This is a genomic window from Streptomyces sp. NPDC029296 (assembly GCF_055569255.1).
In genome coordinates this window covers 1-48,367 of record NZ_JBVHXT010000032.1, presented here as the reverse complement: position 1 = coordinate 48,367, position 48,367 = coordinate 1, and the positions used below count along the sequence as shown (strand labels likewise).

Here is a 48,367-nt window from a genome sequence, read left to right as displayed (position 1 = left end):
CCCCTGTTTCCCCCCCCTTCCCCTTTGGGGGGGTGGCCCCGGGGGTACAACGACCCCCCCCCGGCCCCACCTTGAGGCGGTCCCCCTCAGTCGCGGACCGGGACCCGGCCGGCGTCCGCCTCCGTCATGGTGGACCTGGCGACCACGAGGGAGTGCACCGGCCGGGACCGGCGCAGTCCGCTGAGCGAGAGCAGCAGTCCCACGACGGCGACGATCGTGACCACGACGAGCCCGGGCCGGTAGCTGTCGAGGACGGCCTGCGGGGTGGCCTTCTCGGGGGCGTGCGCGGTCACCACCGCCGTCACCACGGCCAGGAAGAGCGCACCGCCCACCTGCACCGAGGTGTTCAGCAGACCCGAGACCATGCCCTGCTCGTGCTCGTCCACGCCGTTGGTGGCCTGGACGTTGAGGGACGGGTAGGACAGGGCGAAGCCCGCGCCGACCAGCAGCATGGTCGGCAGGATCACGGACGCGTAGACCGGGTTCAGGTCGATGCGCAGGAACAGCGCGTATCCGGCCGTCATCATGACGAAGCCCAGCACGATCAGCCGTCCCGTGCCGAACCGGTCGATGACGGTGCCGACCTTGGTCGCCGAGAGCGCCACCAGCGCGCCCGCCGGGAGGAACGCCAGCGCCGTGTGCATGGCCGACCAGCCCAGCACCTGCTGCATGTAGAGGGTGACCAGGAACTGGAAGCCCGTGTAGCTGCCCACGAAGGTCAGTGCGCCGAGCTGGGCCCGCACCTGGGGGCCGGAGCGCAGCACTCCGAGCCGGATCAGCGGGCTGGGGCTGCGCCGCTCGACGAGGACGAACACCACCAGCATGACGGCCACGGCGGCGAAGGACAGGATCGTGCGGGCCGACGCCCATCCGGCCTCCGGTGCCTGGACGACGGTGAAGACGAGCAGCAGCATCGAGGCGGTGCCGAGGACGGCGCCCGGGACGTCGTAGCCGCCGTGGCCGCGCTCGCGCTCGCTGCGCGGGAGCAGCTTCAGGCCCACGAACAGGGCGATCAGCGCGACCGGCGCCGGCAGCAGCATCGTGAACCGCCAGCTGGCCTCCGTGAGCAGGCCGGAGAAGACGAGGCCCAGGGAGTAGCCGGTGGCGGCGCAGGTGGTGTAGATCGACAGGGCCCGGTTGCGCAGCGGGCCCTCCGGGAACGTGGTGGTGATGATCGACAGCCCGGCCGGTGCCGTGAAGGCCGCGCTGAGGCCCTTGACGAAGCGGCTGGCGATCAGCAGCGGACCCGAGTCCACGAGCCCGCCGAGCAGCGACGCGACCGCGAAGACGGCGAGGGCCACCAGGAACACCTGGCGCCGGCCGAGCAGATCGGCGGTCCGGCCGCCGAGGAGGAGCAGGCCGCCGTAGCCCAGGATGTAGCCGCTGACGATCCACTGGAGGGTCGACGTGGACAGATGGAGGTCCGAGCCTATGGACGGCAGGGCGACGCCGACCATCGACACGTCGAGCGCGTCCAGGAACATCGCGGCGCACAGCACCAGGAGGGTGCCCCACAGCCGGGGAGTCCAGTGCGCGGCCGGGGACGGGGCCGCGGAGGTGGTGAGCGGAGAGGTCATGGCGACGAGATTACATGCACGCGCATCAGATGCAAGCTCATTTAATTCCGGTGCAACAAACCTCGTTTTCTGCTACCGTGCGGGCATGGCGGCGAAGAATGCCGAGCAGGGGCTCGTGGAGCAGTGGCGGGAGATTCTGACGCTGCATGCCCGCACCCAGTGCGAACTGGACCGGGTCCTGCACGGGCACGGGCTGTGCGCGAGCGACTTCGAGGTCCTCGACCTGCTGGCCGAGGGCGTGGCCCCGGACGGCAGCTGTGCCTACCGGGTGCAGGAGATCTCCGACCGGGTCCATCTCAGTCAGAGCGCGCTGTCCCGGCTCATCGCCCGGCTGGAGAAGGACGGCCTCGTGGAGCGCGGCATGTGTCCCGAGGACCGGCGCGCGGTGCGGGTCTCCCTCACGGCGAAGGGGCGCGCGCTGCACGGCGAGGTACGGCCGGTGCAGCGCGAGGTGCTGGCCCGGATGCTGGCCGGCACGGGCTGACCGGACCTCAGATCCCGGACCGCTCCCGCCACAGGGCCGCGAGCGCCGGATCACCGGTCACCCGGGGGACGTCCGTCCGGTTCCACAGCGCCAGGTACACCTGGTCGGCGGGGCCCGACAGTTCGGCTTCCGCCTCGCCCTCCGCCGCGCGCATCGTCACCGGTGGCCCGGCCGTGAGCCGTACGGTCCACACGGCGTCCGCTCCCGCGTCGACCGCGCGCACTTGTAGCACCCGCGGCTCCTCGCTGCGCAGGCGGCTGCGCCGGCGGGCGTGGAAGCCGCGCAGCAGTTCGTCGATGCCGTCCGCCGCGAAGTCCGGGGCGATCGGGGACGGCTTCCCGCCGCGCGCTCGCTCGGCGTCGTAGCGGTGCACGGTCGTCTCGTGCGCCTGCCGGCGGGTCCAGAACGCCAGCGGTGACGGATTGGGCGCCGGGTGGAAGGTCCAGCACTCCAGCTCGGCGGGGGCGGCGGCCAGCGTGTCCACCACCAGGCGGTGGCTGTCCCGGTACCAGGACACCAGCGCGTCGTCGGGCATCTCCGGCGGATCGCCCAGCGGCCGGCGCGTGGTGGCCCGGTCGGCGACCAGGGCGGCTGCCCAGCGGTGCACCCCGCCGATGTGCCGCACCAGGTCGCGCACCTGCCAGTCGGGGCACGTCGGAACCCTGGCGCCGGGCCCCGCGGCGGCGGCGGCCGACGCGAGCAACCGGCCCTCGCGGTCCAGGGTTTCGAGAAAGTCGGCGATCTTCATGGAACCAGTCTGCCGGTCGTCAGAAAGAGCGGGGGACAAGGCCGAACACCCCCGTCCGCTCGCTCCGCGGGGGCCGGGCGACCGTGCCGCCGGGGCGCCGGGCGCGCGGGCCCGGGCCACTGTTCGTGCCCCTGACGTCCGTGTGCGGCCCGCCGGCCCCGCACGCGCGGCTCGCGTCGGCCGAGGGCGCGGTGGCAGCGGCGGCGGCGCCGACGAGCAGTGTCGTTCCCGTCACCGCGGCCCTTTTCGGGCCGGGTGTCATTCGTAAGGTCATGAGGCGACGATGCTCATGCCGGCGGCCGCTCATCCGGACGGCGGTCCTCTTGCACTCGAACGTGTGACGGGACGAACGATGCCCCCGGCGGCCGGAGCGAACACTGCCGGACGGGCCACCACGGGAGCGGCGACCCGGCTCACCTTCCCGGCACGGCGGCCGCGGCGCCCGTACGATCCCGTTGACCGCGTTGACCGCGTTGACCGCGTTGACCGCGTTGACCGCGTTGACCGCGTTGACCGCGTTGACCGCGTTGACCCACCGCCCGGCCGCCTCGCTCGCGCAGCGTGTCAGGTCAGGCGCGGTGTCACCTCGGCCGTTGTCCACTCCATGGCCGGGCCGACCTGCTCGGCCCCGACCGGCAGCCGCAAGGTGCACGCGGAGAGCCCCGCCTCGGCGAGCCGGGCGAGGTCGTCGGCGACGCTCGCCGCGGTGGGCGCGGCGCCCCCGAGCGGCCGTCCCGGTGGGGTGATCGCCGCGGGGAGGCCGGGCGGGGTGGGAACGCGGCCGAGGCGAGCGTCAGCCGGTCGGCGTGCTCCGCGCCGGTGAGGTCCCGCGGGCGGCGCCGGACGCCGGTGACCTCCTCGGCGTCCGCGCCCGTGCCGTACCGGCCGGCGCCGAAGCCGCCCGGGCGGGCGGCCGGGCCCGGCCGGACGAGCCGGGGGTGCGGACCCGCGACCTCGTCAGCGCGCTGGTCGCGGGGGCGAAGCGGGGTCCGTGAAGGCGCGACGCGTCGCCACGCCGAGGACGGTGGCGACCGCGGCCAGCGCGGCCACGCTGGTGAGCGCCGTGGACAGGGAGAACCAGTCGGCCATGAACCCGATCGCGGGCGGCCCGAGGAGCATGCCGCCGTAGCCGAGGGTGGAGGCGAGGGCGACCCCCGACGGACCGGCCAGCGCGCCCGCCTGGTCCAGGGCGACCGGGAAGAGGTTGGCGAGTCCCAGACCGGTGATCGCGAAACCCGCCAACGCCGCCCACACCGACGGCGCGAGCGCGCCGAGCAGCATCCCGGCCGCCGCGACGCTGCCCCCGCCGATCACGGTCCGGGCCCGGCCGAGCCGGGCCAGCAGCGCCGTCCCGGACAGCCGGCCGATGGTCATGGCGAGCGCGAAGCACGCGTACCCGGTGGCCGCGGTGCCGGCGGAGGCCGCGAGGTCCTGCTGGAGGTGGAGCGCGCCCCAGTCGGCCATCGCGCCCTCCCCGTACGCCGTGCACATCGCGACGAACCCGAAGACGACGACGAGCCCGCGCCGGGACTTCCCGCCCGGCTTCGCCGCCGGCGTCCCCGGGCGCTCCGGCGGCGCCGGCGGCTCGCACCGCAGCAGGGTGCGCCCGGCGACGGCCGTGACGAGCAGTCCGACCACGGTGAGGCCCAGCAGGTGGCGGGTGGGGGAGAGGTGCTCGGCGACCAGTCCGCCGAGGCCCGCGCCGACCATCCCGCCCAGGCTGAAGGCCGCGTGGAAACTCGGCATGATCGGCCTGCGCAGCGCGGCGACCAGATCGACGGCGGCGCTGTTGAACGCCACGTTGACGCCGCCGTAGCCCGCGCCGAACAGCAGCAGCACGGCCCCGAGCACGGGCGCCGAGTGGGTGAGCGGGGGCAGCGCCACGCTGAGCGCGAGCACCACCATGCAGACCACGGTCACCGGATGGCTGCCGTAGCGACGGCACAGCCGGCCGGTCAGCGTCATGGTGAGCACGGCCCCGGCGGACACCCCGAGCAGGGCGAGCCCGAGGGCGCCGGCGGAGGCGTGCGTCTGGTGCTTGATGTCGGGGATGCGGACGACCCACCCCGCGAAGATGAATCCGTCCAGTGCGAAGAAGGCGGTGATCGCCGCGCGCAGTGCCGTGAGGCTGCGGCCCGGCACGACGCTGTGCACTCGGGTTTTGTTTACGATCGGCACAAACTCCAGCGTACGGGTGGCGCCGGGGTCGGGCAAGGGAGGCATCCGCGCCGGCGCCCGCATGGCTGACCGTCGACCGTGCTCCTCCGTCGGCCCTGGTGACGAACCGGTGTCCGGTGCTTAGCCCTTTCGGGATGCCCCGTGCCGGCCCGCCCGCCCGGACCGGCCGGCTTTCCTTTCCCGCGTGCCCCTGGCGCGGGACCGGACCGGCCTCCTCGCCGCACCCGCCCACCTGCGGTTTTCGCGCCCCGCACGGCACCGGAAAGGACAACCCCCGCATGGAGCAGGGGTGTTCGACATCTGAACGGAGGTGCGGATTCCTGAACGCGCGGTGGATACAGGTCGGTTAATGCTCGCTCACCAACTGGTTGCGGAGGGGTGAGCGCGCCATGATGGGCCCATGACGTTGGCCTCGCGCGCGCTCGCGCAACTGGCGACCTGGCCGGATCTGAGAGAGACCGTCCCCAGCTGCGGCCTGGGTCAGGCGGTGAGTTCCGCCCAGGGCGAGATCGTCCACTTCCACTCCGAGCGTGATGTCGATCTGCGGCTCACCGACCGGGCGGTCCGGCGGTTCACCAAGGACCTCAAGAACTCGGGCGCGATCAGGATCGTGCGCGGCTCGCCGTGGGTGACGCTGCGCCTGGACGCCGCGAGCGACGTCGACCTGCTGCTGACGCTGGTGAGCGTCGCGCTCCAGGCACCGCAGACCTGGCCGGACCCGGCCGACCGGCCGGTGGCGGGCTGCAACGACCAGCGGGGCGCGGGGTTCGTCAAGGCCGACCTCGGCGGTTTCTGAGGCGACCGGCGGCACGGCCGACCCGGCCGATCAGGCCGGTGCGCCTCACGCCGTCGTCCGCCGTGCCGGTGCGCCTCACGCAACCGTCCGCCGTGCCGGTGCGCTCACACCGCCAGCACCCGCACGCCCGCCTCCTCCAGCCGCCGTACCGTCTCCTGTTCCGCCGCCGTGTCCGTCACCAGCGTGTCCACCAGTTCGGTCCCGCAGATCCGGGCGAACGCGCGCCGGCCCAGCTTGCTCGAATCGGCGGCGACCACCACCCGTTCGGCGCGCTCGCACAGCAGGCGGTTGATGGCGGCCTCCGCCTCGTCGTGCGCCGCCGCCCCGTGCGTGACGTCGAAGCCCACGACGCCGAGCACGGCCACGTCCAGCGTGATCTGGCCCAGCACCCCGTCCGCGAGCGGACCGATGAGTTCGTACGACTGCGCACGCGCCACCCCGCCCGTCACCACGATCTTGAACTGGGGGCGCACGGCAAGCTCGTTGGCGATGTTGAGGGCGTTGGTGACGACGGTCAGCGCCGGCGAGCCGGTGGCGAGGTCGCCGCGCACGGCCAGCGCCCGGGCCACCTCCGTGGTGGTCGTACCGCCGGTCAGCCCCACCGCCTCGCCCGGCGCGAGGAGTTCGGCCACCGCCTTGGCGATGCGCTGCTTCTCCGAGGCGCGCCGGGCCGTCTTGTAGCGCAACGGGAGCTCGTACGACACCCCGTGCACCACCGCTCCGCCCCGGGTGCGGACCAGCATCTGCTGCTCGGCCAGCTGGTCGAAGTCCCGGCGGATCGTCGCCGCCGACACCGCCAGCTCGGCCGCCGCCTCCTCGACCTCCAGCCGGCCGCGCTCCACGAGCAGTTCCAGCAGCGCCTTCCAGCGGGCGTCCCGGGACATCCGCGGCCTCCCATCCCATCCTCCGGACGATCTCCCGGCGACCCTAGCGCACCCGGCTCCGCCTCTGGATGCTTGATTGTGATCGAAACCTCGCTATACCTTGCAGGAACAATCAGCAAGGGGAGGGTGTGGGCCATGACCCATGTCGAGAACGAGCTGAACAGCCAGCCCGAGTGCTGGATACGAGCGGCCGAACAGGCCGAGCGGCACCGGGACGCGCTGCCGCGGGCGGGGGAGCGGGTCGCCGTCGTCGGGTGCGGGACCTCGTACTTCATGGCCCAGGCGGTGGCCGCGCTGCGGGAGGGCGCCGGAGCGGGCGAGACCGACGCGTTCGCCGCCTCCGAGTTCCCCCACGGGCGGTCCTACGACCGGGTCATCGCCCTCACCCGGTCCGGCACCACCACCGAAGTGCTCGACCTGCTCGGCGAGTTGGCCGGGCGCACCCGCACCACCGCCGTCACCGCCGACCCGGACACCCCGGTCACGGCCGCCGCGGACGACCTCGTCGTGCTGGACTTCGCCGACGAACGCTCCGTCGTCCAGACCCGGTTCGCCACCACGGCGCTCACCCTGCTGCGCGCCCACTTCGGCCTGCACACCGACGCCGTCGTGGCCGACGCCCGCACCGCACTCGCCGACCCGCTGCCCGAAAAACTCGTGGAGTGCGCCCAGTTCACCTTCCTGGGGCGTGGCTGGACCGTCGGACTCGCCAACGAGGCCGGGCTGAAGATGCGCGAGGCCTCCCTGTCCTGGACCGAGTCCTACCCGGCGATGGAGTACCGGCACGGCCCGATCAGTGTGACCTGCGAGGGCACCGCCACCTGGATGCTCGGCACGGCGCCCGAGGGGCTCGCCGCACAGGTCCGCGCCACCGGCGGGGCATGGATCGAGAGCGAACGGGACCCGCTCGCCGAACTCGTCCGCGTCCAGCGGCTCGCGGTCGCGGTCGCCGCCGCCCGGGGCCTCGACCCCGACCGGCCGCGTCACCTCACCCGCTCGGTGATCCTCACTCCCTGACTCCGCCGGCCCCGCCCAGGAAGGACACCCCGTGCCCCTCGTGCCCACCGGCGAGCTGGTCACCCGGGCCGCAGCCGCCCGCCGCGCCGTCGCCGCGTTCAACGTCATCACCCTGGAACACATCGAGGCCGTCATCACCGGCGCCGAGTCGGCCGGCTCCCCCGTGGTCCTCCAAGTCAGCGAGAACGCCGTCAAGTTCCGCTACGGACGGCTCCTGCCGCTGGCCCGCGCCGCCGTCACCGCCGCCGAACGGGCGGCCGTACCCGTCGCTCTGCACCTGGACCACGTGCAGAGCGACGACCTGCTGCGCCAGGCACCCGACGCCGGATTCGGCTCGGTCATGTACGACGCGGCCCGCCTGCCGTACGCCGACAACCTCGCCGTGACCCGCGCCGCCGCCGACTGGGCGCACGCCCAAGGGCTGTGGATCGAGGCCGAGCTGGGGCAGATCGGCGGCAAGGACGGCCGGCCCCCGCTGGACGCGCACGCACCCGGCGCACGCACCGACCCGGGCCGGGCGCGGGACTTCGTCGCCTCCACCGGCGTCGACGCCCTGGCCGTGGCCATCGGCAGCGCCCACGCCATGACCCGCCGCACCGCCGTACTCGACCACGCCCTGCTGAGACGGCTGTCCGCCGCGCTGAGCGTGCCGCTCGTCCTGCACGGCTCCTCCGGCGTACCGGACGACGCCCTGGTCGCGGCGGTCGGCGGCGGCATCGCCAAGGTCAACGTCGGCACGGCGCTCAACGCGGCCATGACCGGCGCCATCCGGGACTTCCTCGCCGCCCGCCCCGAGGCCGTCGACTCGCGCGCCTACCTCGGCGTGGGACGGGAGGCGATGGCCCGCGAGGTACGGCGGATCATCGGGGTACTGCCCGGGACCGGCGGCTGACCGGCACCCGGAGCGGGACGGGGAGCCGGGCGGCCGGACTCCCCGGCGCCGCGGCTCCCGGCGGTCCGGCTAGCCCTTCTTGACCGCCCTCAGCACCACGAACTTCGGGTCCGACGCCACCGTCTCGCTGTTCCCGAACAGCCGCTTCAGCTTCAGGTGATAGCCGAGGTGCCGGTTGCCGATCACCCACAGCTCGCCGCCCGGGCGCAGCGCGCGCTTCGCCCCGGTGAACATCCGCCAGGCCGTCGCGTCCGTGGTCGCCTGGTGGGAGTGGAACGGCGGGTTGTTCAGCACCAGGTCCACACTGCCGGAGGCGACCCCGGCCAGCCCGTCCCCGACCCGGAACTCGGCGTGCCCCGGCACCCCGTTCGCCTTGTACGTCGCCTCCGCCGAGGCCACCGCCTGGAAGGACTCGTCCACGAACAAGACCTCGGCCGTCGGATCGGCCAGCGCCACCGCCGTCCCCACCACGCCGTTGCCGCAGCCGAGGTCCACCACGCGGCCCGCGCCCGGGCCCGGCAGGTGCCGCAGCAGGAAACGGGTGCCGACGTCCAGCCGGTCGGCGCAGAAGACGCCCGCGTGGTTCACCACCGTGCGCCCCGAGACCGCGCCGACACCGTCCGGGAGGGCGTAGCTGTACGGCCACGGGTTCGCGGGCCGTACCAGCGCCGGGTCGGGAGTGCAGAAGATCAGCCGTGCCTTCTGCCGGGCCAGCGAGGTCCGGGTCGGCCCGAGGATCCGCTCGAACAGCCGCAGCGTCGAGGTGTGGATCTCCTTCACCATGCCGGCGCCGATGACGACCGTGCCCGCGTGCACGGCCGGCGCCAGCCGCAGCAACTGGTCCTCCAGCAGCGCCAGGCTCTTGGGCACCCGCACCAGCAGCACGTCCACCCGCTCCGGAGGCGGGTCCTGGGTGGTGAGCAGCCCCACGGCACCCGGCTCCGCACCGGCCCGCGCCAGGTTCGCCCGGGTCGCCTCCTGACCGAGGAAGGAGTCGGTGATCTGCGTCGGCCGGTGCCGGGCCAGCGCGGTGACCAGCGCGCCCCAGCGGTCCCCGACCACCACGACCGTGCCGGTGAGCGGCACGCCCTCCTCGGCGAGATGGCGCAGCAGGTACGCGTCGGAGGCGTCCCAGGCACGCAGCCGGTCGCGCGGGTCCTCGGGGAAACGGGTCAGCTCGACCTCGCCCCACGGTGTCGTCATACGGTCGCTCATCGTGCGTCCAGGCTAGCCGAGCCGCAGCTCAGGGCCCGTGGGGCAGGATGGGGGCATGGAGGATGAGCTCTTCCCCAGGGAGCGTGCGCGGGTCGCGCCGGGCGCCGTGCACGTCCCGGACTGGCTGGACGCCGCGCGGCAGCGCGCCCTGCTCGCCGCCTGCCGCCAGTGGGCGCGGCCCCCCGCCGGCCTGCGCACGGTCCGCACCCCCGGCGGCGGCACGATGACCGCCCGCCAGGTCTGCCTGGGCTGGCACTGGTACCCGTACGCCTACGCCCGCACCGCCGTGGACGGCGACGGCGCCCCCGTCAAGCCGTTCCCGGACTGGCTCGGCGAACTGGGCCGGCGCGCGGTGTCCGACGCCCTCGGCCCGGACGCCGTGCCGGCCGCGCCGTACGACATCGCGCTGATCAACTTCTACGACGCCGACGCCCGCATGGGCATGCACCGCGACGCCGACGAGGAGGCCGACGCACCGGTGGTCTCCCTCAGCCTCGGCGACACCTGCGTGTTCCGCTTCGGCAACACCGCCACGCGCGGCAAACCGTACACCGACGTCGAACTGTGCGGCGGCGACCTGTTCGTCTTCGGCGGCCCCTCCCGGCTCGCCTACCACGGCGTGCCGCGCGTCCGCCCGGGCACCGCACCGGACTGGCTGGGCCTCGCCGGGCGGCTGAACATCACCCTGCGGGTCAGCGGCCGGTAGCCGGCGGGACCGGTCACCCCGGGCGCGGATCATGGGAGACTCGCCCTCATGAACGGCAAGGCGGATCCCCGGACAGCGGGGGAGAGGACCACCTCGAGGGCGCGGCTGGACCGGGGACGCGGTGCCCTCGGACCCGCGCTGGAGCTGGTGCACACCGGACGGGCGCCGACCCGGGCCGTGCTCACCGCCGAACTCGGCGTCACCCGGGCGACGGCCGGCGCGGTGGCCGCCGAACTGGAGGCGCTGGGCCTGATCCGGGTGGACGCCCGGCCCGGCTCCGCGGCCGGCTCCCAGGGCCGCCCCTCGCACCGGCTGGAGGTCGCCGAGGACGGGCCGGTGGTCCTCGCGGCGCAGATCCACGCCGACGGCTTCCGGGCCGCGCTGGTCGGGCTCGGCGGCCGGATCGTGGCGACCGCGCCCGGCTGCGAGACCGTCGAGGCCGACCCCGCCCAGGTGCTCGGCAGCGTCGTGGAGGCGGGCGCCGAACTGCTGCGCACGACCGGCCGGCGCTGTGTCGGCGCCGGGCTCGCCGTGCCGTCCGCCGTCGCCGAACCCGACGGCCTGGCCCTCAACCCGCTGCACGTGGCCTGGCCCGTCGGCGCGCCGGTCCGGCGGACCTTCGCGGAGCGCGTGCGCGCCGCGGGCATCACCGGACCCGCGTTCACGGGCAACGACGTCAACCTCGTCGCGCTCGCCGAGCACCGGCACGGCGCCGGCCGGGGCGCGCGGGACCTGCTGTGCGTGGCCACCGGGCACCGCGGGGTCGGCGGCGCGCTCGTCCTGGACGGCCGGCTCCACACCGGCAGTTCGGGCCTCGCGCTGGAGGTCGGCCACCTCACGGTCAACCCCGAGGGCCGCCCCTGCCACTGCGGCAGCCGCGGCTGCCTGGACGTGGAGGCGGACCCGCTGGCCCTGCTCGTGGAGGCCGGCCGCGAGCCCGGCCCCGAGGTGTCGCTGCTGCGGCAGGCCGACGACCTGCTGCGCACCCAGTACGACGACCCGGCCGTCCGCAGGGCGGCCGAAGCCCTCATCGACCGCCTCGGCCTCGGCCTGGCCGGCCTGGTCAACATCCTGAACCCGGACCGCATCATCCTCGGCGGCCTGCACCGCACCCTGCTGGCGGCCGACCCGGGCCGGCTGCGCGCGGTGGTCGCGGGCCGCAGCCTGTGGGGCCAGAGCGGCGGCGTCCCCATCCTGCCGTGCACCCTCGACCACAGCAGCCTGGTCGGCGCCGGGGAACTGGCCTGGCAGCCGGTCCTGGACGACCCGCTGACGGCACTGGCCGGCAGCACGCGGTGACCCGAGGGACACCGGGCCGTCAGTACGTCACCGTGATCCGGCGCGCCGGGCCGTCCACGCGGACCTCACCGCCGTAGGGGATCACCAACTGCGGATCGGTGTGTCCGAAATCCACATCGAAGACGGCCATGGTGTGCGGGGCATACACCCCCAGCGCACGCAGCACCGCCTCACGCTGCTCGGTGGCGTAGCGCCGCTTGGCGTCCGCGTCGTTCGGCCGCTCGAAGGTCCAGGCCTTGGCGCGGGCCATCAGCAGCGCGGGGAAGCGCTCCAGCAGCCCGCGCTCCCCCATGTTGCGCAGGATCCGGAAGACCTCGGTGGCGCTCGGCAGTTCCTCCGAGGTCTCCAGGAACAGCACGTCTCCGTCGTAGGCCGCCGGATCGCGTTCGATCTCGCGGTCGGCCATCAGCAGCCACGACAGGATCTCCAGGTTGCCGCCCCAGGCGCGCCCTTCGACGACCCGGTCGGGCCGGTGCCAGATCCAGCCGCCGGCCGGCTCCGAGTCGGGTTCGGCGTCGAACGTGGCGGGGTCGGCCCAGTCGCGGTCGGTGTCGCGGTAGCGCTCGGCCGGGCGCAGTTCGTACGGGCCCGAGGTGAACAGGGCCGCGCGCACCGAGTCGGCGGTCATCGGGTGCAGCGCGTGCGGGCGGCCCAGCTCGGTCATCACGGCGGCGCCGTGGTAGCCGACGATGCCCGAATTGCGCAGGAACAGCAGCAGATTGGTGTTGTCGCTGAAGCCGAAGAACGGCTTGGGGTGGGCGCGGATCAGCTCCCGGTCCAGGTGGGACAGCACGGTGATCTGGTCGTCGCCGCCGATGCTGGCCATCACCGCCCTGACCGCCGGATCGGCGAAGGCGGCGTGGATGTCGGCGGCGCGATCCCGCGCAGTGGCGCCCATGGTGCGGGTGGTGGGGTATTCCACCGGTTCCAGGCCGAAGTCCTCCCGCAGCCGCCTGAGCCCCAGCTCGAACGGAAGCGGCAGGATCCCCGCCAGACCGGATCCGGGCGAGAGGACCGCGATACGGTCACCGGGCACGGGCTTGGGCGGATACACAGGTGTGATCATGCCGGTCAGGTTAGAGTCCGGCTCCCGGCTGATCATCCGCGTTTCCCGCCCGGCCCGCTCACTTCCAGTCGGCGGCGAACGCCCGCCCAGGGTGCTCGCCGAGCATCCGTTCCACCAGCTCCGCGCCCACCGCCGCCGCCAGCCGCCGTCGCACCCGGCGCAGCAGATACGGCATGCCGGGCCCGCCGTCGACCGAGCGCGCCCCGGCGGTCACCGTGTCCCCGCCGAGCAGCAGCCGGTCCCCGAACCCCGCCTCGGCCAGGGCCCGCACCGCCTCCGGCATCCGCCAGTCGGTGGCGTGGTGGGCGCGGGACGGCCCGTCGAAGGCCAGCCAGCAGCCCGCCGCGGCGGCCTCCCGGTGCACCACCGGGTCGGGGGAGCGGTTCAGATGCCCCAGGATCACCCGCTCCCCGGGCACCTCCCACTCGTCGCACAGCAGGTCGAGCACGTCCAGCGCGCCGGTGCCCAGCTCCAGGTGCACGGCGATCGGCGCACCGGTGGCGTGGTGCGCCTCGGCCGCCGCCGCCATCGTCCGCCGGGCGTGCGCGTCGAGCCCGTGGAACCCGCCCGCCACCTTGATCAGCCCCGCCCGCACCCCGGTCGTCCCGATGCCCTCGGTCAGCTCCGACACGAACAGGCGGGCCAGCCGGCCGCCGCTCAGCCCGGCCAGCGACTCCGGCGCGTAGTGCGCCGCCTGGTGCAGTCCGGTGGCGCAGACGATCCGCACCCCGGTCGCCCGGGACAGCGCCGGCAGGTCCGCCGCCCGCCGTCCCATGCCGTACGGCGTCCACTGCGCCACGGCCGCCCCGCCCGCCGCCCGGAACGCCGCCAGCTCGGCCCGCGCGGCGGACACGTCGTCCAGCTCCTGCCCCGGCAACCGCGGGCTGCGCAGGAAGAGGTGGTCGTGCGCGTCGCACACGCCCAGCTCGCCGGGCGGGATGTCACCGAGGACCGTACGGACGCGCCTCACCACTGCCGACCACGCGGAAGCCGGTCCCGGCCGGGCGCGGACAGGTGCAGCACCTCGAAGAGGTCCCCGTCCGCCTCGGGGGTGTCGTGCTCCCAGAGGGAGAAGTGCACGACCTCCCAGGCACGCGTGTCCACGGCCGCCGTCGCGAGCACCGCGCCGTCCGCCGCCGCCAGCCTCCCGGTCTCGGCCACCGCGTCCGTCATGAAGGCCGCCAGTTCCACGCCCTGCGGAACCGGCCGGCGCCGGCGGACGGCGTACGCCGGCGTGGAGGCGGTCGCCGTGCCCTCCTCGAAGGCCAGGCCGGTCCACTGCCGCACCGCGGGCCGCCCGAAGTCGTCGACGGGTCCCTGGAAGGCCCCGTCCCACAGGAACCTGTTCATGCCCTCCATGGTGTTCCACAGATAGAACGGCCCGTACTGGTTCACCGGCGAGCCGTTCACGCCGCGCTCGCGCATCACGTACGTCTTGATGCCCAGGCCGTCCCAGTCGTCCAGCACCTGCCCGACACGGGCGACCCGGGACCGGACGGCCCCCATGTCGTAGTCGGCGGGCAGGGTGAACTCGTACTGCATCGCGTGCATGTCGTGCTCTCTCTCAGGCGGGATGGTCGGACACGTGCGCGTGCCACTGGGCGGTCGTGCCGTCCCCGGCGGCCTCGCCCTCCGGGACGTGCGGCGCCTGCCCGTGCGGATGCGTGTGCCAGGCCGTGTGCGCGCCGGGCGCGGAGCGCACGCTGTACACACGCGGCCGGAAGGCGGCCGTGGCGGCTGTCTCGTCCGGCCGGACGGTGCCGGTGAAGTTCTCCGCCGGGCCCCGCCGCGTGCCGGGCCGCCGTCGGGTGACGTGCACGTGACTCAGTTCTCCTGTCCGGGAGCCCGGGAAGCCTCGGTGGCTTCGCGGGCTTCGGGGTTCCGGGGGGCGAGCAGCGCGAGCAGGCCGCGCACGCCGGCGTCGAAGGCGGCGGGGGAGCCGGCGGCGCGGGCGAGGACGTAGCCGCCCTGCACGGTCGCGAGGACGGCCGCGCCGACCTCCGCGCCGTCCAGCTCCGGCGCGAACTGGCCCCGCCGTTTGCCTTCTTCGACGATCGCCGCGATCCGGTCCCGGATCGCGGCGATCGTCTCGTCCACGGGCGCACGCAGCTCGTCGCTGGCGATCACGTCCGGGTCCATGGTCAGCCGGCCGACTGGGCAGCCCCGCAGCACATCGCGCTCGCGCAGCAGATACGCCTCGATCCGCTCGTACGGCGTGCCCGGCCCGTCGAGCAACGCCTCGGCGGTCGCCCGCAGTTCCGCGGCGGTGCGCCGGATCGCGGCGAGGGCGAGGTCCGGCTTGCCCTTGAAGTGGTGGTACATGCTGCCCTGGCCGGCGCTCGCCCGCTCCAGGATCGCCTTGGGGCTGGTGCCCACGTACCCGCGTTCCCACAGCAGCTCGCGGGTGGACTCGATCAGTCGTTCCGAGGTGCTCACGCGAGCACTTTACATACTAGTAGTTACAGGAGTCCAGTCCGGCCGTACGGCCCGGCGGGTCGGGGGGTGACCGCGACGAACATGGAAGAGCGCCCCGGACGCCATGGGGGCCGGAGCACTCGGCCGGAGCACTCCCTTTCGCGGAGGCGGCCGGTTGGTGGCGGAAGCCCCGGGCCTGTCGGCCCGGGCCCCCGCCGTGTCATCGTGCGCCGTAGTCCGCCGCCCCGGCCGGCGCCGCACCGCCGACGGCCACCGCGCCTCCCGCCGCCGTACCCGCCGGCACGGGTGCCGTGGTCGCCGCCACCGCCTCCACCGGGACGGCGGGACCGCCGTTCGCCGGCACCCCGGCCCCCAGCGGCGCGGAGACCGTCACCGGGGACGGCGCCGGGGCGGCCCGGGACGCGTTCCGCGGCGACCGTGCCGGATGGCGGTGGACCGCCGCCGGGGCCGGCAGCGTGAACCACACCACCTTGCCGTTCTCCCCGTCCGGCCGCGCCCCCCAGCTCTCGCTCACCGCGGCCACCATCGCCAGCCCCCGACCGCAGGTGGCCAGCAAGGGGGTGGCATCCGCCGGGTCCGTGGCGTCGGCCGGTACCGGAAGGCGTGGATCGTGGTCGCGCACCGAGACCGTGAGCCGGTCCGGCAGCAACTCCAGTTCCACGATGCACGACTTGTCGGGCCTGGCGTGCCGGTGGACGTTGCTCAGCAGCTCCGTCACGCCGAGCGCGGCCCGGTCGATCAACGGGTCGAGATGCCAGTAACGCAACTGCGCAGATACGATTCTGCGGACCTGGCCGATCCGCGACGGCAGGGCTTGGAGCTCCACCGTGCAGTGCCTGCTTGGGTGACTGATCACGGCTGCGACTCCCCGATGTGAGGTCCGGAGGAACCGGAAGAACACGGAGAACAACGGATCCAGCAGGGAGCTTGCGTCTAAACGTCCGCCTGCTGTCGTGGCCGGCGGGCTGGTTCGCAGCGTTATCGCCGGTAAACCCAGAGTGAGTGAGACCAGCGTGACGCAGCGCATGCGCTCCCGCAACTCGCCGCGACCGCGCGTCGCACCCGGCGCGCGGTCGCGTTCACTCGTGCGGCCCGAAGCGCTCAGCCGCCGCGTCCCGCCGCCCGGCGGACCGCCTCGACGAACCGCCGGGCCGCGGGCGGCCCCGGGCGGCCCGGCGCGGGGTCGTGCTCGCCCAGTGTCAGCAGATACCGCGTGCCGTTCAGGTCGGCCAGCGCCCGGTCGTCCGGCACGAACCACGGCTTGGAGGCGCGCACCGCCTGCACCGGCGCGCTGTCTATCTCGCTGCCGTAGCTGGTGAGCAACTGGAGCCTGCCGTCGCTGATCCGGACCTGTCCGGCCCGGGTGAGCGAACGCAGCCCCTTGCCGATCCGCACGCGTGTGGCCCTGAACTCCGGCTCGGCCATGTCGGCCCCCCTCGCGCTCTTCTCCGTGGTCGCGTCGTTCCCTGATGTGTCGGTTCCTGGTGCGCCCCCGTCCGGGACGAGCCGTCCCGTCGCGTGCAGTCTGCCTCGGCCGAGCCTGGAGCACCAGCCCGCGCGGGGCGCGTACGGGAGCCACCGGGAGCACTGCGCCCCCTGCGCCCCGGCCGGCTCGCACGCTTGTGCCCCAGCTCGCCTTTGAGTGGCCCAAAGATGCGTTTATGCAGGTGGGACGGCATGTCAAACGTGCCTATGCTCGATCTGCCGGCCCGCGCGAGGCGCCGTCGGCGATGAGTGCAAGGAGCCCGGCCGTGAGCATCCCGCCCCAGACCAGAACCGGCGCGACCCTCGACGTCGACCGCAGCGACCCCGCCTACCGCGCATGGCTCAAGGAGGCCGTGCGCAAGGTCCAGGCCGACGCCAACCGCTCGGCCGACACGCACCTGCTGCGCTTCCCGCTGCCCGAGAGATGGGGCATCGACCTCTATCTCAAGGACGAGTCCACCCACCCCACCGGCAGCCTCAAGCACCGGCTGGCCCGTTCGCTCTTCCTCTACGGCCTGTGCAACGGCTGGATCCGCCCGGGCCGCCCGGTGATCGAGGCGTCCAGCGGCTCGACGGCGGTGTCGGAGGCCTACTTCGCGAAGCTGATCGGCGTGCCCTTCATCGCCGTCATGCCGCGTACGACCAGCGCCGAGAAGTGCCGGCTCATCGAGTTCCACGGCGGGCTGTGCCACTTCGTGGACGATTCCCGGAAGATGTACGAGGAGTCGGCCCGCCTGGCGGCGGAGACCGGCGGCCACTACATGGACCAGTTCACCTACGCGGAGCGGGCCACGGACTGGCGCGGCAACAACAACATCGCCGAATCCATCTTCCGCCAGCTGCGCCTGGAGCGGTTCCCGGAGCCGGCCTGGATCGTGGCCACGGCGGGCACGGGCGGCACCTCCGCGACCCTCGCCCGCTACGTCCACTACATGCAGTACGACACCCGGATCTGTGTCGCCGACCCGGACAACTCCTGTTTCTTCGAGGGCTGGACCACCGGCGACCCGGACGTCACCTGCGACTGCGGCTCCCGGATCGAGGGCATCGGCCGGCCCCGCGTGGAGCCCAGCTTCGTGCCCGGCGCGATCGACCGGATGATGAAGGTGCCGGACGCGGCGAGTGTCGCCGCCGTACGCGCGCTGGAGGGCGCCATCGGCCGCAAGGCGGGTGGCTCCACGGGCACCGGGCTGTGGAGCGCGCTGAAGATCGTCGCCGAGATGGTGGCCGAGGGCCGTGCCGGCAGTGTCGTCACCCTGCTGTGCGACCCGGGGGACCGGTACCTCGACAAGTACTACTCGGACGCGTGGCTCGCGGCGCAGGGGCTCGACATCGCGCCGTACACGGCGGCGATCGACGCGTTCCTGACCACCGGCGGGTGGCCGGACTGACGACGGGTCCGCCGCCCGGCGGGCCGCCGCCGTGCGGAGCCGCCGTGCGGGCCTCAGCCCTCCGCGCTCTCGTCCTCGGGCTCGCCCGCCACGACCACCCGCAGGTGCTCGGAGATCTCCGCACGTGCCTCGGCGGGCAGGCCCGCGTCCGTCACCAGCGTATCCACCTGGTCCAGCGTGGCGAAGGAACTCAGGCCCACCGTGCCCCACTTGGTGTGGTCGGCGACCACCACGACCCGGCGCGCGGAGTGCACCAGGCGCCGGTTGGTCTCGGCCTCCGCGAGGTTCGGCGTGGACAGGCCGGCCTCCACCGATATGCCGTGCACCCCGAGGAACAGCAGATCGAAGTGGAGCGCGGCGATCGCCTGATCGGCCACCGGCCCCACCAGCGAGTCCGACGGGGTGCGCACCCCGCCGGTCAGCACCACCGTGGCCGCCCCCTGGCGCTGCCCCGAGGTGCGCTGCGCCCCGTGGAAGACGTCCGCGACCCGCACCGAGTTCGTCACCACGGTCAGGTCGGGCACCTCCAGCAGGTGCCGGGCGAGCGCGTACGTCGTCGTACCGCCGGACAGGGCGATCGCCGCCCCCGGGCCGACCAGCCGGGCCGCGGCGCGCGCGATGTCCTCCTTGGCGGTCGGCTCCAGCCCCGACTTCGCCTCGAACCCCGGCTCGTGCGTACTCGCCTCGACCACCGGCACCGCGCCGCCGTGCACCTTCTCCAGCACGCCCTGGCGGGCCAGCGCGTCCAGGTCGCGGCGCACGGTCATGTCCGAGACACCGAGCTTGCGGGTCAGCTCGTTGACCCGCACCCCGCCCCGGCGCCGGACCTCGTCCAGGATCAGGGCGCGGCGCTGCTCCGCGAGGAGGTTCTGATTCTCGCTCACGTACGCTCCGGTCCTTTCTCCGCCAACCGTCCGACACGTCCGGCGCACCGGCTGCGACCTGGACTTCCGTCCGTTCGGGCCGGGCGCGGGCGCCCCATCCTTTCACGGGGCGGTGCCACGCGCGCCACCACCTCCGGGGCGTCCGTCGTGACCCGGTTCGGGGAGATTCCGTGACGGGGGGTGTACACGGCGGCCCGACCGGCCATCCTGGAGCCCGCACGACACAGACGTCAGGGCGTCACGGGGGATGTGCGAGATGACGGAACGCGCGCAGGAGCAGGCGGCGAAGCAGGACGACGGTCCGTCGCCGGACCGGTACGACGACCGGGCCCCGGGCGATCCGCCCTTAGGCGGCCACGGGGGTGATCACGCGGGCCGCGCCGCCGGGTGGTCCACGGCGCTGGAGACCGATCTGGAACTGCTGGTGCACGGGGTCGGCGGCACCACGCCCGAGAAGATGCTCGGCGATCCGCGCACGGTCCGGGTCTCCGGCGACGACACGGCCGCCGTCTTCCGGCGCACCGAGGACGTCGAAACCGACCGGGCCGACGGGGCCGCGCCGGACGGACGGGAACCACGCGGCGGGCCGGTCCGGGAGGCGTACGTCTGGTGCAACCTCACCTCCGGCGACGGCAGCCGCGCCCTGTGGCTGTTGCTGCTGCCGTTCATGGTCGTCAACCTCGCCCACTGGATGCGCCCCGCCGCGCCCGGCCGGCCGCGCACCGTCCGGCTCTACGGCCTGCTGGTCAGGCTGGCCGCCCTCACCCTGACCGTGCTGCTGGTCGCCGCCGTCTGCGAGGTCGCGCTGGACCTGGTGGCCTGGCAGTGCGCGAACGTCCCCGCGTGCGTACGCCGCCACTCCTGGCTGGGCTTCCTGGCCCCGGCGGCCCCCGGAGCGCCCGCCGGGGCCGGTGGCTGGTGGAGCGCCCCCGGTCGCCGGCTGGCCCTCGCCGCCCTGCTGCCGGCCGCGCTGACCGGCCTGCTCTGGTACCTCTCGCACCGCACCTGGAGCGCCTACGAGTCCCACCGGCCGCTGTCCCCGGACGCCGCCGTGGTGCACACCGGCTCCGCACAGGGCACGGGTCCCGCGGAGGACGCGGGCACCACGCCGGGCGCCGACTCGGCGCGGGCCACCGGCCTCGCGCGGGACACGGGCGCCCCGGCCGCCGGGCCGGGCACCCGCGCCACCGGGCCCGGCGCCGACACCCCGGAGCCGGACCCCGACGGCGGCGCGCTGGCCCGGCCCGGTTTCTGGTACGGACGCCGTCTGGTCGCCCGGCTGCGCGCGGCGCACACCGCGGCCGGGCTGCTCACCGTGGCCGCCGCCGTCACCGTCCCGGCCGCCCGATTCGACCGCCGGCCCGGCGGCCCCGCCGTCCTGGACGCCCTCGGCTGGGCCGTGACCGCGGCCCTGCTCGCCGCCGCGGTCGCGGTGGCCTGGGTGGTCTGCCGCCGGGGCCGCAGCGAGCGCCGCCTCGACCGGCGTCTGGACCGGCACCTGGTCCGCCGCCTGCCGCTCGGCGCGCTCGCCCTGCTCGTGCTCGCCCTGGTGTACACCGGCTGGTCGCGGCCCGGCTGGCAGTCCGCCGGGCGGCTGCCCGGCGCCTGGGCCTTCGGCGGCCTGATGCTGGCCCAGGGCCTGCTCGTCGTCGCCCTCGCGGTCGTGGCCCGGGACCTCTACCGGCGCCGCCCCGACCGGCGCACCGGGATGCGGGGCCTCGGCGGGCCCGCCGTCGCGCTGCTCGCCTGCGCCCTGGCCGGGGTGATGTCCGGCGGGGTCGCCCAGCGCGTCGCCGACTGGCTGGACGGCACCCGGTCCCTGCTCGCCGGCCCGCCCGCCCTGCTGACCTGGCAGTCGTCCGTCATCCCGCCGCTCATCGCGGTGCTGCTGCTCCTGGCCGCCGCCCTCGCGGTGCGCACCGCGAGGGCCGCCCGCGCCGAACGCGCCCGGGTGCGCCGCGAATACCCCGGCGAACCCGAGGACCCGCCCCGCACCCGCGCCATCGCGCACGCCCGCGCCATGGCCACCCTCACCGACCGCGTCCCACTCGTCGTCGCCGTCCTCACCGCCACCACCCTGCTGCTGGGCACGGTCGCGCTGGCCGGCGCCGCGGCCACCGGGAAGACGCCCGACGGCGCGGCCCGCCGCACCCCCCACCTCCTCCAGGCCGTGGCCGAGACCTCCCAGGCGCTCGGCTCCTGGCTGGTCGGGGTCGGCTTCGTGCTCTTCGTGACCTGGGGCAGGCGTGCCTACAAGGACGCCTCGGCCCGGCGCACCATCGGCATCCTCTGGGACGTCGGCACCTTCTGGCCGCGCGCCGCCCACCCCTTCGCCCCGCCCTGCTACGCCGAGCGCGCGGTGCCGGACCTGACCTGGCGCATGGTCACCTGGACCCGGCGCACCGGAGGCCGGCTGGTGCTGTCCGGGCATTCCCAGGGCAGCGTCCTCGCCGCCGCGGCGGCCTGGCAACTCCCGCCGCCCGTGCGCACCCGGGTCGCCCTGCTCACCTACGGCTCCCCGCTGGAGCGCCTGTACGGACGCTGGTTCCCGGCCCACTTCGGCCCGCCGGCGCTCGCCGCCCTGCACCGCGACATCGCCTGCTGGCGCAACCTCTACCGCCGCACCGATCCCATCGGCGGCCCGGTCCGGATCCCCGGCGACACCGTCCCGGAGGTCGACCACGAGCCCCTGCCGGACCCCCGCGCCTACGGCCGCACCCCCGACGACCCGCTCCCGGCCCCGATCCTCGGCCACTCCGACTACCCGTCGGACCCCGCCTTCGCCCGCGAACGGGCGGCCCTCCTCACCCGTCTCCTCCCCGGTCTCCCGGCCCAGCGCTAATCAAGTTTGATCAGTGGCGCGGAGGCGTGTACGCTCCCGGCGTGGTAACTAGTCAAAGTTGATTAGCTACGTGTCGCTCTACCGCCGAAGGAGCCCGCATGACCTTCCTGCCCGACACCGGATACACCCCGACCGCCGAGGACCGCGCGAGCCTGGACGCCTGGTTCGCGGAGTACGACGCGGCCAGCGGCCGGCGCGACGTCCCGCACATGGCGGACATGGCGGTGTTCCCGCTCAACCTCGTCAGCGACGACGCCGCGGGCGACGGCCGGTCGGCGCAGTGGGACCGGGACCGCTTCCTCGCCACCATGACCCACGTGATGGGCGACGGGGACCAGGACATCACCTTCGAGTCCACCCGGACCCCGGTGTTCCTGTCCCCCTCGATGGCCGTGGTCTTCACCGACTCGACCATGACCGCCGACGGTCACTCCCAGCGCCTGCGGTACGCCGACATCCTGCTCAGGCGGGACGGGAGGTGGGCCTTCCAGACCATGATCCAGCCCGGCTGGGGAGACAACCTGTAACCCGGCGGGCGAAGGCCGGCCCGAAGCCCGTGCGCGGCTCAGGGCAGCTCGGGCAGGTCCTCCGCGTACAGCAGGGTCAGGTCGTCGGTGGTCGGGTCGGGGAACTGGGCGACGCGGCTCGCGTGCCGCTCCACCATCGCCTCGAACGTCTGCCGGGCGGTACGCCCGTTCCCGAACGCCGGGCCCTTCGGAAGCGCCGCGAAGTACGTCAGCAGCGCCTCCGAGGCGCCCGGCGCCAGCCGGTACTCGTGCTCGTCCGCCTGCTGCCGCACGATCCGCAGCAGTTCGTCGGGGCCGTAGTCCCCGAAGGTGATGGTGCGGGAGAAACGGGAGGCCACGCCCGGGTTGACGGAGAGGAAGCGCTCCATCTCGGCGGTGTACCCGGCGACGATCACCACCACCTCGTCCCGGTGGTCCTCCATCAGCTTCACCAGCGTGTCGATGGCCTCCTTGCCGAAGTCCCGCCCGGCGTCCCGCGGGGACAGCGCGTACGCCTCGTCGATGAACAGCACCCCGCCGCGCGCCCGTTCGAAGGCCTCCTGGGTGCGCAGCGCCGTGGAGCCGATGTGCTCGCCGACCAGATCGACCCGGGACACCTCCACCAGGTGTCCCTTCTCCAGCACGTCCAGCGCGGCGAGGATCTCGCCGTACAGCCGGGCGACCGTCGTCTTGCCGGTGCCGGGGGAGCCGGTGAAGACCAGGTGCCGCTTGACCGAGGCCGCCTTCAGGCCCGCCCGCTGCCGGCGCCGGCCCACCTCGATCATGTCGGTCAGCGCCCGCACCTCGCGCTTGACGCTCTCCAGCCCCACCAGCGCGTCGAGTTCGCCGAGCACGTCCTTCGGCGTCCGCCGCGCCCCGTCGGGCTCCCGGGCGGGGCCGGACGGGGCCCGCTCCTCCGCCCGCTGCCCCGGCAGGGCGCCCAGCAGGCCGGCGGACCGCGGCACCGTCTGCACGGCCGGCTCCCTGGGGGCGGGCGTCCGGGAGGCGGCACTCTCGTCGCTGGTGCAGTCCTCCACGACCGGCCCCGCCCCGGCGCCCGCGTCCGGACCGGCGTCGGCGAACTCGTACCCGCCGCGTGCGCACCGTTCCGTGCGGCACTTGCGCAGCGTCGTGCGGCTGCCGTCGATCACGTGGAAGCCGTAGCCTCCGCTGCCGGTGACCCGGCAGTACAGGAAGGTGCCCCGGCCGCCCGCGGAGACGTAGAAACCGGCCTCGGCGGGCGAGTCGACCGTGCAGCGCTCGACGACCGGGTCGGCGCCCTTGGTGACGATCACCCCCGTCTGGGTGCCCTCCAGGGTGCAGTTGTTCAGCGTGCCGCCGCTGCCGTGGTCGCGGAACCAGGCGCCGGTCGCCGCCTCCCGGATCCGGCAGTCGTCCAGCTGCGCGGTCGCCCCGTCGCTCACCGACACGGCCGTGTTGCGCACCTGCGTCAGATCGCTGTCGACGACGTCCGCGCGGGAGCCGCGGTCCAGGACGAACAGCGCGTCCGGCACGTCGTGCACCCGGCAGGAGTCGAGCACGGCGGTGGCCCCGTCGCTCACCCACACCGCCGGATAGTCGCCGGTGCTGTCGAAGATCTCGCACTGGTTGGCGTCCACCCGGGTCCCGGGGTCCCACACCGACAGGCCGTTGCGCCCGAACCGGCGCACCGTCGTCCGGGTCAGCGTGAGCACCGAGCGGGAGCGCAGGTCGACCGCGTTCTCCGGGATGTCGTGCAGCCGGCAGTCGGCGAGCGTGAGCACCGCGTCGGTGTCCAGGGTGATGCCGTCCGCGGTGGTGCGGTGCACCTCGCAGTCGGTCAGCTGCGCGGTGGCCCGCTGGGTGATCTGCACCCCGGCGCCGCGCACCTCGTAGATCTCGCAGCCCACCGCCTCCAGCGCGGTGTTCTCCCCGGTCACGGTGAGTCCGGTGCCGGAGGCGTGGTGCACCCGGCAGCGCTCCAGCCGCGGCCGGGCCGCGCCGCGGACCGCCACGCCCGCCTGTCCGGCCGCGACGACCTCGCAGTCCTCGAACACCCCGCCGCCGTCGTCGAGCACGGCGATGCCGACGCCGGCCGGATTGTCCACGGTGCACCGGCGCACGGTCGGGCGGGCGCCGCCGCGCACCTCGATGCCGACGGCGGACCGGGTGACGATCCGCACGTCCGTCAGCTCGGGCGTGCCCTCCTCGACCAGCAGCGCGGGCGCCGCCGCGTCCTGGCCCTCCACGTGCACGTCCCGCACCACCGCCGAGGCCCGCACCGTGAGCGGCACCCCGTCCGCGGGCGCGATCCGCACCGAACCGGCCGAGCCCTCGGACCCGCGCAGCGTCACCGCCCGGTGCACGACGAGGTTCTCCCGGTAGGTGCCGGGGGCGATGGTGAGGACGTCGCCGTCGGCGGCGGCCTCCAGGGCGGCGGCGAGCGACGCGTACTCACCCGTGCGGCGCCGCCACCGCGATGTGCCGGTGTGCGTCACCTGGACCGTGCCCTGTGTCATGGCGTTGCCGTGCTCCCACCTCGTCGTCCTGATGGCTCGCCGCCCCTCGCGGCGCTGTTGCCGGTGCCGGGCCGCGACCGTGCCCGGCCCCGCGGACGGGAGCGTGGTCGCCGCTCCCGGGATCCCGCCCGCCCCGGGGGTCACGCACCCACGGGGCGTCGCCGACAGCGCTTCGGCCGCTCCACCGTAGCGTGTGCGTGCGCGGCCGGTTGACCGGAGCGGTCAGGCCGTCAGCTGCCGGTGCCCGCCTTGCCCCAGTCCGGCCCGGCCCGGTCCCACGCCTGGTCCCAGCGTGCGTACCGGCGGCGGACCAGGCGCCATACGGTCACACGCCGGGCGGTCTCGGCCAGGGCCGCGGTCAGCAGGGCCGCGCCGAGCCCCGCGAGCGCGGCGTGCGCCGTCGCCGTGGCGGAGTCCAGCGGGCGGGGCGTCATCCGGCCGTGCGCATCGGTCCAGACCCTGAAGTGGTCGCCCCGGTGCGGGGACTTGAGGTCCGCGAGGACCGGACCGTGCCGCCGGGTGCCGTCCGGACCCGTCCAGTACGCCAGGACCCGGCTGCGGCTCGCGCGCGCGGAGGCCGACTCCGGGTCGGCCTCCGGCAGGGCGCCGCCCAGCTCGCGCACCACGGTGGCCGTGACGAGATGGCGCGCGTGCCGCTGCTGCCGCGCGGACCGCTGGAGCGCGTCCTCGGCGGCGGTCCCGACCAGCCAGCCCGTCACGGGCGCGGCCACGGCGATCAGCAGCAGCGCGACGAGGGCCGCCCACGCCTCGGCCAGATCGGTCGCGCGGCGCAGCGGATTGCGCCGCCAGCGCCACAGCCCGGTGAGTGCCCGCATGTCCCCCCTTCCGGTGCGTCACCACCCCCGGCGGCGGGTGCCCGCCCCGGCCCGGACCGGGAGGGAGCGCCGTCACCCGCGCCGGGACGTCCGGCGTACGCGGCCTTGCACGCATTCCGCACGCCCCCTCAACGACCGGCACCCGGCCCCCGGTTCCCGGTCCGCGCCGGTCACCGCCGGTCGAGCACGCGCACCGGGTCGCCGACGCCGACCGTGCCGGGGGCGAGGGGCACGAGGTTCACCCCGAACAGCAGCTTGCCGCCGGTCCTGCGGTGGCGTGCCAGGGTGTGCAGGGGCTCCCGGCCGCGTACGGCGGTGTCCTGGTCGGTGGTGGTCACCACGCACCGCGCGCTCGGCTTGGCGATCCGGAAGACCACGTCGCCGACGGAGATCCGGCGCCAGCCGTCCTCTGCCCAGGGCTCGGTGCCGGCGACGACGAGGTTGGGCCGGAACCGGTCCATGGGCAGCGGGCCCTCGTGGGCGTGCGGCCCCTCGGCTATCAGGGAGTTCAGCGCGTCGAGCGAGGCGACCGTGGTGACCAGCAGGGGGAAGCCGTCGGCGAAGCTCACCGTCTCGCCGGGCAGGGCGTACTCCGGGTCGACCGGGCGGCGGACGGCCGGATCGTCCATGTGGACCAGGCGCACAGCGGTCCCGAGATAGGCGCTGCACCAGGCGTGCGCGGCGGCTGCGGCCGGGGCCGCCTCCACCTTCGTGCGGAACACGTCCACCGGGATGGCTCCGGACGGCTCCGGCACCTCGACCGTGAGCGGCGCCCGGCCGGGCGCGGACAGCCGGACGCCGCCGCCGGCCAGAGGCTCGGCGGCGGCCAGCGCCAGGCGCGGCGACTCGCGCTGTGTGACGACCTTTCCCCCGTCGTCGATCAACGTCCAGCGCCGGTCGCCGGCCAGACCCCAGGGCTCCACCACGGCCGTCCGGGGTGCGACGCCCCGGAACGCCTTGACCGGATGGACGTGGATCGACTGCACTACGGCGTTTCCCATGCCGACCATCGTGCCAGGCGGCACCGACAGCCGAGGGTGTTGTCAGTAGCCGCGGTACTGCTGGTTGTTGTACGGATCCTGGTAGGGCGCCTGCGCGGGGCGCGGCGCGGCCGGGCGCATGGCCTCGTACCCGTTGCCGCCCTGCGCCATCGGCCGCTGCTGCTGCGGGGCCTGCGGGCCGGGATAGCCGCGCGGGGCGCTCGCCTGCTGCGGGATGTACGCCGTGGGCGCCTGCTGCAGCGGTGCCGGCTGCGGCGCCTGCGGATAGCCGTAGGCCGGGGGCTGCGCGGACGGGGCCGCCGGGAGGGCGGGCAGGGCCGACGGCAGGGCGGGCAGGCTGCTGCCTGTGTCGTAGGCGGCGGGGACCCGGATCGGGGCGATCTGCGGCGTGCCACGCTCGGCGACGAGCGAGTCGTAGATCGGGGTCTCCTTGAAGGAGGCGGAGTAGTAGCCGCCACCATAAGTGGAGCGGGGGGAGGTCATGGCACATAAGTTAAGCCCACGATGTGCTGGTTGGGGAGACCGATAAGAGGGTTGTTTTCCGTGTCGTCGGTAGTCTGACACCCCCAATACGAGCGAACATGGCAAAAAGGGACACTGCTCGACGTTTGGATCGCGTAAAGGCCGAGTTCCTTCGGTGTTACCGGCGGTTGACCGGCGATCTTCCTGTGCCGTTCCTGGGCGTGCGCCCAGGCCCGGAATAGGTTGTGCGGGTAGGGACCGCACGGGCCGAGAAGATCCGGACCGAAGGGCGGAACGCGCCGAGCCGACATGTGATGGGGGCGGACATGACCATGCTGAAGGGGTCCAACACGCAGGTGCCGACCACGGCGCTGCGCGTCGAACTGGGCTGGCGCGCCGGTCCCGGGGTGCCGGACGCCGATGCCTCGGCGCTGCTGCTCACCTCGGGAAAGGTCCGCTCCGACGAGGACTTCGTCTTCTACAACCAGCCCGCCCATCCCTCCGGCGCGGTACGCCACGAGGGCAAGCGGGCGGCCCGCGGACGTGTCACCGACACCCTGCTGGCCGACCTCGCGCGCGTGGAGGGCGACATCGAGCGGATCGTCCTCGCCGCCTCCGCCGACGGCGGCACGTTCGGACGGGTCCCGGACCTGTACGTCGAGGTGACCGACGCCGCCTCGGGCCGGGTGGTCGCCCGCTTCGACAACCCCGGCGCGACGGTGGAGACGGCCTTCGTGCTCGGCGAGCTCTACCGCCGCCAGGGCGGCTGGAAGTTCCGGGCCGTCGGCCAGGGGTACGACAGCGGACTCGAGGGGCTGGCGCGGGACTTCGGCATCACCGTGGACGAACCCCAGCGCGCCGCACCCCCCGCGGCCCCCGCCCCGGTCACCCCGCCGCCCCGCCCCGCCGCGGCCCCGCCGCCTCCCACGGCGGCACCGGTGTCGCCCTCGTCCCCCGCCGCGGTCCCGCCACCGCCGTCCGCCGCCCCGCCCGCACCCGCCGCGCAGCCGGTCCGGCTGTCCAAGGTCACGCTCACCAAGGCGGCCCCCTCCGTCTCGCTCGCCAAGCAGGGCGGCACCTCCGGCGCCATGCGGGTCAACCTCAACTGGCAGATGCGCAAGCAGTCCACGAGCTGGCTCAACCGGCTGAGCGGCCAGGGCGGCGTCGACCTCGACCTCTGCGCGCTGTACGAACTCGCCGACGGCCGCAAGGGAGTCGTCCAGGCCCTCGGCAACGCCTTCGGCTCGCTGAACCGGCCGCCGTACATCCATCTCGACGGCGACGACCGCACCGGAGCCGTGGCCCGCGGCGAGAACCTCACCATCAACCTCGACCACACAGGCGACTTCCGGCGCATCCTCGTCTTCGTCACCATCTACGAAGGCGCCCGCTCCTTCGCCGACCTGAACGCCACCGTCACCCTCCAGCCGCAGCACGGCGCCCCCATCGAGTTCTCGCTCGACGAGTGCACCGTCGCCTCCCCGGTGTGCGCGCTGGCCCTGATCACCAACACCGGCGGCGACCTCCTCGTCCGGCGCGAGGCGCGGTACCTGGTCCCGGAGCGCGGTTCGAGCCCGCAGCGGACCATGGACCGCGCCTACGGCTGGGGCATGGACTGGACGCCCGGCCGCAAGTGACCCGCCCGTCTCCGGCCGGGCTCAGCCCTCCTCGGGCACGGCGTCCGGCCGGGCGTAGGTACGGCCCTTCCAGGCGGCCCCGCGCCCTCGGTAGTGCTGCACGGCCGAGTCGACCGTCATCAGCAGGTACAGCGACGCGGTGAACGGCAGCAACGGCGCGAGCCACGGCGGCTGCCCGTAGTAGCGCAGCATCGGCAGATACGTCCCCGCCATCACCGCCCACGCCGCCGCCCCGACGAGCGCGGTCGCCGCGTCACCGCCGGCCGCGCCCACGACCACGGCGGCCGGCGGCACCAGGTACACCAGGGCCAGCCCGGCGACCGTACCGAGGAGCAGCAGCGGGTTGTGCCGCAGCTGGGCGTAGGCGCTGCGCGAGACCATCCGCCACAGGTCGCGCAGGCGGGGATAGGGCCGCACGCTGTCCACCCGCTCGGCCAGCCCCAGCCAGACCCGGCCGCCCGCGCCCCGCACCGCGCGCGCCAGCGCCACGTCGTCGATCACGGCGTGCCGGATGGCGTCCGGGATGCGCGCCCTCTCCGCCGTGTCCGTGCGCAGCAGGACGCACCCGCCCGCCGCCGCGGCCGTCCGCGAGCCCTCCCGGCCGATCCACCGGAAGGGGTACAGCTGCGCGAAGAAGTACACGAAGGCCGGCACCACCAGCCGCTCCCACAGGCTCGCCACCCGCAGCCGCGCCATCTGCGACACCACGTCGAAGCCGCCCGCCCCGGCCGCCGCCACCAGCTCGCGCAGGCTGTCCGGCGCGTGCGCGATGTCCGCGTCCGTCAGCAGCAGGTACTCCGGGTCACGCGCGCGTGCCAGCCCGATGCCGTACCGCACCGCCCACAGCTTGCCCGTCCAGCCCGCCGGCGGCTCACCGGGCGAGCCCACCGTCAGCGGCAGCCCGCCGTGCCGCCGGGACAGCTCCCGGGCCAGCTCCCCCGTGCCGTCCGTGCTGCCGTCGTCCACCAGGAAGACCTCGGCCCGCCCCGGATAGTCCTGCGCCAGCAGCGACGGCAGACTCTCCGGCAGCACGGCGGCCTCGTCCCGGGCCGGGACGACCACACAGACCGACGGCCACGCCTCCGGTTCCCGGCGCGAGGGCAGCCGGACGTCCGTGCGCCAGAAGAAGCCCTGGCCGAGCAGCAGCCAGGCCCAGGCGGCCAGTGATACGACGGTGATCCACAAGTACGCGTCCACGGCGGCAGTCTGCCCCACCGGCACGGGCCCGTGAGAGGGCATCGTCTATCGTGGCCGGGTGAAGATCGCGCTCATGGACTCCGGAATCGGCCTGCTCCCCGCCGCCGCCGCGGTACGCCGGCTGCGGCCCGACGCGGATCTGGTGCTGTCCTGGGACCCGGACGGCATGCCCTGGGGACCGCGCACTCCCGAAGACATCACCGAGCGGGCCATCGCCGTCGCCGGGGCCGCCGCCGCGCACGATCCCGACGTGCTGATCGTCGCGTGCAACACGGCCTCCGTGCACTCCCTGCCCGCGATGCGGGCGCGCTTCGAGCCGGCGCTGCCGATCATCGGCACCGTACCGGCGATCAAGCCGGCCGCCGCGGGCGGCGGGCCCGTCGCGATCTGGGCGACCCCGGCCACCACGGGCAGCGCCTACCAGCGCGGCCTGATCGAGCGGTTCGCCGACGGCGTGGCCGTCACCGAGGTGGCCTGCCCCGGTCTCGCGGACGCCGTGCACCACGCCGACGACGCCGCGATCGACGCCGCGATCGCCTCGGCCGCCTCCCGCACCCCGGACGACGTGGCCACGCTCGTGCTGGGCTGCACCAACTACGAGCTGGTCGCGGAGCGGATCCGCGCGGCCGTCCAGCGGCCCGGCCGCCCGCCGCTCGCGCTGCACGGCACCGCCGGGGCGGTGGCCGCCCAGGCACTGCGCCGGATCGGGGTGGAAGCGGCCCCGGACGCCGTCGCCGACACCACCCTCACCGTGCTGCTGAGCGGTCGCGAGGCGACGCTCCCGGACACGGCGCTGTCCTACGACGAAGGCCGCTTCCTGCGCTCCGTCAGCCCGGTCCGCTGACCGGCGCGGCAGGCACGCGCCGCCCGCCGCCGGGCCGTGCGCCGTGCGCTGCACCCTCCTCGGGCGGTGAAACCCGGGTAACCTCATAGACATGAGGGACCACCCCGACGCCGACGGAACGCTCCCCCCGGTCTGGAAGGGACGCGCCACCAACCGGGTGCAATGGCTGTTCGCGCTCGTCGGCGCCGCCTGCATGGCGCTCGGCATCGAGCTGGCCGTGGACTCGGCCTGGACGTCCGGCGTCGCCGCGCTGGTGATGTCCGTCGTCGGCTGCATCGCGGCCGGCCTGCTGGTGCTCTTCGGGACGCTCGCCTTCGTACACGTCGATCTCAAGCTCGACCGGGAGTGCCTCGAAGTGCGCTGCGGCCACATCGGGCTGCCGCGCCGCCGCATCCCGCTCTCGCACGTGGCGGGCGCCGACTTCGACGCCCACGTCACCCCCCGGCAGTGGGGCGGCTGGGGCTACCGCTGGCGTCCCGAGAAGGGCACCGCCGTCGTCGTCCGCCGTGGCGAGGGCATCGTGCTGCGCCTGTGGGACGGCCACACGTTCACCATCACCGTGGACAACGCGGAGTCCGCGGTCCGGCTCATCAGGGACCGCCTCCGCACGATCCGGCCGGGAACGGCGGGCTGAGCCGGCACGCGCGCGTGCGGGACGCCCGGGTGGCCTGCCGCCGCTGACGGGGCTCCCCGGCGCGGGTCACGGTGACCACGGCCGGGCCGTCGCCCAGCCCGCCAGGAGGCCGGCGCCCGCCGTCACCGGCGTGAAGCTCAGCGCGTTGCTCACCGAGGCGAGCGCGGCCAGCGCCGTCAGGGCCGCGCCCGCGGTGAGGGCGACCGGCGTGGGGCGCGCGGTGCGCCACAGCGCGTACAGGACCCAGCAGAACACCGCGGCCAGCAGCGACACCCCGACGAGGCCCTGCTCGGCCGCCTGCTGCAACGGGGCCGAGTGCGGTCTGCCGTCGGCCGGCAGCGTCGGTGCGCCGGTGCCGGCCGGCTCGCCGAACCGGCCGGGCCCGACGCCGAGGCCGCGGTGGTGGTCCGCCAGCCGCAGGGCGTCCTGCCACTGCGGCACCCGGTGCGAGGGGAACCAGCCGCCGAACGCCCCGGCGAGCCCGCCGGGCAGCGCGCCCGCGGCGACCGCCCAGATCACGGCCGTCACCACGACGGCCGCCCCCGCGAGCCCCGCCAGCCACCAGCCCCGGCCGCGCGCCGAGCCCGCGGCCAGCGAGCACAGCAGAACGGCCCCGCCGGCCACGCACCCGGCCGGCGACCCCAGCAGCAGCCCGGCCGGCACGGTGGCGCAGGCCAGCGCCGCCGGCCCGAGCCGGAGCGCCGGCACGCCCGTCGCCCACGCGGCACAGCACGCGGCCCCGGCGGCCAGCGCCAGCAGCGCGGCCGTGCCGCCGACGGGCCCGAGCGGGCCGGCGTACCAGGGGCCGGGGGAGAGCCGGGGCAGCGTCACCGCCAGGACCAGCCCCGCCGCCGCGCCGGCGCAGGGCGCGGCCACCGGCAGCAGCGCGCCGGACACCCGGCCCCCCGCGTACCCCGCGGCCAGGGCGAGCACCGCGAGCAGCACACCCTCCGGCCGCCCGCCATGGACCGCCGCGGTGATCAGCGACCACCCGGCGCAGGCTCCCAACAGGATCATGCCCGTCCCGTCGGAAACGTTTCTTCGCGCGCAATAGGCATCCGCACCGCACGTACCGGCCGCGGACTGCGTCCCCGTCGACCCCACCCGTCGCCCCTCGTACCCGGTCCCCCGACCTTGGCAGGCCCCGGCCGCGGGCCGGTGACCGGCCGGGCCGCCGAGGCTGGGCACACCGTAACGGCTGGGAAGCGCTTTGGGGACGAGATGCGGAGGAACGGCATGATTCCGCTGGTCCGGCACCCGCCCCGGCCGGGCACGGCGGGCGCGCGACCGGCCGGGGCGGGTGCCCGGCCGACCCCGGCCGGCCACGCGCCGCGACCGTCCCGCGGCCCGGCTCTCCGCGGTGCGCGGCGGGGCGGCCCGGCGCTCGGTCCGGTGCCGGCTCGCCGAGGGTTGTCGCTGGTGAGCGGCCGGTCGCGGGCGCCGATGGCCGCTGTCGAGGGCGGAGCCGGCCGCCGTACACTCACCCGGGTGACCGTCACCGCAACCTCCGTGGACCAGCCGGACCAGCCCGACCGGCTCCGGCCGCGCCCCGCGTCCTCCGCGCGCCGTGGCCGATTGAGGCGTCTGGTCCCGGCCGTCGCCGCCGTGCTCTGCGGAGTGCTGCTCTACGTCAGCTTCCCGCCGCGGACCCTGTGGTGGCTCGCCCTGCCCGCGTTCGCCGGTTTCGGCTGGGTGCTGCGCGGCCGGAGCTGGAAGGCCGCCCTCGGCCTCGGCTATCTGTTCGGGCTGGGCTTCCTGCTGCCGCTGCTGGTGTGGACGAGCGTGGAGGTCGGGCCCCTGCCCTGGCTGGCCCTGGTCGCCGCCGAGGCGGTCTTCGTCGCCCTGGCCGGCGTCGGTGTCGCCGCCGTCTCCAGGCTGCCCGCCTGGCCGGTGTGGGCCGCCGCCCTGTGGACGGCGGGCGAGGCGGCCCGCGCCCGCGTGCCCTTCGACGGCTTCCCCTGGGGCAAGATCGCGTTCGGTCAGGCGGACGGCGTCTTCCTGCCGCTCGCCGCGGTGGGCGGCACACCCGTGCTCGGCTTCGCGGTCGTCCTGTGCGGCTTCGGCCTGTACGAGGCCGGGCGGCTGATCGCCGAGCGGCGGCGCACCCGGACCGTACGGCGCGCCGCCGCGACCGCCGCGCTGCTCAGCGTCGCCGTGCCCGTGGCGGGCGCGCTCGCGGCCCGCGCGCTGGTGAGCGACCGGGCCGAGAACGGCACCGCGACCGTGGCGCTCGTCCAGGGCAATGTGCCGCGTGCCGGCCTGGAGTTCAACGCCCAGCGGCGGGCGGTGCTCGACTACCACGCGCGCGAGACGCACAAGCTCGCCGCCGACGTCCGGGCGGGCAAGGCGGCCAGACCGAACTACGTGCTGTGGCCGGAGAACTCCTCCGACATCGACCCCTTCGAGAACCCGGACGCCGCCGCCGTCATCGACCAGGCGGCCAGGGACATCGGCGTGCCCGTCTCCGTCGGCGGTGTGGTGGAGCGGGACGGCAGGCTGTTCAACGAGCAGATCCTCTGGGACCCGGCCAAGGGCCCGACGCAGACCTACGACAAGCGGCAGATCCAGCCCTTCGGCGAGTTCCTCCCGCTGCGCTCGCTCGTCGGCGCGATCAACAAGAGCTGGACCGAGATGGCCCGCCAGGACTTCACCCCGGGCACCGAGCCGGGCGTGTTCGACATCGCCGGCACGAAGGTGGGCCTGGCCACCTGCTACGAGGCCGCCTTCGACTGGGCCGTGCGCGACACGGTGACGCACGGCGCGGAGATGATCTCCGTGCCGAGCAACAACGCCACCTTCGACCGCAGCGAGATGACCTACCAGCAGCTCGCCATGTCCCGCGTCCGCGCCGTCGAGCACAGCCGCACCGTGACCGTGCCGGTGACCAGCGGGGTCAGCGCGGTGATCCTGCCGGACGGCCGGATCACCCAGAAGACCGGCATGTTCGTGCCCGCCTACCTGGTCCAGAAGGTGCCGCTGCGCACGTCCACGACGCCCGCCACCGAGCTGGGCACCCTCCCGGAGCTGGCGCTGGTGCTGGTCGCCGCGGGAGGCGTCGGCTGGGCGATCGGCTCCGGCCTGCGCGCCCGGCGCACCGGGGACGCGTAGCCGCGCGCTCGGTCGCGGAGCGGCGTGCGGGCGGCGTACGCCCTGCCGTGCGGCCGACGGGGGGTGGTGTACGTCCCGCCCGTCCGGCTGCGGGAGCACGCGCCCGGGACGGCCGTGTGCGGTACGACCGTCGTACGACCCGGGAAACGACCGGGGTGCCCGGCGCCGGCCGCTAGGGTCGGATCATGGCTATCCCCGATTTCCTCCGCACGCTCAGGGCCTGTGCCGGGCAGCAGCTGATCTGGCTGCCCGGGATCAGCGCGATCGTCTTCGACGACGAGGGCAGGGTGCTGCTCGGCCGGCGGACGGACACCCGCAAGTGGTCGGTGATCGGCGGCATCCCCGAGCCGGGCGAGCAGCCCGCGGCCTGTGCGGTGCGGGAGGTCTTCGAGGAGACGGCGGTGCGCTGTGTGGCCGAGCGGGTGGTCCTGGTGCAGGCGTTGCCGCCGGTTACCTACCCCAACGGCGACATCTGCCAGTACATGGACATCACCCTCCGCTGCCGTGCGGTCGGCGGTGAGGCCCGGGTCAACGACGACGAGTCGCTGGAGGTCGGCTGGTTCGCGGTGGACGCGCTGCCCGAGCTGAACGAGTTCGGCCTCTTCCGGATCAAGCAGGCCATGTCCGATGCCCCCACATGGTTCGACCCTATGACTGTCGGCTGAAGTATGGGGGGCGACCATATGGGGTGAGGATGGGCTTCCACTTAGGGTCGGCCCATGACCTCGCCGACCCCTCTGCCCGCCGCCTCCCCGCCCGGTACCGCCCGCACGCCCGGCTCCGCTCCCGGGGACAGACCCGCGTCCGTGCCGGGGTCCGTCCCCGTCCCCGTGCCCGGCCCGGGCCCCCGGCCCCAGCCCCTCGCCCTCGACCTCGGCGGCCGGACCGCGCTCGTCACCGGGGCCGCCGGGGGCATCGGCCGGGCCTGCGCGCTGCGGCTGGCCGCCGCCGGGGCCGAGGTGCGCGCCGTCGACCGGGACGCGGAGGGCCTGGACGAGCTGGTCCGGGAGGCGGAGCGGACCGGCGGCCTCGCGGGCGCCGTCGTGCCGCGGGTCGTGGACCTCACCGACCTGGACGCCGCCGAACGCGCCGCCGCCGGCACGGACGTCCTGGTCAACAACGCCGGGCTGCAACTCGTACGGCCCATCGAGGAGTTCCCGCCCGAGGTGTTCCACACGGTGCTGACCGTGATGCTGGAGGCACCCTTCCGCCTCATCCGCGGCGCCCTCCCGCACATGTACGCGCAAGGCTGGGGCCGGATCGTGAATGTGTCCTCCGTCCACGGGCTGCGCGCCTCGGCCTACAAGGCCGCCTATGTGGCCGCCAAACACGGCCTGGAAGGACTGTCCAAGACGGCCGCGCTGGAGGGCGCTGCCCACGGTGTGACCTCGAACTGTGTGAACCCGGCCTATGTGCGCACCCCACTGGTCGAGAAGCAGATCGCCGACCAGGCGCGGGCGCACGGCATCCCCGAGGAACGCGTGGTGTCCGAGGTGCTGCTGAAGGACAGCGCGCTGCGACGGCTCATCGAACCCGAGGAGGTCGCCGAGGCCGTGGCCTATCTGTGCAGTCCGCAGGCGTCCTTCGTCACCGGTACCTCGCTCGTCCTGGACGGCGGGTGGACGGCCCACTGACCGGCCCGCCGCGCTCTGCCCGGACGGCGGGCGGACGGCCCGGCACCACCGGCTCCGGGAGTTTTCCACAGGCCTGCCGGGCCGGTGGCCGATACGGAATCCTGTGACCATGTCCCGCGATCACCTCCAGCCGGCGCCCGTCGGCAGCGTCGAGGTCCCGTACCTCGACCTGCTGGCCCGCGACGCCTCCGTAGAGGCCTTCGAGCAGCCCGTCCTGCGCGCCCGAGCCGCCGCCGAGCCGGCCGGCCGGGTCGCAGCACTGGAAGAGGCCAGACTGCTCGCCCTGCGCGTGCGCGCCGAACTGGAGGGACGGCGGCGGCGCGAGGCGGAGCTCTCGGCGCTCTTCGAGACCGCCCACGACCTCGCCGGACTGCGCGACGTGGACGCCGTGCTCCAGGCGATCGTGCAGCGCGCCCGCTCCCTGCTCGGCACGGACGTCGCCTACCTCAGCCTCAACGACCCGGCCCGCGGCGACACCTACATGCGGGTCACGGAGGGTTCCGTCTCCGCCCGCTTCCAGCAACTGCGCCTCGGCATGGGCGAAGGGCTCGGCGGACTCGTCGCCCAGACCGCGCGGCCGTACGTCACCGACGACTACTTCGAGGACGCCCGCTTCCAGCACACGCACGCCATCGACGCCGGCGTCCGCGACGAGGGCCTGGTCGCCATCCTCGGCGTGCCCCTGATGCTCGGCCCGCACGTGATCGGCGTCCTGTTCGCGGCCGACCGGCGGGCACGGGTCTTCGAACGCGGGCAGATCGCCCTGCTCGGCTCCTTCGCCGCCCTCGCCGCGGCGGCCATCGACACCGCCAACCTGCTCACCGAGACCCGCACCGCCCTGGCCGGCCTGGAGCGCGCCAACGAGATCATCCGGGACCGCAGCGCCGTCATCGAGCGGGCGTCGGAGGTCCACGACCGGCTCGCCGAACTCGTCCTGCGCGGCGGCGGGGTCCACGACGTGGCCGCCGCCGTCTCCCAGGTCCTCGACGGCACCGTGACGTTCACCGAGGCCGCGGCGGCACCGGCCGAGGCGCTGGAGGCGTCCCGCGCCGAGGGACACGCCGTACGGCACGGCAAGGACTGGATCGCCGCCGTGGCCGCGGGCGGCGAACTCCTCGGCGCCCTGGTGCTGCGCGGCCACCCCGGCCTGGACCCGGTCGACCAGCGCACCCTGGAGCGGGCGGCGATGGTCACCTCCCTGCTGCTGCTCGCCCGCCGCTCCGCCGCCGAGGCCGAACAGCGGGTGCGCGGCGAGCTGCTGGACGACCTGCTCGACGCGCGCGACCGGGACCCCCGCCTGCTGCGCGAACGCGCCGGCCGCCTCCGGGCCGACCTGGACGCCACCCATGTCGTGCTCGCCGCCCGCCTCGACGGCCCGGCGGCCGACGCCGACGAGGAGGCCGCGGCCCGCCGCCGGCTGTGGTCCGCCGCCTCCCACCTGGCCGCCACCCGGCAGGGCCTGGCCGCGGCCCGCGACGGCGGCACCGTCCTGCTGCTGCCGCTCGGCGCCGCCGACAGCGCCACCGAGGTGGCCCGCCGCACCGCGCGCCACCTGGGCACGGCCGTCCACCAGCCGGTCACCGTCGGCGCCTCCGCGCCCGTCACCGACCTCGCCCGGCATCCCGAGGCCGTGGCCGCCGCCTACGCCGAGGGCCGTCGCTGCCTGGACGCGCTGCGCCTGCTGGGCCGGGCCGGGGACGGCGCGGCGGCCGAGGACTTCGGCTTCCTCGGCCTGCTCCTCGCGGGCGAACGGGACATCGCCGGCTTCGTCGAGCGGACCATCGGCCCGGTGGTGTCGTACGACGAACGGCGCGGCACGGAACTGGTGCGCACCCTCGCCGCCTACTTCGAGGGCGGGATGAGCCCGGCGCGCACCAAGGACGCGCTGCACGTCCATGTGAACACGGTGGCCCAGCGACTGGAGCGGGTGGGCCGCCTGCTGGGCGCCGACTGGCAGAGCCCGGCCCGCGCCCTGGAGATACAACTGGCCCTGAGAATCCACCGGTTGTCGAGGGCGGCACGGCACTGACCGGCCCCGTGCGAGGGGCCGGCCGGTGCGGGTGGGGGCGGGTGCGGACGCGGGCCGCGGCGCCGGTCAGCGCGTCCGCGCCCGGGCGGCCGGGCGCGCGCCGGAGGGCTCGCCGTCCTCGTCCGCGATCCGGCCCAGATCCCGGTGCCGCGTCTCGCGCGCGAGCCCCACGGCGACCAGGGTCAGCACCGCGGCGCCGATCACGTACAGCGCGATCGGGGTGGAGCTGTCGTAGTCGGAGAGCAGCGCGGTGGCGATGAGCGGGGCGGGCGCGCCGGCCGCCACGGAAGCGAACTGGGCGCCGATGGACGCGCCCGAGTACCGCATCCGGGTCGCGAACATCTCCGCGAAGAACGCGGCCTGCGGTGCGTACATGGCGCCGTGCAGCACCAGGCCCACGGTCACGGCCAGGATCAGGTACCCGAACGACCCGGTGTCCACGAGCGCGAAGAACGGGAACATCCACAGCCCGACACCGGCCGCGCCCAGCAGGTACACCGGCCGCCGCCCGACCCGGTCGGACAGCGCGCCCCAGGCCGGGATGACGGCGAAGTGCACGGCGGAGCCGATGAGTACGGCGTTGAGCGCGGTCTGCTTGGAGACGCCGGCCGAGGTGGTGGCGTAGACGAGGATGAACGCGGTGATGACGTAGTAGCTGATGTTCTCCGCCATCCGGGCGCCCATCGCCACCAGGACGTCCCGCCAGTGGTGGCGCAGCACGGAGACCAGCGGCGGCTGCTCGTCCGCCTGGGCCCGCCGTGCCTCGGCCCGCTCCAACGCCTCCTTGAAGACGGGGGATTCGTCGACGGAGAGCCGGATCCACAGACCGACGAGCACGAGCACCCCGGAGAGCAGGAACGGGATCCGCCAGCCCCAGCTGCCGAAGGCGTCGTCGGACAGCACGGCGGTGAGCAGCGACAGCACACCGGTCGCGAGCAGCTGCCCGGCCGGGGCACCGGTCTGCGGCCACGACGCCCAGAAGCCGCGCCGCCGCGCGTCGCCGTGCTCCGACACCAGCAGGACGGCTCCGCCCCACTCGCCGCCGAGCGCGAAGCCCTGCACCAGCCGCAGCGCGGTGAGCAGCAGCGGCGCGGCGCTGCCGACGGTGGCGTGGGTGGGCAGCAGCCCGATCGCGAACGTCGCCCCGCCCATCAGCACCAGGCTGAGCACCAGCAGCTTCTTCCGCCCCAGCCGGTCACCGTAGTGCCCGAACACCAGCGCCCCCAGCGGGCGGGCGGCGAACCCGACGGCATACGTCAGGAACGACAGCAGCGTCCCGACGAGAGGATCGGAGCCCGGAAAGAACAACTTGTTGAACACCAGCGCGGCGGCGGAGCCGTACAGGAAGAAGTCGTACCACTCGATGGTGGTCCCGATGAGGCTGGCGGCGACGATCCTCGGGAGGCTCGCGGGGGGTGGGGGAGCGGTGGTTCCGGATGCCATGTGCGCCACTTCCTCGTGTGCGGTGGGGACGGGTACGTGTCGGCACACGGTAGGAACCCGCAGGTCAGGGGCACATGTGGTGGGGCACCATAGTTCAGGGGGCGGGTATGCGTGCGGCCACCATGCCGACGGGACCAGCGGCTGTCGTCTTCGTCAACTACACCCCCTCTCGCGAGGTGCGCTTTCCGATCGCCATAGAACAGAACGGCGGGTTCCGCGCCAGGCACTGAAAGGCTGACGAAGCGGCGAGTTGCGATCACCCGGATGGCGGAGCACGCTGGAAACGGTCCCAGTTCGAGGCGTTCCCCATTCGTTGCGGCTCCGCCCACCCCGGCATCGAGGGGCGACCATGCATGAGGTCCCTGACGGAATACCGACTCTCACGTACTCGCTGGAAGAGGCCCGGATAACGGCGATCGGCCCGAGTTCCTACGCGGTACGGCAACCCCTGGGCCCGATCAAAGGTTTTGCCGACCTTGACCTCCTCGGAGGTCCGCTGGCACCCGTGGGCGCCAATTCGCGAGCGTTCGCGTCCATCGGGGAGGTGCCGCCAGGCGGCGGGCCGAAGTTCCTGGGTGCCGCGAAAATCAGCATCCTGAATATCGCGCCCCGGCAAAACAGTGTTTTCATGCGTATCTTCATCGACTGGCCCAGTGAGCTGCCGACCTCCGTCGACATTCTGGTCGTCAACGACTGACGCGCTCAGTGCCCGTCGGTCCGCTCGGTGCCCCGGCGCGGGCGGAGCAAGGTTGCCGCCATGAGCGCGGTGCCGGCCAGGCCCACCGCCGCGATCACCGACACCGCGGTGAAGCCCCGGTCGTAGGCGTGCTGTGCCGAGTGCAGCACCTCGCGGGCGGTCCGGGACGGGACGTGCGTCATGACGTCCTCCGCCGCGGCGAACGACTCCCGTGCCCGGGCCCGTTGCTCTCCGGACAGGCCCGGCACCCGCGGCAGGCCCGTGCGGTACACGGCGGTCAGGACGGTGCCGAGGACGGCGACACCGAGTCCCGCGCCGAGTTCGAAGGACGTCTCCTGGATGGCCGCCGCCTCCCCGGACCGCTCGGGCCGCGCGGCGCCCATGATGGAATCGGCGCCCAGGGTCATGACGATGCCGGCGCCGTACCCCGCGGCGAGCAGCGGGACGAGCAGGACGCCGTAGTGCGCGGTGTCGCCGACGGCCGCGATGGCGGCGTACGCGACGGCGAACAGGGAGAGCGCGCCGGTCAGCGCCCAGCGGTTGCCCCACCGGTTCGCCGCCCAGGGGGCCGTGACCGCACCGAGGGCGTTGGCGCCCGCCAGCGGCATCAGCGCGAGCCCGGCACGCAACGGCGAGTAATCGCCCACCTGCTGGAGCCACTGGGTGAGGAAGAACAGCAGGGCGACATAGCTGCCGAAGCAGCCGATGACACACAGCGTGGCGGTGGTGAAACGGCGTTCGCGGAAAAGGGTGAAGTCCAGCAGCGGTTCGGCGATGCGTCGTTGCCGCCGGACGAAGGCGTAGATCAGGGCGCTCCCGGCGAGTCCGGTGACGACGATCACGGTGTTCAGCCCGGCGTGTTCGCCGGCCTGCTTGAGCGCGTAGACGACGCCCGCCAGACCGGCGACCGACAGCGCGACGCTGGCCACGTCCCAGCGGCGGGGTTCGGGGTTGCGCGACTCGGGGATGACGCGGGCACCGACGGCGAGGATCACGACGATGATGGGGACGTTGATGAGGAACACCGCTCCCCAGCCCCACTTCTCGGTGACCAGACCGCCCGCCAGCGGACCGATGGTGGCCCCGACGCTGTGCGCGGAGGTCCAGATGCCGAGGGCGATGGCGCGCTCGCGGTCGTCGGGAAAGACCACCCGGATGATGGCCACCGTGGACGCCATGATCATCGCCGCGCCGACACCGAGCGCGGCTCGGGCCGCGATGAGCTGTGCGGTCGAGGTCGAGAAGGCGGCCGCGGCGGAGGCGACGCCGAAGGTGACGAAGCCGCTGAGCACCATGCGGCGCCGGCCGATGCGATCGCCGAGGGTGCCGCAGGTCACCAGGAGGGCGGCGAGCGTCAGGGAGTAGACGTCGACGATCCACAGCAACTGGGCGGGGCTCGGCTCCAGGTCCCGGCTCAGGCTCGGCACCGCCACATGCAGGACGGTGAGGTCGATGCCGCACAGGAACAGGCTGCCCGACACCACGGCCAGGACCAACCACCGCTGACGCGCGGGGAGGTCCGGCCGCACCGGCCCCCCGGCGTTCGTCGAACGGTCCGCACTCTTCTTCCCGTCGGCTGATCCGGCCGCGGCGGGCGCCTTGCTCTCCGTCATGTTCTCAGCTTCCGTAAGTACCGACGCGGCCTGCAAGTACGGTCATTCGTGTCACCTAGTACCACGCTGTATACCAATGGAGGTCAGGGATGCGTTCCAAGGTGGAGGAAGCCTCGGATCACTGTGCGGTCGAGTTCGCGATGGAACTGCTCGGCGGCCGTTGGAAACTGGCCATTCTCAAACAGCTGGTCTCGGGCACGCACCGGTTCGGCGAGTTGCGGCGTGCGCTGCCGGGCGTCACCCAGCGCATGCTGACCCGCCAACTGAGGGAGCTGGAGGCGGACGGGCTGGTGGAGCGGACCGTGTACCGGGAGGTGCCGCCGCGGGTCGAGTACGCCCTCACCGACGTCGGCCACACGCTGGACTCCATCACGGAGCGACTGGACGCGTGGGGCCGCTGGTACCGCGACACGGTGCGCTGTGACGCGTCGTCCGGTCCCGGTGCGTCCGCCTGACCGGGGGACGGCGGCGGCTGCGCCGGGACCGGACGGCCGGCTGTCGCGGGGCGCGGTGGACCTCGTCGGGGGCGCCCCGGGAGGCCGGCTCAGAACTCCGCGAGGTTCTGCCGCAAGGTGTGGCCGGGCGTGTACGCGGCCCGGGTCAGTCCGCGGCGCTGGAGCGCCGGCACGAGTCCGTCGGTGACATCGGCGACCCAGCGGCGGTTCAGCCGGAGCACCGGGGTGGTGAGCATGAACCCGTCACCGCCGACCTCTTCCATCACCTCGCCCATCCGCGCCGCCACCTGGTCGGGCGTGCCGATGAGTTCCACCGAGGAGACCAGCCCGCCGGCGGCGTCCATCACCAGTTCCCGCAGTGTCTTGCCGCTGCCCCACTGCTGGAGCTGGTCCAGCGACCCCTGTTCCCCGTTGGTCTCCAGCCGGTACGGCAGTGGCTCGTCCAGGTCGAACCGGGCGAAGTCGATCTCCGTGAGCGCGGAGGTCTCGGCGAGGATGTCGTGGATGAACTGGGGTGAGGAGATCATCCGCTGGTGCTTGTCCCGTGCGTCCTGTTCGGTTTCGCCGAGCGTGGGAGTGACGCAGAACAGCACCTTGACGTCGTCGGGGTCCCGGCCGGCCGCCTCGGCGTGCTTGCGTACGTCGTCGCGGAATTCCTTCATGCCGGCGACACCGTTGGCGATGGCGATGACCGAGTCGGCGTTGCGCGCGGCGAAGACCCGGCCGCGGGGGGAGGCGCCGGCCTGCACGAAGGCGGGCCGGTGCTGCGGGGAGGGCACCGTGTTCAACGGGCCGCGCACGCTGTAGTACTCGCCCTCGAAGTGGATCGGGCGGACCTTGGTGTGGTCGGCGTAGACGCCGTTCTCCCGGTCGAGCACGACGGCGTCCTCGTCCCAGGAGGCGAAGAGCTGTCGTACGACGTCGACGTATTCGTCCGCCATGGCGTACCGCACGTCGCGCGGCGGCAGCTTGCGCAGGCCGAAGTTCTGTGCGGCGAGATCCTCGGCGCTGGTGACGATGTTCCAGCCGAAGCGCCCGCCGAGCATGCTGTCCATCGTCGAGGCGAGGCGCGCTGTCATGAACGGCGGATAGGCCAGCGTGGACAGGGTGGCGACGATGCCCAGGTGGGAGGTGGCCAGACCCATCGCGACGGCCAGGGGGACCGGATCGTGTTTGGGGACGACCATGCCCTGGCGCAGTGCCCGCTCGGCGGAACCGCCGTAGCTCTCCGGGACCATCAGCTTGTCCTCGATGATCACGTAGTCGAAGCAGGCGCGTTCGAGCGCCTGGGCCACCTCCGTGTGGAACCTGCCGTCCCAGGGGGAGCCTCCGCTGCCGAAGGGGCCCTGCCAGTCGTCCGGCGTGAAGTTGAAGATACAGGCGAGGTGGAACTTCCGGGTCACGGCCGTTGTCTCCCTTCGGGGCGTGCGGCGGTTCGGTGCTGTGCGTCCGGGCGGCGGTCCGGACGGGTCTGCGCGAAGAGCAGTCCCGTGCCCTCGCGCACCATGGCCGTCGCCTCGTCCACGACATGGCGCAGCAGCTTCTCCCCGAGGCCGGCGTCGGAGCCGGAGGTGGAGGAGAGGACTCCGTGATGGGTGGTCTGTGCCACGTCGACGGGGTGCAGATAGACGCCCGCCCGGGGCGGGCTGTCGTGGTCGGGACGTTCGTCGGTGACGAGATCGGGCCGCAGGTGGAGCATGAGGCTCGTCTCGGTGACTCCCGCGTGCTCGGCGTGCCAGCCGGGGAACTCGCCGATCTCCGCATCGGTCCAGGTGTCGCGGACGAGGCTCCACCAGCTGAAGGCGAACACCTCGGTGCTGTCCAGCAGACCCCGCTCGCGCACCTGGTCCAGCGCCTCGAAGAGGAACGGTTCGTTCTCGTAGTGCCCGTTGACCACGATCAGCCGGGCCATGGGCAGTGCCACCAGGGCCGTGAGCGTCTCGCGCAGGAAGCGGACGAGGGTGTCCCCGGCCACGTACACCGTGCCGGGGAAGTACAGCCCGCCACCGCTCTGCGGCAGAGAGCGTGCGCCGACGGCCTGTGCGGGCAGGGTGAAGGCGTCGAGTTCCCTGGCGATCTCGGTGGCGAAGGCCTCCGCCAGGATCAGGTCGACGGAGAGCGGCAGGTGCGGGCCGTGCTGCTCTATCGCCCCGATGGGCCACACGACGGTGCGCCCGCGCACGGCGTCGGCGACCTGGGCGCTGGTCAGGTCGGTGAGGAGCGGTGCGCCCGGGTGACGGGTGGTCACAGCGCCGCCTCCTCGCGTGCGTGCGCGCCGCTCGGGACGGTGCCGGGAGCGCCGACGAGGTCCCGGGTCTCCGCCACGATGCGTTCGAGCGTCTCGTACATGTCGGTGTGCAGCGCCGTGTACACCTGGGCCACGTTCGCGCCGACGCTGAGGTAGTCGGCCACGTCGCGACCGCTGGTGACTCCGCCGCAGCCCATGATCGGCAACTCGACGCCCCTCTTGCGCAGTTGCCAGACGGCGGCGATGACGAGCGGCTTGAGACCGGGGCCCGAATAGCCGAAGACTCCGCCGAGTTCGAGCCCTCCGGTCGCGGGGGACACGGCGGCGCCGCCGATGGTGTCGCTGAGGGTGATGGCGTCCGCTCCCCCCGCGATGGCGGCACGCACCCGGTCCTGGAGTCCTTCGCCGACGGCGAGCTTGACGGACAGGGGCAGCGCCGTCCTGCCGCGGGTCTCGGAGGTGTAGGCGTAGACCCGGTCGGGGTTGTCGTCCTCCAGCCCCTCCTCCTCGTTGAGGCAGGAGATGCCGAGTTCCAGGGCCTGGCACCCGGTCGCCTCGACGTCCTTGGCCAGGGCGGCGAGTTCGGCCGGGCTGTCGGCGTGCAGCGAGGCGATGACGGGCAGCCGGTCGTCGGCGAACGAACGCAGCACCCCCAGCCAGTGGCCGACCGGTCGCTTGGAGTAGGTGGTGCTGTTGAGCATGCCGACGGGCAGGCGGATGATCCGCTCGTCCAGGCCTCGCGGCGGGTTGGGGTGGATGGTCTTGGTGACGACCGCTCCGGCGCCCCGCTCGATGAGCCGGCGGATGTTGCGTTCCTGGTCCGTCAGCAGTCCGGAACCGACTATCACGGGATTGGCCAGCGACAGGCCTAATATCGACACGTCAGGCACTCGATGACTCCGTCCGGTGGGTGAGGCAGGTGGCGGTGTGGAGGCGGGCGCCGGTCAGGCGACAAGGCTCGCGCCGACGGCCTCGCGCTGCCGCTCGGTGGCGGCGAGCACAGCGTCGATGAGCAGGGTCGGCTTCTCGGTGAACTCGTCGAAGTCGATGGCCTGGACGGCCCCCACACGGTGGAGGCCCTTGAGAAGGTGACTCGCGGAGTCGACGAACGGCTGCTTGGTGATCAGGACGATGGGGCGCCCGAGGGCGGTGGCCCAGCCGAGTTCGACATGGGTGCCGTCCGTGCGCCGCAGGGTATTGTCCTCCAGCACCGGCAGGACGGGCACGAAGACGTCGCACTTCCTCATCCAGCGGAAGTCGCGCACGGAGACCTGCTCCGGGGTGAAGGACGCCGTCTCGGCCCCGAACTTCTCCACGACGTGCGCCGAGAAGACGTTGGCCCCGTTGTCCCGGGCGATGCCGATCGCCGTGGTGATCGCGTCCTGCAGATGACCGACGAACCCGTCCGCCAGGATGGCGTGCTGGATCGGTCCGCCCACGAAGACATCGAGTCCTTGGAGCAGGCCGTTCTCTCGTGCGGGCGTCTCCTCGGCGCGGGTTCCCTGCTTCGATTCCATGACGTGGTCACTCCTTCTTCTTCGGGGGGTGATGACTTCCGTCGGGCTGACGCTTCCGGTGGACAGGCCCGGAAGCGGGCAGCATGGTGCGCGGTACCGCTGCCGCGCGGGCACGCGCAGCCGTACCGGTGGCGCGGGGAGAGAAGAGGGGGAAGCGATGCCGCGTGCCGTGGCGGAGGATCCGCCGCCCGGCGCGCGTCGTCAGAAGGCGTCGGCTATCCGCGCGTACCGGCCGCGGTGGTACAGCAGGGGCCGCGGCGCGTCGGCCGACGCCTCGACCCGGCGCACGTCGCCTATCACCACGAGATGATCGCCTCCGTCGTGCTCGGTGTGCACGCGGCAGTCGATCCACGCCGTCGCGCCCTCCAGGCGGGGCGCGCCGTCCGGTGACGCGGTCCAGGCCACGCCGTCGAACTTGTCACCGCCGGAGCGCGCGAACCGCTCGCACAGGGAACGCTGTTCCTCCGCCAGCACGTTGACGCAGAAGGACGCGCTGCTCCTGATCACCGGCCAGCTGGTCGAGGTACGGCTGACGCAGAGGACGACGCGCGGCGGGTCGAGGGAGAGCGACGAGAACGCCTGGCAGGTGAATCCGGCGGGGCCCGTGGGTCCCATGGCGGTGACGACGGTGACGCCGGAACAGAAGCGTCCCAGAACGGAGCGGAACGCACTGGAGGTCACGGGGTCCTGGACTGCTGCGGTGGTGCTCTCGCCTAACAAGGGCCCTGTCCTTTCGGCCCGTACAGGCAGGTCGCATGAGACCAGCCCGCCAGGCGCCGGTTCGGCGATGGGCCTGCAAGTCTGCCCCAGGTGATCGAAGCCGACAAGATCTGTATGTTTTCTGATAAAGATCCTGCCATCATTGCCGCGTGATGAACGATCCAGACATCTGTGACCACCTTGACCGGCGCATCGTGGCAGCACTCCAGATCAACCCCCGGGCCGGGGTGGCAGAGGTCGGGCGCATATTCGGGGAGCATGAGCGCTCGGTGGCGCGGCGCGTCCAGCGGCTCCTGGACGCGGGCCTCATCCGCTGTACGGCCGATCTCGACCCCCTGCACAGCGGATTCGGGTACGCCGCCCACATGCGGATGCGGATCGCAAGCGATTGTCTGGAAAATGTCTGCCAAGGATTGGCAACGCATCCGGAAGTGCTTAACGTCGCCGCTGTGAGCGGAGGGGCGGGCCTCGTGTGGTGCCACCTGCTCGTGAGGGGGCGGCCGCGCCTGCCCTCACCGTTGCGGGAGACGCCCGGCCTGCCCGACGCCGCGGTGCTCGGTACACACATCACCCTGCGCACGTTTCGCACCGAGGCCGAGTGGCACGCCCCCGTCCTGACCGCGGAGGAGGAGAAGCGCTTGCGGGCAAGCCTGGTCCAGCCCCTGCCCGGACCTCCGCGCCGGCACGACCTCACGCCGACCGAACGGCGGGTGGCCGAGGTCCTCAGGAGGAACGCCCGGATCAGCCTCACCGACCTCGGCAAAGAGCTGGGTTTCTCCACCGCCACGGCGGGACGCCGGGTGGCCTCCCTGCTGGAACGCCGGGTGCTGCGCCTGCGCACCGCCGCCGATCCGGCCGTCCTGGGCCGTCCCGTGACGGCACGCGTGCGGCTGAAGGTCCACCCGGCGGCCCTCGAAACCGTCGGTACCGCCTTGTCCGCCTGCGGGAACGTGCGCTTGTGCGCCGCGGTGACAGGGCGTCACAACATTCTCGCGGACGTGTGTGTCGAGGACGAGACCAGCCTGTACGGCTTCATCGTCGGCACGCTCGGAGCACTTCCGCACATCTTCGACTGCGACACGGAGATCCTCACGCACGTCTCCGTACACGGCTCCGCCGCGAGCGACCCGCCCCGGTGAGCCCTGCCGTCCCTCCGCCAGCGACCACGGGAGCCCCCTCTTGGCCATGCCGCCCAAATCCACGACGACCAAGCACATCTTCGTCACCGGGGGTGTCGCCTCCTCGCTCGGCAAGGGTCTGACGGCCTCCAGCCTGGGCATGCTGCTCAAGGCACGGGGCCTGCGTGTCGTGATGCAGAAGCTCGACCCGTATCTGAACGTCGACCCGGGCACGATGAACCCGTTCCAGCACGGTGAGGTGTTCGTCAC

46 protein-coding genes and 1 pseudogene are annotated in these 48,367 nt (G+C 73.9%); 21 read left to right on the top strand and 26 right to left on the bottom strand.

Annotated features, from left to right (window positions below; genetic code table 11):
• Positions 1–86 precede the first annotated feature (86 nt).
• On the bottom strand, positions 87–1,577 hold the full coding sequence (locus tag ACZ4W9_RS26375; RefSeq protein ID WP_467939945.1) for an MFS transporter: 1,491 nt from the start codon (positions 1,575–1,577) through the stop codon (positions 87–89).
• An 85-nt stretch (positions 1,578–1,662) separates the two neighbouring features.
• Here ACZ4W9_RS26375 and ACZ4W9_RS26370 point away from each other — a divergent pair, with 85 nt between their 5' ends.
• Positions 1,663–2,061 (top strand): MarR family winged helix-turn-helix transcriptional regulator, encoded by a 399-nt coding sequence (locus ACZ4W9_RS26370; protein WP_467939943.1) that lies wholly within the window; start codon positions 1,663–1,665, stop codon positions 2,059–2,061.
• A gap of 7 nt (positions 2,062–2,068) precedes the next feature.
• Here ACZ4W9_RS26370 and ACZ4W9_RS26365 read toward each other — a convergent pair whose 3' ends face one another.
• The gene (locus ACZ4W9_RS26365) at positions 2,069–2,809 is read right to left on the bottom strand and encodes a maleylpyruvate isomerase family mycothiol-dependent enzyme (RefSeq protein ID WP_467939942.1); all 741 of its coding nucleotides are present in this window, start codon (positions 2,807–2,809) and stop codon (positions 2,069–2,071) included.
• An 806-nt stretch (positions 2,810–3,615) separates the two neighbouring features.
• On the opposite strand from ACZ4W9_RS26365, the gene ACZ4W9_RS26360 reads away from it, so the two are divergent.
• Positions 3,616–3,804 (top strand): hypothetical protein, encoded by a 189-nt coding sequence (locus tag ACZ4W9_RS26360; RefSeq protein WP_467939941.1) that lies wholly within the window; start codon positions 3,616–3,618, stop codon positions 3,802–3,804.
• Here ACZ4W9_RS26360 and ACZ4W9_RS26355 read toward each other — a convergent pair.
• Positions 3,767–5,032 (bottom strand): MFS transporter, encoded by a 1,266-nt coding sequence (locus ACZ4W9_RS26355; protein ID WP_467939939.1) that lies wholly within the window; start codon positions 5,030–5,032, stop codon positions 3,767–3,769. The two genes, ACZ4W9_RS26360 and ACZ4W9_RS26355, sit on opposite strands and share 38 nt — an antisense overlap.
• A gap of 355 nt (positions 5,033–5,387) precedes the next feature.
• On the opposite strand from ACZ4W9_RS26355, the gene ACZ4W9_RS26350 reads away from it, so the two are divergent.
• Complete coding sequence (locus ACZ4W9_RS26350; protein ID WP_467939938.1) at positions 5,388–5,783, top strand: luciferase domain-containing protein; 396 nt, start codon at positions 5,388–5,390, stop codon at positions 5,781–5,783.
• 104 nt (positions 5,784–5,887) lie between these two features.
• Here ACZ4W9_RS26350 and ACZ4W9_RS26345 read toward each other — a convergent pair whose 3' ends face one another.
• Positions 5,888–6,667, bottom strand: coding sequence for a DeoR/GlpR family DNA-binding transcription regulator (locus ACZ4W9_RS26345; protein WP_467939936.1), 780 nt, complete (start codon positions 6,665–6,667; stop codon positions 5,888–5,890).
• A 135-nt stretch (positions 6,668–6,802) separates the two neighbouring features.
• Here ACZ4W9_RS26345 and ACZ4W9_RS26340 point away from each other — a divergent pair, with 135 nt between their 5' ends.
• A complete protein-coding gene (locus ACZ4W9_RS26340; RefSeq protein ID WP_467939935.1) occupies positions 6,803–7,684 on the top strand; it encodes an SIS domain-containing protein in 882 nt (293 codons plus the stop codon).
• A 31-nt stretch (positions 7,685–7,715) separates the two neighbouring features.
• The gene (locus tag ACZ4W9_RS26335) at positions 7,716–8,576 is read left to right on the top strand and encodes a class II fructose-bisphosphate aldolase (RefSeq protein WP_467939934.1); all 861 of its coding nucleotides are present in this window, start codon (positions 7,716–7,718) and stop codon (positions 8,574–8,576) included.
• Between the two features lie 69 nt (positions 8,577–8,645).
• On the opposite strand, the gene ACZ4W9_RS26330 is transcribed toward ACZ4W9_RS26335, so the two are convergent.
• Positions 8,646–9,779, bottom strand: coding sequence for a methyltransferase (locus ACZ4W9_RS26330; protein ID WP_467940043.1), 1,134 nt, complete (start codon positions 9,777–9,779; stop codon positions 8,646–8,648).
• A gap of 67 nt (positions 9,780–9,846) precedes the next feature.
• Between ACZ4W9_RS26330 and ACZ4W9_RS26325 the strand changes: the two genes are divergently transcribed.
• A complete protein-coding gene (locus ACZ4W9_RS26325) occupies positions 9,847–10,497 on the top strand; it encodes an alpha-ketoglutarate-dependent dioxygenase AlkB family protein (RefSeq protein ID WP_467939932.1) in 651 nt (216 codons plus the stop codon).
• A gap of 48 nt (positions 10,498–10,545) precedes the next feature.
• Entirely contained in the window at positions 10,546–11,796 is a 1,251-nt protein-coding gene (locus ACZ4W9_RS26320) for an ROK family protein (protein WP_467939931.1), read from the top strand.
• 19 nt (positions 11,797–11,815) lie between these two features.
• Here the strand turns inward: ACZ4W9_RS26320 and ACZ4W9_RS26315 are convergent, their stop codons facing one another.
• The 7 genes from ACZ4W9_RS26315 to ACZ4W9_RS26285 form a co-directional block, all read right to left on the bottom strand.
• Positions 11,816–12,862 (bottom strand): S66 family peptidase, encoded by a 1,047-nt coding sequence (locus ACZ4W9_RS26315; protein ID WP_467939930.1) that lies wholly within the window; start codon positions 12,860–12,862, stop codon positions 11,816–11,818.
• Positions 12,863–12,920: 58 nt separating this feature from the next.
• Complete coding sequence (locus tag ACZ4W9_RS26310) at positions 12,921–13,832, bottom strand: phosphotriesterase family protein (protein WP_467939928.1); 912 nt, start codon at positions 13,830–13,832, stop codon at positions 12,921–12,923.
• The gene (locus tag ACZ4W9_RS26305; protein ID WP_467939927.1) at positions 13,829–14,413 is read right to left on the bottom strand and encodes a DUF4865 family protein; all 585 of its coding nucleotides are present in this window, start codon (positions 14,411–14,413) and stop codon (positions 13,829–13,831) included. Before ACZ4W9_RS26305 ends, ACZ4W9_RS26310 begins: the two co-directional genes overlap by 4 nt.
• A gap of 13 nt (positions 14,414–14,426) precedes the next feature.
• Positions 14,427–14,681, bottom strand: a complete 255-nt coding sequence (locus ACZ4W9_RS26300) for a cupin domain-containing protein (protein ID WP_467939925.1) — start codon at positions 14,679–14,681, stop codon at positions 14,427–14,429.
• 5 nt (positions 14,682–14,686) lie between these two features.
• A complete protein-coding gene (locus tag ACZ4W9_RS26295) occupies positions 14,687–15,298 on the bottom strand; it encodes a TetR/AcrR family transcriptional regulator (RefSeq protein WP_467939923.1) in 612 nt (203 codons plus the stop codon).
• A gap of 199 nt (positions 15,299–15,497) precedes the next feature.
• A complete protein-coding gene (locus ACZ4W9_RS26290; RefSeq protein ID WP_467939922.1) occupies positions 15,498–16,154 on the bottom strand; it encodes an ATP-binding protein in 657 nt (218 codons plus the stop codon).
• A 245-nt stretch (positions 16,155–16,399) separates the two neighbouring features.
• On the bottom strand, positions 16,400–16,723 hold the full coding sequence (locus tag ACZ4W9_RS26285; protein ID WP_467939921.1) for a hypothetical protein: 324 nt from the start codon (positions 16,721–16,723) through the stop codon (positions 16,400–16,402).
• Between the two features lie 305 nt (positions 16,724–17,028).
• Here ACZ4W9_RS26285 and cds1 point away from each other — a divergent pair, with 305 nt between their 5' ends.
• Positions 17,029–18,174: an L-cysteine desulfhydrase Cds1 gene (gene cds1, locus ACZ4W9_RS26280; protein WP_467939920.1), complete on the top strand. Its 1,146-nt coding sequence runs from the start codon at positions 17,029–17,031 to the stop codon at positions 18,172–18,174.
• A 53-nt stretch (positions 18,175–18,227) separates the two neighbouring features.
• Here cds1 and ACZ4W9_RS26275 read toward each other — a convergent pair whose 3' ends face one another.
• Positions 18,228–19,058 carry a DeoR/GlpR family DNA-binding transcription regulator gene (locus ACZ4W9_RS26275; RefSeq protein ID WP_467939918.1) on the bottom strand — a complete coding sequence of 277 codons (831 nt, stop codon included), beginning with the start codon at positions 19,056–19,058 and terminating at the stop codon, positions 18,228–18,230.
• Between the two features lie 256 nt (positions 19,059–19,314).
• Here ACZ4W9_RS26275 and ACZ4W9_RS26270 point away from each other — a divergent pair, with 256 nt between their 5' ends.
• Positions 19,315–21,900 (top strand): hypothetical protein, encoded by a 2,586-nt coding sequence (locus ACZ4W9_RS26270; protein WP_467939917.1) that lies wholly within the window; start codon positions 19,315–19,317, stop codon positions 21,898–21,900.
• Between the two features lie 98 nt (positions 21,901–21,998).
• On the top strand, positions 21,999–22,427 hold the full coding sequence (locus ACZ4W9_RS26265) for a DUF4440 domain-containing protein (protein ID WP_467939916.1): 429 nt from the start codon (positions 21,999–22,001) through the stop codon (positions 22,425–22,427).
• Between the two features lie 38 nt (positions 22,428–22,465).
• On the opposite strand, the gene ACZ4W9_RS26260 is transcribed toward ACZ4W9_RS26265, so the two are convergent.
• From ACZ4W9_RS26260 to ACZ4W9_RS26245, 4 genes are all read right to left on the bottom strand, one after another.
• A complete protein-coding gene (locus ACZ4W9_RS26260; RefSeq protein WP_467939914.1) occupies positions 22,466–24,904 on the bottom strand; it encodes a right-handed parallel beta-helix repeat-containing protein in 2,439 nt (812 codons plus the stop codon).
• A 230-nt stretch (positions 24,905–25,134) separates the two neighbouring features.
• Complete coding sequence (locus ACZ4W9_RS26255) at positions 25,135–25,740, bottom strand: Rv1733c family protein (protein WP_467939913.1); 606 nt, start codon at positions 25,738–25,740, stop codon at positions 25,135–25,137.
• Positions 25,741–25,910: 170 nt separating this feature from the next.
• Positions 25,911–26,741, bottom strand: coding sequence for an MOSC domain-containing protein (locus ACZ4W9_RS26250; protein WP_467939912.1), 831 nt, complete (start codon positions 26,739–26,741; stop codon positions 25,911–25,913).
• Between the two features lie 42 nt (positions 26,742–26,783).
• The gene (locus ACZ4W9_RS26245; RefSeq protein WP_467939910.1) at positions 26,784–27,224 is read right to left on the bottom strand and encodes a DUF6643 family protein; all 441 of its coding nucleotides are present in this window, start codon (positions 27,222–27,224) and stop codon (positions 26,784–26,786) included.
• Between the two features lie 311 nt (positions 27,225–27,535).
• Here ACZ4W9_RS26245 and ACZ4W9_RS26240 point away from each other — a divergent pair, with 311 nt between their 5' ends.
• Positions 27,536–28,840, top strand: a complete 1,305-nt coding sequence (locus ACZ4W9_RS26240; protein ID WP_467940041.1) for a TerD family protein — start codon at positions 27,536–27,538, stop codon at positions 28,838–28,840.
• A gap of 21 nt (positions 28,841–28,861) precedes the next feature.
• On the opposite strand, the gene ACZ4W9_RS26235 is transcribed toward ACZ4W9_RS26240, so the two are convergent.
• Positions 28,862–30,079 carry a glycosyltransferase gene (locus tag ACZ4W9_RS26235; protein ID WP_467939909.1) on the bottom strand — a complete coding sequence of 406 codons (1,218 nt, stop codon included), beginning with the start codon at positions 30,077–30,079 and terminating at the stop codon, positions 28,862–28,864.
• A 16-nt stretch (positions 30,080–30,095) separates the two neighbouring features.
• Between ACZ4W9_RS26235 and ACZ4W9_RS26230 the strand changes: the two genes are divergently transcribed.
• Together ACZ4W9_RS26230 and ACZ4W9_RS26225 are read left to right on the top strand one after the other, a co-directional pair.
• Positions 30,096–30,881, top strand: a complete 786-nt coding sequence (locus tag ACZ4W9_RS26230) for a glutamate racemase (RefSeq protein ID WP_467939908.1) — start codon at positions 30,096–30,098, stop codon at positions 30,879–30,881.
• Between the two features lie 91 nt (positions 30,882–30,972).
• Complete coding sequence (locus tag ACZ4W9_RS26225; protein WP_467939907.1) at positions 30,973–31,515, top strand: hypothetical protein; 543 nt, start codon at positions 30,973–30,975, stop codon at positions 31,513–31,515.
• Between the two features lie 66 nt (positions 31,516–31,581).
• Here ACZ4W9_RS26225 and ACZ4W9_RS26220 read toward each other — a convergent pair whose 3' ends face one another.
• Complete coding sequence (locus ACZ4W9_RS26220; RefSeq protein ID WP_467939905.1) at positions 31,582–32,532, bottom strand: O-antigen ligase family protein; 951 nt, start codon at positions 32,530–32,532, stop codon at positions 31,582–31,584.
• A gap of 471 nt (positions 32,533–33,003) precedes the next feature.
• On the opposite strand from ACZ4W9_RS26220, the gene lnt reads away from it, so the two are divergent.
• The 4 genes from lnt to ACZ4W9_RS26200 all read left to right on the top strand — a co-directional run bounded on the left by lnt (position 33,004) and on the right by ACZ4W9_RS26200 (position 38,286).
• Positions 33,004–34,623, top strand: a complete 1,620-nt coding sequence (lnt, locus tag ACZ4W9_RS26215; protein ID WP_467939904.1) for an apolipoprotein N-acyltransferase — start codon at positions 33,004–33,006, stop codon at positions 34,621–34,623.
• A gap of 185 nt (positions 34,624–34,808) precedes the next feature.
• Entirely contained in the window at positions 34,809–35,288 is a 480-nt protein-coding gene (locus tag ACZ4W9_RS26210) for an NUDIX hydrolase (protein ID WP_467939903.1), read from the top strand.
• 54 nt (positions 35,289–35,342) lie between these two features.
• Positions 35,343–36,257, top strand: coding sequence for a 3-hydroxybutyrate dehydrogenase (locus tag ACZ4W9_RS26205; protein ID WP_467939901.1), 915 nt, complete (start codon positions 35,343–35,345; stop codon positions 36,255–36,257).
• Positions 36,258–36,366: 109 nt separating this feature from the next.
• On the top strand, positions 36,367–38,286 hold the full coding sequence (locus ACZ4W9_RS26200; protein WP_467939900.1) for a helix-turn-helix domain-containing protein: 1,920 nt from the start codon (positions 36,367–36,369) through the stop codon (positions 38,284–38,286).
• Positions 38,287–38,352: 66 nt separating this feature from the next.
• On the opposite strand, the gene ACZ4W9_RS26195 is transcribed toward ACZ4W9_RS26200, so the two are convergent.
• Entirely contained in the window at positions 38,353–39,729 is a 1,377-nt protein-coding gene (locus ACZ4W9_RS26195; RefSeq protein ID WP_467939899.1) for an MFS transporter, read from the bottom strand.
• 349 nt (positions 39,730–40,078) lie between these two features.
• Between ACZ4W9_RS26195 and ACZ4W9_RS26190 the strand changes: the two genes are divergently transcribed.
• Positions 40,079–40,426, top strand: coding sequence for a hypothetical protein (locus ACZ4W9_RS26190; protein ID WP_467939898.1), 348 nt, complete (start codon positions 40,079–40,081; stop codon positions 40,424–40,426).
• 5 nt (positions 40,427–40,431) lie between these two features.
• On the opposite strand, the gene ACZ4W9_RS26185 is transcribed toward ACZ4W9_RS26190, so the two are convergent.
• Positions 40,432–42,039: an MFS transporter gene (locus tag ACZ4W9_RS26185; protein ID WP_467939896.1), complete on the bottom strand. Its 1,608-nt coding sequence runs from the start codon at positions 42,037–42,039 to the stop codon at positions 40,432–40,434.
• 89 nt (positions 42,040–42,128) lie between these two features.
• Here ACZ4W9_RS26185 and ACZ4W9_RS26180 point away from each other — a divergent pair, with 89 nt between their 5' ends.
• Entirely contained in the window at positions 42,129–42,494 is a 366-nt protein-coding gene (locus ACZ4W9_RS26180) for a winged helix-turn-helix transcriptional regulator (RefSeq protein WP_467939894.1), read from the top strand.
• Positions 42,495–42,583: 89 nt separating this feature from the next.
• Here the strand turns inward: ACZ4W9_RS26180 and ACZ4W9_RS26175 are convergent, their stop codons facing one another.
• From ACZ4W9_RS26175 to ACZ4W9_RS26155, 5 genes are all read right to left on the bottom strand, one after another.
• The gene (locus ACZ4W9_RS26175) at positions 42,584–43,897 is read right to left on the bottom strand and encodes an NtaA/DmoA family FMN-dependent monooxygenase (RefSeq protein WP_467939892.1); all 1,314 of its coding nucleotides are present in this window, start codon (positions 43,895–43,897) and stop codon (positions 42,584–42,586) included.
• Positions 43,894–44,742, bottom strand: a complete 849-nt coding sequence (locus ACZ4W9_RS26170) for a creatininase family protein (protein ID WP_467939890.1) — start codon at positions 44,740–44,742, stop codon at positions 43,894–43,896. Before ACZ4W9_RS26170 ends, ACZ4W9_RS26175 begins: the two co-directional genes overlap by 4 nt.
• Positions 44,739–45,632: a beta/alpha barrel domain-containing protein gene (locus ACZ4W9_RS26165; RefSeq protein ID WP_467939888.1), complete on the bottom strand. Its 894-nt coding sequence runs from the start codon at positions 45,630–45,632 to the stop codon at positions 44,739–44,741. Before ACZ4W9_RS26165 ends, ACZ4W9_RS26170 begins: the two co-directional genes overlap by 4 nt.
• 54 nt (positions 45,633–45,686) lie before the next feature.
• On the bottom strand, positions 45,687–46,259 hold the full coding sequence (locus tag ACZ4W9_RS26160) for a nucleoside 2-deoxyribosyltransferase (protein WP_467939886.1): 573 nt from the start codon (positions 46,257–46,259) through the stop codon (positions 45,687–45,689).
• A 201-nt stretch (positions 46,260–46,460) separates the two neighbouring features.
• On the bottom strand, positions 46,461–46,940 hold the full coding sequence (locus ACZ4W9_RS26155) for a flavin reductase family protein (protein WP_467939884.1): 480 nt from the start codon (positions 46,938–46,940) through the stop codon (positions 46,461–46,463).
• A gap of 191 nt (positions 46,941–47,131) precedes the next feature.
• Here ACZ4W9_RS26155 and ACZ4W9_RS26150 point away from each other — a divergent pair, with 191 nt between their 5' ends.
• Both ACZ4W9_RS26150 and ACZ4W9_RS26145 read left to right on the top strand, forming a co-directional pair.
• Positions 47,132–48,118, top strand: coding sequence for an Lrp/AsnC family transcriptional regulator (locus tag ACZ4W9_RS26150; RefSeq protein WP_467940039.1), 987 nt, complete (start codon positions 47,132–47,134; stop codon positions 48,116–48,118).
• 46 nt (positions 48,119–48,164) lie between these two features.
• Positions 48,165–48,367: pseudogene (locus tag ACZ4W9_RS26145) on the top strand (CTP synthase); the annotation flags it as partial.

What these genes read in the sequence shown, in the direction of transcription:
- ACZ4W9_RS26375 (WP_467939945.1), bottom strand. Translation starts at nt 1,577, where the DNA reads ATGACCTCTCCGCTCACCACCTCCGCGGCCCCGTCCCCGGCCGCGCAC.
- ACZ4W9_RS26370 (WP_467939943.1), top strand. Translation starts at nt 1,663, where the DNA reads ATGGCGGCGAAGAATGCCGAGCAGGGGCTCGTGGAGCAGTGGCGGGAG.
- ACZ4W9_RS26365 (WP_467939942.1), bottom strand. Translation starts at nt 2,809, where the DNA reads ATGAAGATCGCCGACTTTCTCGAAACCCTGGACCGCGAGGGCCGGTTG.
- ACZ4W9_RS26355 (WP_467939939.1), bottom strand. Translation starts at nt 5,032, where the DNA reads ATGCCTCCCTTGCCCGACCCCGGCGCCACCCGTACGCTGGAGTTTGTG.
- ACZ4W9_RS26350 (WP_467939938.1), top strand. Translation starts at nt 5,388, where the DNA reads ATGACGTTGGCCTCGCGCGCGCTCGCGCAACTGGCGACCTGGCCGGAT.
- ACZ4W9_RS26345 (WP_467939936.1), bottom strand. Translation starts at nt 6,667, where the DNA reads ATGTCCCGGGACGCCCGCTGGAAGGCGCTGCTGGAACTGCTCGTGGAG.
- ACZ4W9_RS26340 (WP_467939935.1), top strand. Translation starts at nt 6,803, where the DNA reads ATGACCCATGTCGAGAACGAGCTGAACAGCCAGCCCGAGTGCTGGATA.
- ACZ4W9_RS26330 (WP_467940043.1), bottom strand. Translation starts at nt 9,779, where the DNA reads ATGACGACACCGTGGGGCGAGGTCGAGCTGACCCGTTTCCCCGAGGAC.
- ACZ4W9_RS26325 (WP_467939932.1), top strand. Translation starts at nt 9,847, where the DNA reads ATGGAGGATGAGCTCTTCCCCAGGGAGCGTGCGCGGGTCGCGCCGGGC.
- ACZ4W9_RS26320 (WP_467939931.1), top strand. Translation starts at nt 10,546, where the DNA reads ATGAACGGCAAGGCGGATCCCCGGACAGCGGGGGAGAGGACCACCTCG.
- ACZ4W9_RS26315 (WP_467939930.1), bottom strand. Translation starts at nt 12,862, where the DNA reads ATGATCACACCTGTGTATCCGCCCAAGCCCGTGCCCGGTGACCGTATC.
- ACZ4W9_RS26305 (WP_467939927.1), bottom strand. Translation starts at nt 14,413, where the DNA reads ATGCACGCGATGCAGTACGAGTTCACCCTGCCCGCCGACTACGACATG.
- ACZ4W9_RS26285 (WP_467939921.1), bottom strand. Translation starts at nt 16,723, where the DNA reads ATGGCCGAGCCGGAGTTCAGGGCCACACGCGTGCGGATCGGCAAGGGG.
- cds1 (WP_467939920.1), top strand. Translation starts at nt 17,029, where the DNA reads ATGAGTGCAAGGAGCCCGGCCGTGAGCATCCCGCCCCAGACCAGAACC.
- ACZ4W9_RS26270 (WP_467939917.1), top strand. Translation starts at nt 19,315, where the DNA reads ATGACGGAACGCGCGCAGGAGCAGGCGGCGAAGCAGGACGACGGTCCG.
- ACZ4W9_RS26265 (WP_467939916.1), top strand. Translation starts at nt 21,999, where the DNA reads ATGACCTTCCTGCCCGACACCGGATACACCCCGACCGCCGAGGACCGC.
- ACZ4W9_RS26260 (WP_467939914.1), bottom strand. Translation starts at nt 24,904, where the DNA reads ATGACACAGGGCACGGTCCAGGTGACGCACACCGGCACATCGCGGTGG.
- ACZ4W9_RS26255 (WP_467939913.1), bottom strand. Translation starts at nt 25,740, where the DNA reads ATGCGGGCACTCACCGGGCTGTGGCGCTGGCGGCGCAATCCGCTGCGC.
- ACZ4W9_RS26250 (WP_467939912.1), bottom strand. Translation starts at nt 26,741, where the DNA reads ATGGGAAACGCCGTAGTGCAGTCGATCCACGTCCATCCGGTCAAGGCG.
- ACZ4W9_RS26245 (WP_467939910.1), bottom strand. Translation starts at nt 27,224, where the DNA reads ATGACCTCCCCCCGCTCCACTTATGGTGGCGGCTACTACTCCGCCTCC.
- ACZ4W9_RS26240 (WP_467940041.1), top strand. Translation starts at nt 27,536, where the DNA reads ATGCTGAAGGGGTCCAACACGCAGGTGCCGACCACGGCGCTGCGCGTC.
- ACZ4W9_RS26235 (WP_467939909.1), bottom strand. Translation starts at nt 30,079, where the DNA reads ATGCCCTCTCACGGGCCCGTGCCGGTGGGGCAGACTGCCGCCGTGGAC.
- ACZ4W9_RS26225 (WP_467939907.1), top strand. Translation starts at nt 30,973, where the DNA reads ATGAGGGACCACCCCGACGCCGACGGAACGCTCCCCCCGGTCTGGAAG.
- ACZ4W9_RS26220 (WP_467939905.1), bottom strand. Translation starts at nt 32,532, where the DNA reads ATGATCCTGTTGGGAGCCTGCGCCGGGTGGTCGCTGATCACCGCGGCG.
- ACZ4W9_RS26210 (WP_467939903.1), top strand. Translation starts at nt 34,809, where the DNA reads ATGGCTATCCCCGATTTCCTCCGCACGCTCAGGGCCTGTGCCGGGCAG.
- ACZ4W9_RS26205 (WP_467939901.1), top strand. Translation starts at nt 35,343, where the DNA reads ATGACCTCGCCGACCCCTCTGCCCGCCGCCTCCCCGCCCGGTACCGCC.
- ACZ4W9_RS26200 (WP_467939900.1), top strand. Translation starts at nt 36,367, where the DNA reads ATGTCCCGCGATCACCTCCAGCCGGCGCCCGTCGGCAGCGTCGAGGTC.
- ACZ4W9_RS26195 (WP_467939899.1), bottom strand. Translation starts at nt 39,729, where the DNA reads ATGGCATCCGGAACCACCGCTCCCCCACCCCCCGCGAGCCTCCCGAGG.
- ACZ4W9_RS26190 (WP_467939898.1), top strand. Translation starts at nt 40,079, where the DNA reads ATGCATGAGGTCCCTGACGGAATACCGACTCTCACGTACTCGCTGGAA.
- ACZ4W9_RS26185 (WP_467939896.1), bottom strand. Translation starts at nt 42,039, where the DNA reads ATGACGGAGAGCAAGGCGCCCGCCGCGGCCGGATCAGCCGACGGGAAG.
- ACZ4W9_RS26180 (WP_467939894.1), top strand. Translation starts at nt 42,129, where the DNA reads ATGCGTTCCAAGGTGGAGGAAGCCTCGGATCACTGTGCGGTCGAGTTC.
- ACZ4W9_RS26160 (WP_467939886.1), bottom strand. Translation starts at nt 46,259, where the DNA reads ATGGAATCGAAGCAGGGAACCCGCGCCGAGGAGACGCCCGCACGAGAG.
- ACZ4W9_RS26150 (WP_467940039.1), top strand. Translation starts at nt 47,132, where the DNA reads ATGAACGATCCAGACATCTGTGACCACCTTGACCGGCGCATCGTGGCA.